The sequence below is a fragment of the Massiliimicrobium timonense genome (assembly GCF_002160865.1).
Taxonomy (GTDB): domain Bacteria; phylum Bacillota_I; class Bacilli_A; order Erysipelotrichales; family Coprobacillaceae; genus Allocoprobacillus.
This window is the reverse complement of the sequence record NZ_NFLJ01000022.1, coordinates 1-49,326: the sequence shown is the minus strand read 5'-3', so window position 1 is coordinate 49,326 and position 49,326 is coordinate 1. Positions and strand designations below refer to the sequence as shown.

The following is a 49,326-nucleotide window of genomic DNA, read 5'->3' as shown; positions in this document are numbered from 1 at the left end:
AACATTATACAAGTAATACAACATTAGCTGCATAAAGAAAAATGAAGTTGTCTCCTCGGCAACTTCATCAAAAACATTTTTAATTATTTCACCTGTCTACTTGACAGGGGCGGTTCAAATAGATATATAGCTTTATTTGAAGCCTTATCATGGCACCCAATTTTATCATTTTTCATAATTCTAGTCATCAAATATATCTGTGCCACAGTGTGAACACTTCTTACCAGAAAATATGCTACTCATATCCAGTAAACTACCACAAAAATGACATCTCCATATAAAAGGATATAAGACATAAATAGCTACCGTTCCAATAAAACCAATGAAACATAATACATAATAGAATATATCCAGATTAATATTAACGGGAACTACTGTGGTAGCTGATACCACAAGAATCGCCAAAAAGTCATATACTAGCATATAAATGACAAATTTTTTATATCTTCGTTTCATTAACTCAATTTACCATAGTCATATTATATGGACATGTCAAGACAACATTTTTTACTGTTTTTCCTGATACTCCAGTAATATTTACTGATTTAATTCTCTGTGATATATATGTTGAACCTTTATATCCTGCATAAGCCTTAGATGTACTGTCATAATATGCTGGAGTAAACGTGCTAGTATAAGTAGCAGTTCTATGAGCTGTTTTTGCACCATTAGCTCCATATTTAAGTGTAGGAACAACAACTGTCACCGTGCATGATGCTTTTGTATAAGAAGCCGAATGAACCCATAATCCACTTGGTGATTTAAAATAGACAAAAGAGCATGTTTCAGCAGTATTCCAAGTATATGAACTACTTATACTTGTAACAGTTGTTGTACTTGATATATCAGATGCAACTGATTTAATAAAATCATATGCTGAAATAGCTTTTCCAGCTTTACTTTCACCAGCTACTGTTTTTCCAATTGTTTTTAAAACACTAAACGTTTTTGCTTGAGCTGAGGTATTAGATTTCAAAGCAGTAACACCAGTTTTGTATAAATTACTACTTGTCGTGGGAGTTGCAAGCACTCTCATTACATCATATGTTTTTCCTCCAGTAGTATATTTACTATATACTGTTTTCATTGTTGCACCTTTAACTTTAGCAATACTTCCAACTTGATCTTCACCAATGATTTTTGCCAATTCAGATCCCGTAACAGTTTGGACACCTAAACTATTCAATTGATTTTCATATTCTTTTACAGAACTGAAATTTTCCTCAACAAATGCTTCATTTTGCAAATCAATAATTGCATTGATTTCATCAATTGTTGTGTTTGTTTCATCTCCATTACTATCTAATACAATTTCTTTTTCATCATTAGAAAAAGCTGAAACATTCTGCATTTCTATCACCGAGAATAGAAAAGCAGACGCTAATAATGATACTGATATTTTTTTCAAGTTTATATTCATTTTCTACTATATTGAAGATTTTTAATCTACAATTTTCCCTTCTTATTCAAATATTTATATATAGTGCACTACAACATTATTTAATCATAAATCAAGAAAAATATAAATACCATTCATTTAAACTTAATATTCACTTCAATAAATTTTAACAATCCTTTATAAAAAATATATGTTGAAAATGAAAAATCAGTTATTTAACAATTCATCTATCTTTTCACAAATATAAACAAATTGAATTTATATTTTTACTTTTAATAAATACCTATCAACTCATCTCGTGTTTTTTTTGAGAACAAGCCTGTTTCTAGAACAAAGGCTGAATCTCCTTCATTTTATGCGACCTATCCTAGCATCTTGCATTATTTCTTGTTGAATGGATCATTTCATTAATTGTTCTGCCTCTTTATCTTCTTTCAATGAATTTTTGAAATATTCTTGTATGCTTTTCTTATCCTTTTACTGTACAACAATCATCAATACCACTTTTATATTGTTTTATACACTTTTTGATTATCTTACTTTTTAGCTTTAGGAATCACATCTCATTTTTAAATCTCGTTACTACGCGATAGTTTGTGGATTTTAATTGAATACAAAAAAGAATAACCAAAAAGGTTATTCTATCGATCAAAAGCTAAATCAATAAGACGATCAATTAAATCACTATAAGGGATGCCTAAATCAGCTATTAACTGAGGATACATCGAAATCTTTGTGAATCCGGGCATCGTATTAATTTCATTAAGATAAATCTGATTTGTTTTCTTATCCAAGAAAAAATCCACACGAGAAAGCCCATGTCCATCAACAGCTTTGAAAACTTTTAATGCATATTCTCGAATTTTTTCTTGAATGTTAGCATCAACTAATGCAGGAATACATGTTTTGCTTTCTTCATCTTCATACTTTGATTCAAAAGTATAAAACTCTCCATGAGGCATAATTTGACCAACACGAGAAACAATAGGATCATCATTACCTAATACTGCTGTTTCCAATTCAATACAATCAATACATTCTTCAACAACAATATGGCTATCATACTGTCCTGCCTGATGTAAGATATCTAAGAATTGTTCTTTTTGGTCCACACGATAACATCCTACACTGGAACCAGAACGACTTGCTTTCACAAAACAAGGGAATCCTAATTTATCTTCAACCCAATTTAAAATATCTTTATGTTCTTGAAATTGATGATCCACAACGACATATTGTCCATCATATCTTTTTTTAATATATAAAGATTTCACTTGTGGAATACCCACTGTTTCCAAAATTTTCTTTGTATAAATTTTATCCATCGCTACACTAGAAGCGAAAGTTCTACATCCCACATAAGGAACATTAACGAGTTCAAATAATCCTTGAATTGTTCCATCTTCACCATATTGACCATGAAGCACAGGGAAAATCACATCCTGCTTCTTTAATAAGTTATATATATCTGTTATTTCTTGAGCGTTATCTAACCATGAATCTAAAGACAAATCTTCTTGTGTATCATCTAGTAAATACCATTGTCCATCACGATCAATACCTACTAATGTTAATACATAGCGTTCTTTATGAAGATTTTTTAAAACTGAGGTACAAGACATTCTAGAAATGGAATGTTCCGTAGATTGTCCCCCACAAATAATCATTAATTTTTTCATTTTTTATATATCTCCTTTAAATATTCCACAATTTCATGAAGATGCATTCCATGAGATCCTTTCACTAAAATCACATCATTTTTTTGAATCATCTGTTCAAGCTTTTGCTTTAATTGTTGATTATTTTCAAAATGATAGGCTTCTATGCCTTTTTCCTTTGCCTTTAACATAATATGCCTACTTGCCTGACCTACCGTCAATAAGACATCAATATGTTTTTGTGCAACATAATCTCCTACTTCTTCATGAAATGCCTGTTCATATTCTCCTAATTCCAGCATATCTGCCAGAACAGCTATTTTTCTTTCAGGATATTGAGCCAATACATCAAGACTTGATTTCATAGAATCGAGATTGGCATTATACGTTCCATCAATGACTTTCATTCCTTGAATGAGTTCAATAATATCCATACGGTTCTTTGTCAATTCAAAACGATCAATACCTGCGATACACCTTTCAATAGGAATATCTAAAGATAGTCCCACAGCGATAGCTATAAGTGCATTCACAACAAAATGTTCCCCTGAAACAGGCACATGCACATGATAAGTTTTACCTTGATAATCTAAATCAAAATAAGATTCTTCCAGCAATAATTGAAGATGATGAGCTTTAAGCTGGCAATCATCATTGTATCCCACACGAACAACATCACAATAATCACATGCTACAGTATGCAATAAATCATTGTTATCATTAATAATCAAAGTTCCATCTTTTGATATCCCATCAACAATTTCCATCTTTGCTTTTAAAATATTTTCACGTGAACCTAACTCTCCAATATGAGCTGTTCCCACATTGGTAATACAAGCAATATCAGGTTTGGCAATATGCGTTAAATGATGAATCTCACCTAAGTGATTCATCCCCATTTCTAGTACCATCACATCTTCATTTTGATGTCTTAAAATCGTTAATGGTAACCCAATATGATTGTTATAGTTTCCTAAAGTTTTTAATGTTTTATATTGTGTAGATACAACTGCATAGATCATATCTTTTGTACTTGTTTTTCCTACACTTCCTGTAATTCCTACAACTTTCACATCTCGATGTTCTCTTAAATAGGCTGCCATTTCTGTTAAAGCCTGTAAAGTATCTTTAACCAGAATCACATTATGTGTATCATCCTCAATAGGATGAGCTGTTATCACAGCACTCGCCCCTGCTTCAAAAGCCTGTTTAATAAACTGATGTCCATCATTTTTTTCACCAACAAGTGGTATATACATATCTCCTTGATGAATCTGTCTTGTATCTTGTGTAAATCCTCTCACATCATCATTCATATTTCCAGATAATAATGTTCCACCTGTTGCTTCAACAATCTCTTTTATCAACATAATTTTACCTCATTTTTAATATATGCACTATTATAGCACCTGTTGACAAGGAATGCTATGATTTGAGTGTCTTTAAATAAAAAAATAGCTACGCTTGTAACTATTTTTTTAAATACTCTGATTCTAAAATATCTTTATGATGAGATTGATAATAAGGCATGGACATTTTTGTTTCATCAGATAAATATTCATTATAATCAATCATCCCATTAAAAATACGATAAAACTGATAAACATACATAATACCTCCACAACTTATAATACGTTGTCGAAAAGACTGTATAATCTTTTCATAAGGAAGCGATGTATCTACATACAAGAAGATTTTAGGTCCAACCCTTTTGACAACTTCTATCGTTTTAATAGCTTCAATAGGTTCATGAGAAAGCCATTCTAAAATACGCTGATATCTTGCTGAAACAAGAACAACAATCATTAAATATAATCTCCTTGTCCATCAAAAAATAATCTTTGTTGCTGTGTTCCATCAAAATCCATCACAACAGCATAGCTATCCTGTGTATATAAGGACACACTCGTTTCAACAATCAGCTTATCTCCAACAATATATCCTATTTCTACCAGCCCATTATAAATTGTTTTTTCTTCTTGCGTTTTCAAGTCATATCTTTCCACACTACCATCCATTGACTGATAGAATAGATATTGATCATTCATATTAATAAAAGATGCAACAAGTTCTTTAATCACTGATACTTTTTGACTCTCGATATCAAAAGCACAGATACCTTCAGTCGATAGATAATAAAGTTTTCCTTGTGAATAAATGACATTATCAAATGTTCCACTTAATAATTTTTCATCATTCTTTCCATCTTTACGTATACGATATATACCATCTTTAGATAAATAATAAATCATATCATCTACAACATTAATACAATAGGTTGGTCGATCATTTAGTTTTGTTTCTTTTTTGCTTTCTAAATTATAAACATAAAGAGATTCCTGATCTTCATCTAACTGATAATATAATTGCTGATTATCCAAATAAGGATAATAAACAGCTTTAGAAAGAATAGTTTTTTGATTTTGACCATCTGTTGACATTTCACAAAAATGATTATTTGCATCTGTATAATAAATGGTATCATTATGCACAATCAGATTCTCACATTTTTTAGACAACAATGTTTTTTGTTGATTTAAATTTTGATCCATTAATATAAGATTTCCCTGTAAATCACATAAATAAAGATTTTTCCCATCAAAGTAGGCCTGACCATTTTGATTTTGATTCCCTATCAAACTAGATTGATCTGTTTGACCTGAAATTGTCATTTCTTGACGTGGTAATGTTGTTTTTGATGTTTCTGGTGTTAAAGAAGGTCCATGTTCAATATATTCATAAGACAATACTGATAAAATTACAAGGACAATGACACTTACCAAGACAACGACTTTATTCACCTTTTGATTGACCGGTATATCTTTAAATGTTTTTTGATGTTCATGACGGTTATCATTCCCTTCATGAAATAAAGGTTCATAATAACCTCCAATATCATCTTGAGATGCTTTATGAAGCATTTTTCCACATGTTGGACAATAAAGATCATCATTTTGAATCAAATGATGACAATAAGGACAGTGCTTCATTGGATATCCACAATGTGGACAATAGTTCATATCTTCATTAACTTCATTTTGACATCTTGGACAAAACATATCTTCATCTCCCTCATCCTATTGATGTGGATTTTCCTGTTCATCAACAACTTTATAATCCACATCAATGACATCCTCATTTTGTTTGGAATCTTCCTCATAAATTGATTCATAATAACTGCGATCATCTTCTTCATATGTCTGATGACGACGATGTGAAGAAAACAATTTTCTAATCAACCAAATGACAACAATCACACCAACAACAGCCATGAGTATTGGTAAAAATAATCTTAATGCTAACATGAATAATACCAAAACACATAACAAATAGATAAAATTATATCCCATAACATTTCTCCTTTTGCGATATAGTCTATATGATAAATATAAACTATAAATGAACTGTTTCTTCATCTTCGTGCCAGACAAATAAATAATAAACTGGCACTTTTAATCCTAAGGCAAACTTTTCAACAACCTTCAACGACACATTACGACGTCCTCTTTCGACATCGGATACATAGTTTTTAGATAATTGACAACGAAACCCTAATTCTTCCTGCGAAACATTTTGCATCAAACGTAATTCTTTAATTCTTCTGCCAAATCGTACATTAATATTTTCCATAACTATCCGTTCTCCATTTGACGTATTTTTTGTGCTTCTTCTTTGATCTTTTTAAAACGATGATGCAAACCAGATTTACTAATGGTCTGTCCGGTTTTTTGAACATAGGCATCTGCCAGTTCATTTAATGTTAATTCTGGATTATCTAAACGCAGCAATGCCACTGTACGTGTTTTATCATCTAAAATTTCTATTCCTACCTTATCAATAATATAGGCAATATCTTCAATCTGCGAAGTTGACGCACTCATTGCTTTCACTTCATTAGCTATATCACAATTATTCCATCGATTCACTGTATTAGCCATCGAACGATCAATACGTGTCATTTCAAAATTCATAACCGATTGAGAAGCCCCAATTGCTCTTAAAAAATCACCAATCTTTTCAGCAGATTTTAAATACACAACATATTTATTACGTCTTTTAATCATTTTTGCATTCAAATCATAATGATTCATTAATTCCATAATAAATGAAGCATATTCAGGTTCATTGACACTCATTTCCAGATGATAATTTGATGTATCAGGATTATTAACACTTCCACAAGATAAGAAAACCCCTGCCAGATAGGCTCTTTTTTTCGTATCTGTTTCTAAAAAACGAATATCTGGAAAACTTTGAATCCCAATTCCTTCCATAAGATGTAGATCTTCTAATATCTCTCTGGCTTTGGATACTTTGAGTATATAGATATTATTTTTCTTTAATTTCATCTTTCTGGAAACTCTAAATTCAATATGGGGCTGATATAAATCTTTTAAGAACTTATGTAATTTAGAAGCAATTTTCGCATTCTCTGTTCTTAAAGTTAATGATAATCCCGACTGATTTAAAGACAATGTGCCAATGATTTTAATCATCGCACATAAAATAGCTTTTTCACATTCTTGATCAAAATCATTGAAAACAATCTCCTCTTTGACGATTCTTGAAAAAGAAATCATCTTAAAACCTCCTTAATGATCAGCATCACGATGCCATTTATAAACTTGATAATATTGAGAATAATGTTCAGCAAAATAATTTGTAAGCGTCACTGAGCGATGTTGTCCCCCAGTACATCCAATCCCAATAATCATCTGCATTTTACCTTCTTCTTCATATTTTTCAAGTAAATAATCATAGTATTCAATCGTTCTACGAACAAATTCCTGTGTTTCACTTTGTGACATCACATAATCATAAACTTCTTTATCATTACCTGTTAATTTTCTTAAACTTTCAATATAGAAAGGATTTGGCAAAAAACGAACATCTAACAATAAATCTGCATCTCTTGGAATACCATGTTTATAACCAAAGGAAATAAAAGAAACTCTAAAAACATCTCGATTTCCTTTATGAAAATAACTTTCCAGTTTATCTTGTAATTTTGTTGGTTTCAATAATGTTGTATCAATCACAATATTTGCTAATTGACTAATAGGATCAGCCATTTCTCTTTCAAATTCAATCGCTTCAACTAACGAAGAAGCCACATTACTAATCATTAATGGGTGAGAACGTCTTGTTTGTTTATAACGTGAAAGCAAGACTTTATCATCACAATCCAGAAAAATAACCGTTAAATCCACCCAATCCATATTAGACAAAATACGTACAGCCAAAATCGCATCACCTAAAGATACTGCCATAGCCACTTTAGAATATTTCGTTGAAGTACGCATCAAATCTCCAAACTCCTTTAATAAAGGAATCGGATAATTATCAATACAACGATATTCCATATTCTCAAAAATAGCCATCGCCTGTGTCTTTCCAGCACCTGACATTCCTGTAACCACAACAACTTCAATTTTATTCATACTCACTCACCCTCTCCTTTTATAATATATCAAAAATCACATTATAAGTGTACTCTTTTCATAAAAAAAGAGAAAAGAAATCTCCTTTCCCTTTGACAATTATTTTAATAACGAAGCAATGTATTGTCCTGCAATAGCTCCATCATTTGCAGCAGTAACAACTTGACGCAATGATTTATCAGTCACATCGCCACCCGCAAAAATACCAGTAACTTTTGTTTCTTGATTTTCATCAACTTCAATATAACCTTTTTCATTGACAATACCTAAATCCTTCACAAATTCTGTAATAGGATCCAAACCAATAAATGGGAAAATACCTTGTGCTTCAATCGTAGACAATTCTCCTGTATGTGAATCTTCAACAACCAATCCAGCGACCTTTTGATTGTCTACAATAATCTCATGAGGTTTCTTTAAATAATGCATTTCAATATTTTCTTTTGTTTGTAATTTATTAACCAAGTATTGATCAGCACGTAAAACATCACGACGAACAATAATATGAACACGACTGACAATATCACTGAGATAAATAGCTTCTTCAATAGCACTATTACCTCCACCCACAACACATACATCCTTATTCTTAAAGAATGGTCCATCACAGACAGCACAATATGAAACACCTCTCCCACTCATTTCTTCTTCATGAGGGATTCCCATATGGCGTTCTTTCGTTCCTGTCGCAATGAAAACATAACGTGCTTCATATGTTTTTTCTCCGACATAAACAACTTGATGATCTTCATAGTGTTCAATCTGTGTCACTTCACCATATTCATACTTTGCACCAAAAGAAAGACATTGTTCATACATTGCATAAGCTAGTTGTGGTCCTTTTGTAATTAAACCCGGATAGTTTTCTATTTCAGCTGTTAAATTCATCTTTCCACCAGGTGCCCCACCATCTAAAACAAGCACACTCGCTCCAGCACGAGATGCATATAAAGCCGCTGTTAAACCGGCTGGTCCAGCTCCTACAACAATTAAATCAATCATTCTTCACTCACCCTTTCTACAAATGTTATAATGTCCTGCATATCATCAATCATCAAATCAGGCTCTAACTTTTCTAATATTTCATATCCCTTCGGTGTCCACTTGACACCTGCAGTATAAATTCCTGCATTCTTTCCTGCCATAATATCTGTTATATTATCACCAATATATAATCCTCGATCACACGCTAAAGTCTGCATAACTTTCACGATACCTTCTGGATGAGGTTTAACATGTTGGACATCATTCATTCCTAAAACCATATCAAAATAATTAGTCAAATCAAATAAATCTAAACCAATATAAGCAGCTTGACGATATTTTGTTGTCACAACAGCTAAAGGATACCCTTTTTGTTTTAAAGTTTTCAAGGTTTCTCTAATATGTGGATAAATCGTCACATAGTCTTGATGGTGCTTATGATTATATTCACGATAATATTCAATCAACTCATCAATCATATCATCAGGAAAATATCTTGAAAAAGTTTCTTTTAATGTTGGTCCTAAAAATGATAAATGTTCTTCATCACTAATCTGATAATCAGGTTTATAACGCTTAAAAACATGTTCAAAAGATTTTTGAATCAATAAATCTGTATTTAACAACGTCCCATCCAAATCAAAAATAACCGCAAAATCTTTTTTCATACTTTCTCCTTTGTTTGCATTATAACACAATTCTTCTCATCACCCTACTGTTATGCTTGTAAAATATCTTTGATTTGTTGTACGAGTGTTTCCATCTGTGTTTGTGTTCCAATCGTAATTCTTAAATATTGATCAATTCTAGGTTGTGGAAAATAGCGAACCAAGATACCTCTTTCTCTTAACTGCTGAAAAAGCTTTTGAGCATCATAATGAGGATGTTTCACAAAGATAAAATTAGCTTTTGAATCAGTCATTTCAAATCCCAAATCTTTCAATGCTTTTTGTGTATACATTCTTGTTTTTATAATTTTTTGTGCATTTTCTTGAATATAATCACTATCTTCCATACTAGCTAACCCAATCACTTGTGCTAAACGATCAATAGGATAAGAATTAAAGGAATTTTTCACATCATATAATCTTGCGATGACTTCTTGACTTCCTAAAGCAACACCCAATCGAATTCCTGCTAATGAACGATATTTAGAAAATGTTTGTGTGATTAATAAATTCGGATATTTTTGAATCAATGGAACAGCAGTTTGTCCCCCAAAATCAATATAAGCTTCATCAATAACCACAATGCTCTCTAAATTATGTTTTAAAATATCTTCAATCATCTCTAATGATACACACATACCTGTTGGAGCATTAGGATTTGGAAAAATAATACCAGAATTTGGTTGATAATAATCACTGCAGACAATCTCAAAGTGATTATTTAATGGTATCTGATGATAAGGAATCTGATATAACTTGCAGTATACTGGATAAAAAGAATAGCTAATGTCAGGGAATAACACGGGTTCTTTTCCATTAAAGCACGTTAAAAAGATGAGGGCTAAAACTTCATCAGAACCATTACCAATAAAAACTTGATTTTCATTTAAATGATGATATTGAGCCAAAGCCTTTCTTAATTCATCAGCATCCGGTCTAGGATATAAAGATAATTGTGATGAATCAAACTGTTTGATAGCATCTTTTACTTTTTCACCTGGATCATAGGGATTTTCATTTGTATTTAATTTAATGAGATTTTGAATACGTGGTTGCTCTCCTGCAATATAGGGATCAACTTTTCTTAATTTATCTTGCCAACTCATACTTTTTCCTCCTCTAACATTTTTTGAATGACTTCATAAACATAATGAACATGTCGTGGTATCACTGTTTTGATATCATCATGAGCATAATGAAATGTATAACTATTCTCTACTTTTTCTAACATTGATAAATCATTATAGGAATCACCTATCGCATAGATATGCTGGTGATCTATTTTTAAATGCTGACATAACCATATCACTGCATTTCCTTTAGAACAACCTTTTGCGACAATATCTACACAATGTAAATTATAATAAATGCTTAACTGTTGATGCCAATGATTTTGAATATATTCAAAACATTGTTGACTGACATCCATCTGATGATTTCTTTGACAAAAAGAAATAATTTCAAAACACGATGAATCTTGATAAAATATATCATCAACATGTTGAAACTGTTTTATCATCCGTTCTATATAATAACCATTTTCATATCCATAACTGCTATTTCCATCACTATAAAAATAATCCAGCTCTTTAAAATTGGATATATAGTCCAAAACAGCTTTGCCAACATCTCCATCAATCATCTTTTCATAGATTATCTGATGATTCCTATCTAAAATGAGTGCTCCATTATTTAATATAAGATAATCATAAGGAAAAGTAACAGTGTCTAAAACCCACTGCATTTCAAAACGATTTCTCCCTGTACATAAAGCTATTTTATGTCCCTGTCTTTGTAATTCATGCATATAATCTACATTAGATTGACTGATATTTTGATCTTCTTTGATTAATGTTCCATCAATATCACTTATTAACATTTTCATCATACATCACCTATTGTTTCCTATTATATCCAATATCTTTATCTTTGCAAAGAAAAAAGAGGCTGAGCCCTCTTTATTCATCAATATATTCTTGAGGCGTATGTACATAAGTTAATTTTGACTGAAAACTTTTTTGTTGTGGATACACAACAAAAGAAGATTGTCCATCATAATTACCCATACCATAATGTCCTAGTGTTTCTTTTTTCTTTTCAAATTCATCTTGACGTTTTTGAAAATCATTCATTAATTGTGTTGTTGTATCCTGTGAACCAGAAAACTTTTGAAAAAGTTGTTGTTGTGAATCTGATAAGAATAAAGATTCAAATGTTGTTATATCGTTTTTTATCATTGTGATTTTTTCATCATTGTAACTATGAGCTCGATCAAAAGAACGTTCTATTTGAAGTGTTGTATGCTCATCCACTGCAACCTGATAAGTCAAATCATAATAAATATTATAATTATCAGTAATTTGAATGACATAAGATTTTGTCCATGAACCTTCTTGTTTTTGAGCTAATGAATCTTCATATTGTTGAATCTTTTCTACAATACCATCAACATTCGTAAACTGATTTTGAAAATCAGCTAATGTATCATAACTGGCAATCAAAGCCGTTGCTTCTCCCTCTATAGCTGGTAAAGCTATTTTCTCATTTTGTTGAATTGTTTCATAACCTGTCATTCCACTTAAAATACGACTATACAACAAAGGTATTGTAATAAACGAAAAGAAAATAATCACATACAACAAATAAGTCATAGCTTTATTATTGGATTTACGATGGTGATAATGATTTCTTAAATCCAAACCACAATGGGAACAAAAATTCTCATCATCCTTTAAGTCATGTCCACATCTCGGGCATTTCTTCATACCTTATTCCTCCTCAAAATATGTATTCATAAATATCTCAAATTCATCTAAAAACGCCTGTTTTTCCTCTAATTGTTTTTGACGATCTTTGATATCAAAATAATCTTCATCCAAATATTGATAACTTTCCACAATCTTTCCATTCGTTATTTTTTGAATAGTTGGTGTCCAATCAAAATCAAGCCTCTCATAAAGATTTTCATAAAAATCCTTTTCTTCCTGCGAAGCATCTTTATCTTGGGCACGATCACGATATTCTTTAATATTTAAATAATACAAACCTGTTCCATCATGTTGTTTAACATATTCTTCCAAAACGGGATAAAACTCTTGACAATCACCACAATCCGGTCTACCAATATATAACAAAAAAGTGACATCATCATTAAGTAATTCATTTAATTCTTCATAAGGAATAGTCTGAATCCCCTCAACACTTATTTTTTCTGTTTTCACTGTTTGACAACCCAACAATAAAAAGCACGTTATAAACAAGCAAATCCACTTTTTCACTTTCATCACCACTTTTGTTTAATATAACACAAAAAATATTCATGTCAAATCATTTCTTTTTCAATCTAACATGAATATTTAAACTTTGTATTAACTTTACATCATTTATTGTTTTAAATAGAGATATTGACTTCTTCAATTTGTGATAACCCATAATTAGTCATAGATTTTCTTTGTAAAGATGGAATAATTTCACTTTCGTTTTCTACATACGTATATGAATCATTATATAAATAAGAATGTGTCATATAAACTTCATCTGGATTATAGCTTGAATCAAATTCCGTATAATAACAAGCATATCTCTTTTTTTCAACATCTTGATTTTTTGTATAATCATAACTTTGATAAGTTTCATTAAATACAAAAATCAAATAGTTTCTTTGATAATCTAATTGTTCTTCTTGTGATTTGACATAATAGGCTTTATAGAATGTTTCCTGTGTATCCTCATTGAATGCTGATACATCCTTTGATTCTTCAATCGCTTTATTGTATGCCTGTTTATAAAGTGCCTGATCAATTTCTGAAACACTTTGATATTTCACAGTCAAACCACTGACATCAAATTGTTTTGTTTCTTCTTTTAAAACGACTTTCAACTGTTTTGCTGTTTCCTTTGAATAAACAGCTTTTACAGTCACTTGATCACCATTAGAAAGCGTTCCATTATTTTCAACTTCAAATGAAATATCTCCTACAAATTGTGCCAAATCTTCATTGGTCATATCATAATCAATACCTGCATTTTCAACATGTGCCTCTCCTTCAGTATTATAACCATCAAAAGATACCGTCACATTCATAAATGCATCAATAACTGTCTTATTAAAGAAAGTATCCCAAATTTTATATCCACCAAAAGCAATCACAATCGCTCCAATCACACCAATGACTATTTTACCATTTTTTGTTTTGAAAAATGCAACTGCTTTTTCTTTGGTGATGAGTGGTTCCTTATGTTCTTGTGAATCATCTTGAACAGATGATATATCCTGTATTGATTCTTCAACTGTTTGAGACTGCATCATCTGATTTTTTCCTGCTGGTAAATAAGCATCTAAAAGTGTGACATGAATCATATCATCAAGTCTTAACATCACAAAAACATGTATTACAACCAAAACAAGAACAAATAAAGCAATAATGTTAAACAAACTATCATTTGCTGATAATGTCTGACCATTTCCAAAACCAAGAAGCTGTAATCCAAAATAAACAGCAAGTAATGTATGGGCAATCGCATCAAAAAGAATACCCTTTGCTTTTTCTATCTTTACATAATAAAGATAAAGAAAAACAGTCATGACAACAACACCTAAAACACCTAACAAATAAAAGAGCAAGACTCTTAGAATACTTGATAAAGATGTGAGTGCAGTTAAAAAATTTCCTACAATTGACAACATTCTCCATAAACTGATGGATAGAATTGCATCAAAAATAATAACTAATAAACATAATGGTTTAAAAGCATACGTTTTCTTCATTGTGATTCGCCTCCTTCATCTTGCTTTGTTTCTGGTTCAACAACTGTTTGAGTCTGCATCTGTAAAGAAGGCATATAAGGCTGTAAAAAAGAAATATGAATCACATGATACATTTGTAAAAGAATCACAATATTGATAATTGCACCAATCAAAGATACAAGCAGGACAAGTAAAAGACTTCCATGCATCGAACCTAAAATATCGTTATAAGAAAAATCAGAACCAAATAAATAAGAGCCAATATTGGATAATGCTGAACCAATTGTATCAAAGAAATGAACAAATAATATAAATTCAATGATTCCAATGACAGCTGTTATAATAATTGATAACTTTCTTTCTTCATAAATATAATAAACAATAAGTATGATTGAAACAACGGCTACCGCAAGGCATCCAAAGCCAAAGAGTTTTGCTCCATTGGATAAAGAACTCATTGAAAAACTTGATAATGTTGAAAAATAATCACCTTCCCCATTCATTAATTGATTGAGTGATGAATACACTATATATGTTCCAATCAAAGCAATAATGCTCACTATTGAAGAAGCGATTGCAAATGGAACATATTTTAACTTTGTTTTCATAAATATCCCTCCCTTTTTTCTATTGTATCATTTTTTTACAGAAATAGACTTATTTTTTATATTCTTAATAAAAAAAAGCCTAACTTATCGTTAGACTCATTCATATTATTTTAATAAACTTTCTCCAGTCATTTCTTTAGGAATTGGTAATCCTAATAGTTGTAAGATTGTTGGAGCTAAATCTCCTAACTTTCCACCTTCCCTTAATTCTAAGTGTGTATTTGTAAGAATTAAAGGTACTGGATTTGTTGTATGTGCTGTAAATGGATTTCCTTCTTCATCTAATAATCTTTCACTATTACCATGATCAGCAGTAATTAACATTGTTCCACCAAGTTCAAGCACTTTTTCATAAACTTCTCCAACACATTCATCAACGACGCTTACTGCTTTAATAGCTGCTGGAATAATTCCAGTATGTCCAACCATATCACAGTTAGCAAAGTTAACAATGACAACATCATAGATATCTTTATCTAATTCTGCGATTAATGCATCTTTAACTTCATAGGCACTCATTTCTGGTTGTAAATCATAAGTTGCCACTTTTGGTGAATTAATCAAAACACGAGTTGCTCCTTCAATTTCTTTATCAACGCCACCATCCATAAAGAATGTCACGTGAGCATATTTTTCAGTTTCAGCAATTCTTAATTGTTTTAATCCTTGAGCTGATAAATAATCACCTAAAGTATTAGATAAATCTAATGAATGGAATGCAATATCTCCATTAACAGTATCAGCATATCTCATCATACATACAAAGTGAATATTTTTTGGTTTATCAGCTGGTTTAAAGTTATCATAAACATCAGCAGTGAATACATTAGACATTTGAATGGCTCTATCAGGTCTAAAGTTTGCAAAGATAATCGCATCATTATCTGCAATAGCACCATTTGTATCTGGATTATATCCAGGAATAACGAATTCATCATATACTTCTTTAGCATATGAATCTTTGACATATTGAACTGGATCACTATAAGTTTCACCAGATTTTCCAATTAATGCGTTATATGCTAATTCAATACGATCCATTCTTTTATCTCTGTCCATAGCATAATATCTACCAGAAATAGAAGCAATTTGACCAACACCAATTTCATTCATCTTATCTTGTAATTCTTGTACGAAATCAGCACCACTATCTGGAGCTACATCTCTACCATCTAAGAATGCATGAACATAAACTTTTTCTAATCCTTGATCTTTTGCAAGTTTTAATAAAGCATAGATATGTTCATTTGAAGAATGAACACCACCATTTGATAATAATCCCCAAATATGTAATTTTGAGTCATTATCTTTAGCGTGTTGAATTGCTTTTAAGAAAGCTTCATTTGTAAAGAATGTTCCATCTTCTACAGCTTTATTAATAAGTGTTAATGATTGATAAACAATTCTTCCAGCCCCAATATTTAAATGTCCAACTTCACTATTCCCCATTTGTCCTTCAGGTAATCCAACCGCATTTCCACAAGCTTTTAAAGTTGTTGTTGGATACATAGCCATTAAATCATCTAAATTAGGTGTATTTGCTAATTTTACCGCATTTCCATCGACACGATCAGTTAATCCATACCCATCTAAAATACATAAAACTACAGGTCTTTTTTTCATATTCTCTATACCTCCATACGCGTTCATTATACAAAATTTGACTTAAAAAATAAAGTTATATATACATTTTATTTTCTTTTTCTAGGTGTAGAAATCATATAGATACCTATAAAACTAATAACAAGAGGCCAATAAGCCTTGATACTTGTTTCCAGCTGTTGAATAAACTCATTTTGTTGTTCATGATTAATCGTTAAAATCACACCTAACATCATCATAATGATACCTATATTCTTTCTTAAATTCATTGTCATCACCAATGATATTTTAACATCCCTTATTTACGAACTTTGTCACTATCAAGCACTGAATGACAAAAGCGAAGCAACCCTCTTAAATCTACTGGTTCTCTCCCTTTTTGTGAATAAACAATAACTTCTAAACGATTGTATTCAAAACGATTAGAGTGAATAATACTATTAATATCACGTCGTAATTCTGATGGTATAACAACCATCAGGTTTTCAGACATCTTTCTAAGTAAAATACAAAGTGTAGCCAGTGACAATTCTAAATCCAAAATAGCTTTGGTACGATCATGTGTCAAAATATAAGAATCAAAAACACCTTTTTTATTATCGATCTGATTAAACCTATTTAAAATCATCTCTACTCCAACTACATTATCTTCCAAAGCTTCCATATAACATAAACGTTTTAATTCTCTTTTATTTCCCATAATATATCACCTATTTTTATTATACCGAATTCATAAAAGAAAACATAGAAAAAAGGCTATAAAAGCCTTTAATTCTCACGATATAAACGATATAAACCATGTCCATAATAAATCATCGCAATAATCATTAAAATAAGCGTTGAATAAATCAAAATTGATGAAACCATTGTTCCAGGAATATAAAAAGCAACCAGAATAATAGACACAATAAAGAATACAGCTGTTGCAACCTTACCAGGCATTTGAGCCTGAGAAAGATGTTTATCTTTTTTACGATAAATATAATATCCTACAAACAACAGCATACCATCTTTCAATACAATAATCGCAACCAGCCATGCATAGGCTGGATAAGTATACATCAATGTACATGCCACTACAAACTGTGTCAATTTATCAGCCACAGGGTCAATCAGCTTACCGAGTTCTGTAATCATATGACATTTTCTGGCAATGAATCCATCAAAAAAATCACTTAAACTTGATAGTACCAAGATAATTGCCGCTACAAAATGCCCCTCATCCGATTGTAAATCAAAATATGCCCATAAAAATACGGGTACGAGTAATATACGAAAATAACATAATATATTTGGAATACTAAAAATTTCTTTCTTTGTAAACATCATATGTCCCTGCCTTTATATATTCCCTATTATAAGGAAAATAGATAATGAAGTCAAACGTATGTTGTTATTGAATATAATCAAGAATACATTCAACAATCTCTTTTGGACTTAAAGAAGAAATATCAATCTTATATGTCAAAAGATCATGATAATGTCCCATACGTTCTAAACTTCTTTCAATAACACTCTCATCTCTTATTTTTAAATCAATATCTTTTTGAAGATGTTGTCTTAATGTGTCTTCATCACAAAGAAGTGAAATAGAATAAACCTGACACTGAGAAGTATCCAGTCTTTGACAAATCTCATCAATAATACTTTGATCATGTAATACCCAACAAAAAATAATATTTTCAATAACTGAACAATGAATAAAAGACTGTAATTGATAAACAATATTATCCATAACCATCTTTTTTGTTTCATCATTAACAATGAATGGATGCATATCCCAGCACCAGTCCCCATCTAACATCACACTATGATTCAACTCTTTTTTCAACAAGCGACTCACTGTTGTTTTTCCAACACCCATTGTTCCACCAATCATGATTAATTTTTTCATCATAACCTCCAAAAAAGGCTTTAGGATTCACCTAAAGCCTAGAATTTCAAGAACTTTCTTACCGAAACAAAACTTCCAATTAAACCAACACCACAACCTAATGCAATCATGATACCAGCACATTGCCAAATAAATGGAAATGGTTCACGCATAGATACCATTGCTGGTAAAAAATCAGCTGCTCCACTATAAATCCAATTGTACCCAAAATAAACAACCAGAATAGGAATAATGGCACCTAATAAACCAATAAAGACACCCTCTAGCATATATGGCAAACGAATGTACCAGTTACTAGCTCCTACCATACGCATAATACTGATTTCTGTTTGTCTTGATGTAATTGTAATTTTAATTGTATTGGCAATCATAAATAAAGCGACTATTGTTAAACCAACAACAAATACAGCTCCCCCATTACGAATAGTTTCCAGACTATTCACTAAAGAATTTGTAGATGCCCCTCCAGAAGTCGCATCATTGACATGGTCTAAGGCACTAATCTTATCAGCCACAGTATCAATTTCCTTAGCATCTTTGACTTCTACAACATAAGCTGCTCCTAATGGATTATTTTCACGATAAGTTTCAAATAATTTCTTTCCATCTTCATCCTGCATTTCTATCATTTTATCCAATTCATTTTCCTTAGAAGAAAAAGTTGCTTTCTTGACACCATCAATCTTTTCAATCTCTGGTAAAATCTCTTGAGCTTCTTTATCACTAATTTCACGATCCATCTTGACATAAATCGTTAAACTATCTTCAATGCTATAAGTCATATCTTGTACATTAATCGCAATCACACCAATGACTGCAATCAACAATAAAGTAATCGTTACAGCAAAAATAGAAGATGCAGACATCACACCATTACGCCAAATATTCTGAAATGCTGTTTTACAATGTTTTGGAAAGTTTTTTATACAACTAATGAACTCCATCAACATAACCTCCTGCACTTGTATCTGTTTTAATACATCCATCTTCAATCAAAATGGTTCTCTTTTTATGCTTTTGAACAATTTCTTTATCATGTGTCACAACTAAAATAGTTGTATGATTCACTTCATTAATTCTCTCTAATAATTCAATAATTTCATTTGAAGTATCAGGATCAAGGTTTCCTGTTGGTTCATCAGCAATCAAAACTTTAGGACTATTGACTATCGCTCTAGCAATAGCGACACGTTGTTGTTGACCACCAGATAATTCATGTGGAAAAGCATTGGCTTTATCTTCCAAACCAACTAATTCTAATGTTCTACGTACTTTTTTTCTAATTTGGATTTTAGGTGTATCTGTGACTTCCAATGTAAAAGCAACGTTTTCAAAAACAGTTTTCTTAGGTAATAATCTAAAGTTTTGAAAAACAACACCAATATTTCTTCTAAAATAAGGAACTTTTCTATCCTTAATCTTAGAAACATCCTGCCCTGCAACAATGACCTTTCCTGAACTGGCTTTTTCTTCACGGTATAACAACTTAATAAATGTTGATTTTCCAGCTCCCGTAGGCCCTATAACATAAACAAATTCTCCTTCACCAATATCGACATTCATATTATTAACAGCTCTTACGCCGGTTTTATAAACTTTTGTTACATTTTCAAGTTTAATCATTCTATCACACTCCTCGACATATTATAACATATATTTTGATGAATAAAATGGGAAATAATGGTTTTCTTGTAAAATCATTATTATTCGTTTTTTTGTTTTTCTTTGTTTTCTTTTTCATTTTTTGTATAATAATATTAAAGAGGTGGTATACATGAGAAAATGTCCAAGATGTCATGATGAAATGAAAGAAAACTGTTATATTAAAGATACGGCTCAACCAATCAGTGATTTTACATTGATTGAAAAAAATGAAAATCTTAAGAAAAAAGAATATTCTCTTAAGGCTGCTTTATGTAAAAAATGTGGGTATGTTGAATTATATGTTGATGTGAAAGAGGATTAAGTCCTCTTTTTCTTTACTTTTTTATTTGTTTATACAAAAAAGCGTGTTATAATGCTTTCACGAAGGATGTGATGAGAATGTGTGGAATTGTTGGATTTGCGCCAACCAATGAAAATGCCAGTCAAATATTAAAAAAGATGATGAATCGTATTGCTCATAGAGGTCCTGATGGTGAAGGACAGTTTATTGATGATTATGTTGCTTTAGGTCATCGTCGTTTATCTATTATTGATTTAGCTGGTGGACAGCAACCCATGAAATCAAATAACTTAGTAATTGTTTTTAATGGGGAAATATATAATTATTTAGAATTAAAAAAAGATTTAGAAAATAAAGGACATGTCTTTTTAACACATAGTGATACGGAAGTTATTTTACATGGATTTCAAGAATATCGTTATGATGTTGTGAATTATTTAAGAGGAATGTTTGCTTTTGCATTGTATGATACAGATACACATGAATTATTCTGTGCCAGAGATCATTTTGGAATCAAGCCTTTCTATTATTATGATGATCCTCAACATTTCTTATTTGCCAGTGAAATTAAGGGATTTTTAGATCATCCAGATTTTCATAAAGAATTAAATACAGATGTTTTAGATATTTATTTAAAAATGAATTATGTGGCTGGCGAACAAACTTTCTTTAAAAATGTAAAACAATTATTACCTGGTCATTATCTTATCTATAAAAATCAATCAATTGAAATCAAACGCTATTATTCTATAGCTTTTAAAGATCAATATAAAACAGATCAGGAAATGATTCAAGCTATTGATCAGATTATGAAAGATTCTATCAAACATCATTTAATTGCTGATGTTGAAGTTGGTTCTTTTTTAAGTAGTGGAATTGATTCATCATATCTTGTTTCATTAGCTAGACCTCAACATACTTATACAGTCGGATATAACGATGAAAGATATAATGAAATCAATTATGCGAAAGATTTAACACAACAGTTAGGTATTGAAAACAAAAGTAAGATTATTACAAAAGAAGAATATTTAGAAGTCTTACCAAAGATTATGTATCATTTAGATGAACCTACAGCCGATCCTGCAGCTGTTGCTTTATACTTTGTCAGCCAACTTGCCAGTCAAGATGTCAAAGTTGTATTATCTGGTGAAGGGGCTGATGAATTCTTTGGTGGTTACAATACTTATAGAGGCGATATTGATAGTGGTATCTATGGTAAATTGCCATTCTTTATCAGACATGCAATCGCATCTCTTTGTAAGCATTTGCCTACTTTTAAGGGAGTTCCATTTTTAATTAGAAATGGTGAACGTATTGAAGATTATTATGTCGGTGTCAATCCTGTTTTCTCTGATAATGATTGTAAACATTTATTAAGAGATATAAGTCATTTACATAGTCATCAGGATATTGTTGGAAATGTTTTTGAAAATGTTAAAAAAGCCACAAATATTCAAAAAAGACAAGCTTTTGATTTACAGACATGGTTTATTAAAGATATTTTACAAAAAGGTGACAAAATGACAATGGCACACTCTATCGAAAGTCGTGTTCCTTTCACCGATAAAGAAGTTTTCCAAATTGCCAGTCAATTAAAAGATAATCAAAAAGTCACAAAGGAAAATACAAAAGTCTTATTAAGACAAGCCGCTAAAAAAGTCATCCCTAATGAAGCCTATAAGAAAAAGAAATTAGGTTTCCCTGTTCCATTACGTGAATGGATGCGTGAAGATGATCTTTATCAAAAAGTCTATGATGGTTTACAGACACCTATTATTAAACAGCTTTTTGACGATCAAAAATTACTTTCTATGTTAGAAGATCATAAAAATCATAAACATGACTATTATAAAAAAATATGGACTGTTTATTGTTTCTCATTATGGCATCAAGTATTCTTTGCTGAAGAATATAAGCACTAGATCCTAAGTCTAGTGTTTTTTTTTGCTTTAAGAAATAATTATAGATTCATCATCTTATATATAGTAAAATAAATAGTGAAAGCGAGGAATGACAATGACTTTATATGATCTTTATTTAGATAATCAAGTAGAAGGCTATCTAGTTTTTAAAACATTAGCCAAACAAAAAGTGATAGAAATGACTGATTATCAGTATCATAAGAAACTGAAAATATCTAAAGAGGACCTTCAACCAAAAGGAAGTTGCTTATCATTTCCATTACAAAATAACTTTGAAGATGTCATTCATATTCTTGAATCACATACAGGTGACTCAAAAATTATGAACCCTACTTTTCATACAAGTGTAAGAAGACCTGTTGAAATGTTTCATTTATACACACGTATTCCGATGATCCTCTTTGGAACAACACAAACAAATCAATCTTTTATTATGAGAGATAATATTAGAAATTCACAGACTGTATTGGATATTTATTTTCAAAATGGTGAATCTTATTATTATATGGATAACCAAGTTTATGAACTCAAAGAAAAGAATTTATTTTCTAAATACTATAAAGATTTTGATTTAAACAAGCAAGACATGATGTAAACAAAAAAGGTATGGTTGAAATGAAACAAATAGATACATATTCCTATCAATGTGGAGTGATTGATTGTTTTAACGAAATGGTAAAAGCTGGTATGAAACATATAGCTTTAGCTCATCCCTGTACAACAAAAGAGAATAGAGATAGTTATATTCCTTTTGTCAATGCTATAACAAATAAATATCAAACACATTATTACTTAGATGATGATCCTTTAATTACTGATTTATTTCCTTATTCACTTAATCGTAATACTTATAATATTATCTTTTATAAAGAAAAGAAATATATAGAAGAATATATTACTTTAAAAGAACGTAAAAAACAATCTATTTTGAATCATCAATATCATCAATCAAGAATAGAAATTGCTTATGCTTTTGGTCATCTGTTAAGTTACTCTGATTCTATTATTGAACAATATATTCAAACAAACAATGAAAAGGAAGATGATGAAGGAGAGATATAAATACTTTAAAACACCCAATCATCATCTATATATTTTTAAGATAAGTAAGCAATCAAAAAAGAGATTTTTTAAATGACGATCATTTTTAAAATCTCTTTTTGTATATTCATTCATTTTTATATTTTAGAAACATACACTACATGCTGTATAGCCTTCATTTTTAGCCTCACTTAATGAAATATCAATTTGACTTTTTCTTAAATAACGGCAACCCGCACGATGATATTTACTACCAGTTTTTGTAATATAAACTGTTTCTCCCACATTAGTATTTGATGTTGTTTCATTCTTTGAAGAATGATGTGTTACATGATGCGATGTGGTTGATTTTTTTTTGAGTAGATGGAACAGTAATATGACATGTTTGTGTATGACCATCAACACTGGCACTTATAGTTGCAGAACCTGATTTTAAGGCACAAATATGACCAGCTTCATCTACTGTAACAACATCTGGATTACTTGATGAATATGTAATAGCATGATGACTATTGGTTTTAAGCTCTAATGTTTGTGTTTCGTTTGGTTGTAAAGTTATTGAAGAATTTGAAGCTTGTAAAGTGACTTCTTCAATTATAACTGGTATGTCTATTGTTGATTGATTTTGATATTGATCTTTAACAATAGCTTTAGCTATATATTTACCGGGTGCATTATAATTCACCTCATCATCATTAATAATGATGTCACACTTTGATAAATCTTGTATAGATAAACATTTCTCATAATCAATAGTATGATTTTGTAAAGTTGATGCTGATTCTTGTAATTGCAACTGAGGAGCTGTTGTATCCTTAACTGAAATATGTAACGTTTCCTTTTTATCCCCTAGTTGAAAATCAACTGTATATTCTCCAACATTTAAAATATCCTTAAAATCACCTATATCTTGACTGCTGTATTCGATATTTTTAATATCACCATCTGTATCAATAAAATCATCAAAATTTTCTGGCAATGTTTCTCCATATTCCAAACTTAATGCATCTTTTACCAAATCAAAATCCTGTTTGTTTCCAAAAACAATTCCTATAACACATACAATAACAAACACACTTAAAATAGCTACAATTATTCTCTTAATTAATTTTCCCATATCGTTTTTCCCTATCTTTCTTCAAAAATAGTTTTATCCCCTGTATGTAAATAATAACGATAATTTTCAATAATATCCTCTAGTTCTTGATAAGTATTAATTTTGGATAAATGATTTTTAATAGCACTTGCAGATTTCAATCCTTTCATATACCAAGGTGCATGACCACGCATTTGTCTGATAGCATTCTTTTCTCCTTCAACTTTGAGTAACCTTTTCGCATGTGCAAGACATTGATCAAGTTTTTCATCAATCGTTGGTTCATCTAATAATATACCATGTTCAACATATTGAACCATCTGCTGGATAACCCAAGGATTTCCAAGTGCTGCTCTACCAACCATTACAGCGTCACACCCAGTTTCATCTAACATACGTTTTGCATCCTGTGCTGTTTTGACATCTCCATTACCAATAACTGGGATAGATACTACTTCTTTGACTTGTCTTATATAATCCCAGTTAGCATGTCCTTCATACATTTGTGAACGTGTTCTCCCATGAACCGCAATCGCACTGGCTCCTGCTTTTTCAATCAGCTTGGCAATTTCAACACAATTAATAGAATCAAAATCATAGCCAATACGAATTTTTACTGTCACAGGTTTACTAACTGCTTCTACAACATTTTTTACAATATCAGAAACTAAATCTGGATACTGCAATAGGTAACTTCCTGCATGTGCTTTTAATACTTTTTGAACTGGACACCCCATATTAATATCAATAATATCACAGTTAGAGTGTTCATCTATAAACTTGGCAGCCTGTACCATTGAATCAACATCTCCACCAAAAATCTGTATACTGACAGGATGTTCATCTTCATCTATTGTCAACATCTCAATTGTTTTTTGATTACCATAACATAAAGCTTTATCGCTCACCATTTCACTTACAACAAGCCCTGCTCCAAACTCCTTAATAATTTTTCTAAAAGCCACATTAGTAATTCCTGCCATTGGAGCCATAATAATTCTATTTTTAATATCTACATTTCCAATTTTCATAATTTTCACCATAACACAATATAACATACTTTTTTGAAAATACAAAGATAAAAGCTTGATATATTATAAAACAAGGAGGCGATATAAAAACATAATTCTCACTTATAAAATAATATTTTTCCCTCTCCCATTTTTAATATTTTTTATGAAGATTCTTATAGGAATCTTCATTTTTGTTTTATTGTAAAGCAAAATTGAATTTTAAATTGACAATAAACATAAACTCTGTTATTCTTATGCCTTGTTAAAGGATGGTATATAATGGAAAATATAAAATCAGTTTCACAAATTCATAAAGTGCAAGATATTGTCTATATAGGTCTGTTTGCAGCTTTTATTGCTATTTGTTCATGGATAGCTATTCCTGCAACAGTTCCCTTTACTTTACAGACAATGGGTATTTTTATAACTGTTGGTTTACTTGGAGGCAAAAGAGCTACAATAGCTATATTTGTTTATATTTTATTAGGAATCATAGGCATCCCTGTCTTTGCGAGTTTTTCTAGTGGACTAGGAGCTATTCTAGGGACAAGTGGTGGGTATATTATCGGTTTTCTATTCTCTGCATTATTTATGTGGTTTATCGAAAGTGTATTTGGAAACCGTCATTTCATTTTTATCATTTCAATGCTTATTGGTTTATTGATTTGTTATAGCTTTGGCACATTCTGGTTTATGATGGTTTATACACAAACAACAGGACCAGTTGCATTATCAGTTGTTTTAGGATGGTGTGTGATTCCATTTATAATTCCTGATCTTATCAAAATTGCTCTTTCTTTTCTATGTGTTAACAGACTAAAAAAAATCATAAAAAAATGAATAATACTCAAAAATTAGTCAAACATATATACAGATAACTTACACTTTCCCCTCTATTTTTCCTCCCCATATAAAATAGATGTAAGTTATCGAAGTTATATTCCTAATATTGGTAAACCCCAAAAGAAGAAGGTACTTCCCCTTGTACCTTCTTTTTGCGTTTTCATTTCTTTATTTCTCATATACTCTATGGTAAAATATGCATAAAAGGAGCATATCTATGAATTTAAAAGAACGTATATCAATATATTACACATCTCTCACAACAACTGAAAAACGTATTTATACACAAATTATGGATAATCCTCATATTATCATTGATCATTCGATTATTGAAGCAGGTGAACTATGTCACACATCTAAATCAGCAATGTTAAGGTTTGCAAAAAAATTAGGTTATCGTGGATATAGTGAGTTTAAATATGCTATTGAGGAGAGTACAAAAAAAGACTATCAACAGATTCCTGCATCTGTTGATAATCAAACTGTTTTACAACAAATTTCTTTATCATTTGCTTTAACTATTCAAGCTATCGGTCAGCTCAGCTTTGATGAAAACTTAAAAAGACTTGCTGCCTATATTTATCAATATCCCTATATTAAAGCAATTGGTATAGGAAATTCTGCATTTTGCGCTAAACAGCTTGTCTATTCTTTATATTCTCATAATCAATTTATTGAAGGAGTTACAGATGATGTCCAGTTTAATTATTTAGAGAATTGCTTAAACAACCAATATCTACTCATTATTTTTAGTGTTTCTGCTTCATCTACAACTTACAATCATTTATTAAAAACAGCTAAATCCAAAGGAGCAAAAACAGTATTAATCACAATGAATAACGATTCTTCTATCAATAAACTGGTTGATATGATTTTTACTTTGCCTTCTAATATTGCTTCTACATCTACTTCTACAGTATTAAAACAACTTGATAATCGTACAACACTTTATTTCTTTGCTGAAATTATATCTTATTATTATGGTTTATATTTGGAAAAGGCATCCTAATCATTGGATGCCTTTTCTATATGATGAATTCCATAATCATTTTGGATATAATGAAATTCAATATGAGGAAATTGTTCAGAAAGATACTCACTTAATTTTTTTATTCCTGCAGCTTCACTTGTCAAATGATTCACGACAATGAGTGGGATATGATGATCCATAGCCCATTGCGTATGAACCCAGTTATTGATGCCATCGTCGCTGACTAAGCAAACATCAGCTCCTGCATTATGCATTTGAATAACATCAGTACACGCTCCTGTTCCAATACCTAAACAATGCACTATTTGATGAAGATTCCCAATCACTTCAACACCAAATTCATCATATTCTTCTATGGATTTGATAATATGTTGTGCCAATGTTTCTACTGTCATTTCAAATGGCTTTGAAATTCTTAAATAACTATGTGGAGATGTCACTTCCTGAAAAGGAATTTTTAAAAGCTTGGCCCATTGATCTCTTACGCCAATATGAGGATATAAATCCCATAAATCATGACAGCGATAAACAGTGATTTTATTTTTTTCTAATAAGTTCATTTTTTCTTGCTGTGACTGAATAATAGCAGTCGGTATGGAAGTTCCATTCATATAAAAGAGATTTTCATGCGTAATAATGAAATGACATTGCTGTTTTATTGCCTGTTGAATCACTTCCATAGTTGCAACCCAACATACAATGACTTTATCAATTTCCGTATCCGTACGCCCAAATAAAATATGATCTCTCGTATATTCTCGATTAACCCATTCTCCTTGTTTTTCTAAACAATTTACAATATCTTGAATTTTCACAAAAATCCTCCTATCAAAGATACTATTCTTTATTCATTGTTTCTTCTAAGTCCAACTGTTTATTGTAACTTTTCATGAATGGTAAAAATACCAAAACATTGACTATAAACAGGAATAACCAGACTAACATGGCACGCCAATCCATTGTTGATAAAAATGCATACAATGGAGCTGGTAATGTCCAAGGAACACTCATACATGTTTTTCCCATTAAACCATAATATGTAGCTCCATATGCTACTGCCACATTAAAGATTGTACAGATTAAACTTGGAATAAATGTTAAAATATTAAGAACTGTTGGTACCCCAAAAACCAAAGGTTCATTGATATTAAATAAAGATGAAGGAATAGCTAGACGTCCTAATGAACGTAATCTTTTATTCTTACATACAAAATTCATATGGAATAAAATAGCTAAATAGCAGATTGCTAAACCAAAAATAAATGTAAAGTTTCCAGCAATAATATTAGGAATGTCTTTTCCTGCATTATATGCTTCAAGATTCGCAACCAGATTTCCTGTAAAAATTGGTGTTGTAATAGCACTGACCATGTTATCACCATGAATACCAAAGAACCAGAAAATAACTGTTAATGAAACAATAAATAACATAGATGGTAAAGATGATGTTGCAGAAATAAGTGGTGAGAAAACAGTAAAGACAAGATTCACGAAACCACTTCCTGTTAAGTATATAATAAACTGATCCAGACCAATAAACAACAACATATTAATAGCTAATGGTAATAAGACTTCAAATGGTCCTGCGACCATTGGTGGAACACTCTGTGGCATAGATATTTTAATATTTTTAATAATTAAGAAATGATTAATTTCAATAACCACTAATCCAACGACAATAGCTGCAAACATTGACGAAGAACCTAATCCAGAAATATTAATATAATTCCCATCTGTTAAACTTTGAGGAACCCCGGCAACACACAAAAAGACAAATAATGCAGTTAAACAATTTGCAAATGCTTCCATTTGATAAGTTTTTGCCAGACGGTAAGAAACCCCTAAAACAACATAAATAGAAATAATACCAATTGTTAAATTATTAGGTATTGACAATAATGCACTCCAATCCGTTGCCCAATTTTTCCATGCAATTAAAAACTGAAAGAAAAAATTAGTAGGTTGTATTGTTTCCAAATCAACTGGTGGATTCGCAATCATCAAGGCAATCCCACCAATGACTGTAAAAGGAATTAAAATTGTCAATCCATCACGTAAAGCTGCTAAATGTCTTTGCGATGAAATACGAGATGCAACAGGAACAATCTTTTCCTCCATAATCATTTGAAATTTCTCAAAAAACGACTTAATACTTTCCATAAATTCATACTCCCTTCTGAAATCGTTTACAAATATATTATAATCATACTGAGAAATAGTGTCAATATATTATTTATAATTTGAGAAATTTCTTGTTTAGATATTAAAAAAAGAATATCCTATTGGATACCCGTGAAAAATTTTTTACCTTATCTTAGTTTAAAATATAATCTATCAGTGGTTTTAAATATTTTTTATCAGTCCAATCGCATTTTTCTCCAACTGCACTCATTAATGCTTTCATCCAAGGTTCATAAGTATGAGGATCTTTTTTTGATATTGATTTTTGCAGTATTCTACATAAAGTTCTATCTTTAAATGACATTTTGTCTTCATCCCAAGCACCTCTACCATAAAACATTGGTATCTTATTCAAATCATTTTTAAGATTATGAGTTTTAACCATGTTGAAGGCTTGTTCATCAAAAGGTGAAGCTCCCACACAAAATATAGCTAGTTTTTTATCTTTCAACACATCATAATTTCTTCTCAAAAAAGATATTCCTGAAATTCCCGAAGCATAAATACCCCCACATAAAATAATCGTATTATATTTTTCAATATCCTTTATTTTTGCATTTGAAGTTTTTATACAATCAAATTGTATTTCTTCCATTAACCACTCTACATATTTTTTTGTTGAACCATATTTTGATTGATAAATGATTATACCAGCTTTCATATTTTCATCTCACTTTCAAATCATTATATAAAAAGATAATCTTATGACAATATAATTATAACATGCCTCAATACCAATAATATATTCTTTTCTTTAATTTAAGATACTCTTTCCTTTAACTTAAGATAAAGAACAAAAAAAGAATATCCTACTGGATACTCTCTAATAACTCTTTGAGTTCATCTTCACTAAAACTATATTTTGAATTACAGAACTGACATGTCATTTCACAACCATGATCTTCATCAATCATAGCTTGAATTTCATCTTTTCCAACTGTCATCAGTGCATTTTTCATTTTTTCCTTAGAACAGTCACATTCAAAAAATAAATCTTGACTATCTAAAATCTTCACATCTTCAAAAATCATCTGTAGTATTTCTTCTGGTGTATATCCTTCATTCAACAATGCAGATACTGCTGGGAAATTTCTCATTTTTTCTTCAATATAAGAAATATCTTCATCACTCGCTTCTGGTAAAAGCTGAATAATAAAACCACCACTAGATAAAATCTCATTTGTCGTATCAACAAGAACACCTAATGATACAACCGAAGGAATCTGTTCAGAAACCATAAAATAATAAGAAAAATCTTCACCAATTTCCCCTGTTTGAATAGGAACAGTTCCAACAAATGGTTCTTTTAATCCCATATCTTTAATAACCTGCAAAGTCCCTTGATTCCCTACTGCCAGTCCCACACCTAGCTTTCCAGTATCTTCATAAGTATAATGAACATGTGGATTTCCAACAAATGCCTTAATTTTCCCATCACTGTTTGTACAAGCCATAATTGTTCCGATATTTCCTCCACCATTCATTGTGACAGTCATTTTTTCATGATTTTTATTCATGGCTGCCAACATAAAAGTTGCTGACATAAAACGTCCTAACGCAGCTGAAGCCGTTGGCCACAAATCATGTTTTTGTCTTGCCACTTCCAATAATTGTTTTGTTGTACATGCAAAGACACGACAGTTCTTTGATTCTACTATTCCTCTGACTAAATAATCTTTCATTTTAACCTCCAAATGCAAAATAACTGATTAAAGGTATCACCATACAAGCAATAATAATGATAACCAGTAATTTACTCATTGTACTTCTTTTCATGACTTTCTCCTCTTACAAAAATAAGCACATAAGTGCTTATTTCATTTCATCTAATAAATCATCATCTAAATTAACAGGATCTTTCTTCTCCTCAACTGGAGGCATCTGTTGATGATCATCATGATTATCTTCACCGTTATCTAAAACTAACATATGTCCTGTATTATATAATGATTCAATTTGTTCATTATTTAATGTTTCATGTTCTAATAATGCATCAGCAATCGTAATCAATTTATCTTTTTGTTCATTGATAATTTGACGACATTGGTTATAACATTCATCAATAATCTTACGTACCTGCTGATCAATTTCATAGGCAATCTGTCCAGAATGTGTATTGCTTGTAGAAGAATAATCTCTACCTAAGAACACAGCATCATGTCCAGAATCATATTTAATAGGTCCCAGTTCAGACATTCCTAATTCAGTAACCATCATTCTTGCGATACGTGTAGCCTGTTCAATATCGTTATGAGCTCCTGAAGAAACATCACCAAAGAAAATTTCTTCAGCAACACGCCCACCCATAAATCCAGTAATACTTGCCATTAACTGTGATTTTGTCTGGAAGTATGTTTCTTCTTTAGGTGTCATTAAATTATAACCACCAGCTTGACCTCTTGGAATAATTGTGACTTTTTGAACTTTATTGGCATCTTCCAAAGTCAATCCAATAATCGCATGACCAGCTTCATGATAAGCTACCAATTTTCTTTCTTTTTCAGTATATTTACGTGATTTCTTAGCTGGTCCACCGATGACACGGTCAATCGCTTCATCCACATCATCTAAAGTAATACGTTTATGTCCTAAACGAACAGCTAACAATGCTGCTTCATTTAAAACATTCGCAAGTTCAGCACCAGAGAATCCCGGTGTACGTTGTGCAATGTTTTCAAAATTCACATCATCTGTAAATTTCTTATTACGTGCATGAACACGTAAGATTTCAGCTCTGGCTTTTTTATCTGGATTAGCCACTTGAATTTGTCTATCGAAACGTCCCGGACGAAGCAATGCAGGGTCTAAGACATCAGCACGGTTTGTAGCCGCTAAAATGATAATTCCTTCATTACCACTAAATCCATCCATTTCAACAAGCAACTGGTTCAATGTTTGTTCACGTTCATCGTGTCCACCACCGACACCTGTTCCTCTTTGACGTCCAACTGCATCAATTTCATCAATAAAGATAATACATGGTGCATTCTGTTTTGCTTTCTTGAACATATCACGCACACGTCCAGCACCAACACCAACAAACATTTCTACGAATTCTGAACCAGAAATAGAGTAGAAAGGCACGTTGGCTTCGCCAGCCACTGCTCTTGCCAGTAATGTTTTTCCTGTACCCGGTGGCCCTACAAGTAAGACACCTCGAGGAATTTTTGCACCCATATTTGCAAATTTCTTAGGATTCTTTAAGAAATCTACTAATTCTTTTAATTCTTCTTTTTCTTCATCTGCTCCAGCAACATCTGTAAATCTTGTCTTGCTGTCTTTTTCTAATTTTGCACGAGAATTTCCAAAATCGAAGGCTTTGGCATTGGCTCCACCGCCACCTCCAATACTTCTCATGACAAAGAACATCACACCAATCAATAAAATATATGGTAGTAAGCTAAGCAATGTATCTACCAGCATATTTTCACTCTTGGCATCTCTAATTTGCACTGTGATTCCTTTATCTTCCATTAATTGAATTAAAGAATCTAACTCCTGATCTGTTTGAGGAACATTTGTTTTAAATGTGTAATTAACCTCTTTACCTTCTTCTGTTTTTGTATATTGTCCTTCAACACTTGTCACATAGATTCCCGGCATCACTGACATTTCAGTCACTTTTTCTTCTTCAAGAATCTGTGTAAATTGTGTATAATTGACTTCATTTGTTCTTCCCATATTAAGCAAAGGAACAAGTGAACTCAATAAAATAATGACAAGAATCCAAGGCAATATAGCCTTCATTAAACTTTTATTCTTATTATTCATACAATCTCCTTTTCACTACTGATAACATTCTTCTTTTAAAATACCTACATAAGGCAATTGACGATATTTTTCATTAAAATCCAATCCATATCCAATCACAAAAGCATTTGGAATTTCAAATCCAACATATTTAGCCTCAATTGGATAAGTACGACCTTCTTTTTTATCAAGCATTGTTACAATTTCTACTGATGTTGCTCCACGTTCTTCAAGCATCGCTTTGACAGTCGTTAAAGTTTTTCCTGTATCTAAAATATCTTCAACAAGTAAAATATCTTTTCCTTTGACATCCTGATCCAAATCTTTTTTGATTGTAATCGTACGAGATTCAACACCTTCATAACTGCTGACATCCATATAATCAAAAGTTACATCTATTTCTATATATTTAGATAACTCTGCCAAAAAAGGAACTGACCCTTTTAATAAACCTACTAAAATCACTTCTTTATCATGATAATCATGATTAATCATTGTCGCTAATTCCTGACATTTTTCAGTAATTTGTTGTTGTGTATATAAAATTTCTTTAACATCTTTATGCATACTTCTCCACTCCTTATAATAAGCCTCTCTATTTTATCACAAATACATTTGGTTTTGTAGTCAAATAATCAATGTTTTTTGCAATATGTGGAACCAATACAATCGTTCCTTCCCGATTGACTACAATTGGCCATGTTTTTCTTTTTAAAGCAGGAATTTTTGCATTGATAAATAGACGTGAAACTTTCTTAGTCCCCGAAGAAGTCATAATGCTGTCGCCTTCTTTCATCGTACGGATGGTAATAGGGTAATCTTCTGGAGATAGAAAAACCCCTTCATTGATATGTCCACTATCTAATAAATGGAAATATTCACAGCCAAAAGGCATATATTCTCGAAATTCATAACGATAACCTTTTGTTTTATCTTTATCAATGATGTAGATATTATCGTATTCTTTTATGAACAGATAATTAACTGGTAGATTCATTTGAATATTTGGTTTGACACTATCTATCTGATGTCTGATTTCTTGAATCAAAGCATAAGAAATCAATTGTGTTGGCATCACATCACGTAGAATTAAATAAAGAAAGATTTCTCTTAACTCTTTAGGAATATAATAGTAGTAAATGATACCATCTGTTTTATATTGTTGGTAATAAGGTTCAACTTTAAACTCTAATTCTTTGATTCTTTGATTATGTTGTTTGGCTTTTTGAATCAGTTCTTCTTTTTGTTTTAAAGTATACTGATTTAAGATAGTATTACGCACACGATCTCTTTCAAAATCAGTTTCAAAATTGGTATAATCATCATGATAAGGGATATTTCTTTCTTGACATCTTTTTAAAATATCTTGTTTATATAAACACATTAAAGGCCTGATAATACGCATATTTTGAACATGTGTTTCCTGTTTAATCCCTAAGTAGTGAACTGTATTATGATGCGATAACTGCATATAAATCGTTTCTATATGATCATCTAAATGATGTCCTAAAATCACACCATCCACTTGATACAAATCATAAATTTCTTTATAAAAATTATATCTTAATGTTCTTGCCTGATTTTGAAAATTGCCCTGATGATAATCTTGTGAATGATATTCTTTATAGTAAAAAGGAATGCCATAAGTGGCACAATAATCACTGACCAGTTCATAATCGAGATAACTGTCATGACGGAAATTATAATTCACATGTGCCACTAATAAATGATAGCCCAGTTTTCTTAATGTATCTAAAAGATACATCGAATCACAACCTCCAGATACACCAATAATATAATATTTTGAACGATCCAATAATTCTAAATTCATGTTATCACTCCATGAAGACATTATATCAAAGAAATTCCAATTCCAAAACAAAAATCCCAATATTTTGGGATTATTGCTTACATAATTTTAAAACCATAATTGTCATGTCATCATTTCGTTGTTCATCATTCGCTAAAGACATCAATAAATGAGCAATATCCTTAGGATGATCATCACCAATCAAATATTCATTTTCTTTCAAGAACTCATAAAAATGTCCAGAAAAACCATCACTCACCATAAAAATTATATCATTCTCTTTTAAAGTCTGTTTTTGAATCACTGTTTCTAAAGGAGAAACAATTCCCATTGGTAAGGTCTTTGATTCAACTTCTATGATTTCATGATCTCTTAAGATATAAGTTGGACAAGCTCCATATTTAATAAAAGTTGTCATTCCACTCACCAGATTAATTTCCATCATATCCATGGTTGTAAACATATCATTACGATTCTTTATTTTCAATAAAGCATTCACCGATTGAATTGTATCATCTAAAGATATGCCATTCATGATCAATTGTTTCATCACATCCAGTGTCAACTTTGAATCATCACTGGCTTTTTGTCCTTGACCCATACCATCACTCAAGGCAAAATAATCATTTTCATTCATTGAAAATATCATATAACTATCCCCACAGGCAATACTTTCTTTGGCACATTGACAGACTCCATATTGTACAAAATAACGTGTATGATGTTTTAATACTAAATATGTATAACCTAACTGATGCATCGGGGTTTTCATAATTTCTACATCCAATGTTTCATTTAAATATGATTCTAAAATAGGAATAAATTCATTTTCAATTTCTTCTTTTGTAATATCATAAATCCCTATTTCCAAATAATAAACAGATTGTGATTCATAATATTTTTTTAAATGAGCTAACTGAAAATGATAACCCTCCATATGTTCATAAATATGTTTTTCTTCAATATGTCCTATTTCCAACTGATGAGAGAATTGATGGAAAACATGATTTAATAAAGAAAACTGATGATACAAATCACTTTTCATGGTTTTATATTCCTCTTGAACTCTTTGTATCTTGCGATAGTCTTTACGATATTGATTCACTAAATCCAAATATTTTTCTGGATTCAAACAATACTGATGGATAAAATCTTCATCTGTTTCATTATAATGTTCTTTTAAACCTTTGTTCATGAGTTTAACCAAACGATGGGGCCCATATTTTTTATGAAAACAAGTTGTCTGACTAGAACAATTCTGGCACATATCCTCATAGATATAACCAATATATTCTAAAGAACGATTAGGCGCTGGTGCTCTTGTAAATAAAGCAGTCATTTGTTCAAATAAACGACAAAAAGAATCAACCTGTTTAGATAGCTGTTGTTTAAAAGTCATTTCCTGATAGCTTGAAGAAAGCACTGTCTGATCATGGCGAATAGGTAAAATCAAAAATATAAGTCCACTCACCACAACAATGAAACCATGATAAGTATATTGAAATTCAAGAAAGAAAGGTAAGATAAGATGTGATACAAAATATAAAGAAACAATGGTTGCTTTTTTATGACAGGGAATCATATAGAAAAAGAACAGTGGTAATAAAAAAGATAAGATATCATCTTTGTAACTTAAATCCATCAACAACATCAACATAGAGCCATAAAATAATCCCGGTAATAAATCATCCAAACATTCATGATAGATCATAATTAATATAAAGATACGAATCAAAATCATTGTTGATATATGTGAATAAGGTAATAACCCCATTGTACATATCAAAATAATGACAGTTAAGGATTTCATTCGTTCATGTGTCAACAAATCTGATTCACCATGCATTAATAAAGGAGTCAATGATGTAAAAATAAGGGTATTGATATAAGTAAGGATTGTCAACAATAAAGTTGAAAGCAGATCTATTTGAACATAAGCATAATAAATACCCCCAATAAGTGTTAAAAGATAAGGCACATAGCGTGATTTCATAGATTGAAATAATAAACAGAATTCTAAAATAAGAAACGCTATACCACTAATGAAAAGCAATTCATAAGGAACCTGTAAAACAATAACACCTATCAATATCCCCATAAAATAACTCAATAAAGCAGGATACCCACACATAAAACACACATAAAAAAAAGGGAGTGTAAATAATAATGATGTTGAATAAACATCAACAATAGACATTAAAAAAGATATGAGTGTTATATAAAAGACGAATTGATATTTGATTTTTTTAACACGACTTGGATTGATAATCAGTTCCATTTTTTCCACCTCTAGACTCATTATAGAGGTTTTCATTTAAATTATTTGTCATATTTTCAAGGTCTTGACATAAAAAAACCAACAGTTTTTCAACCATTGGTTTCATTAAAAACGAAAATAAAATAAAACACCCTGTTTTGTATTTTGCACTCCATATTCAAAATGATGCAACTCTAAAATAGCTTTACAGATTGCCAGTCCCAGACCTGTTCCACCTTCATTTCTTGCTTTATCTACTTTGTGGAAAGATAACCATATTTTTTCTATATCTTCTTCTGGAATATAAGCGCCTGTATTTTCTACAGAAAAACAATGTTCATCTAAATGAATAATGACTTTTTCTCCTGATTCACTATGATGCAAAGCATTTCCAATAAAGTTTGTGATGACCATTCCAATCTTAAATGGATCTGCTTCAACAATACTAGAATCCAAATCTGTAATTAACTGAACATGACGATTTTCAAATAAACAAGCCATTGATTCTAATGTTTCATCAACAATATCTAATAAATCCACTTCTTCCATATCTAATGTCATATTTTGTGATTCTAGCTTTGATAAATCCAGCATCGCTAAAACGAGTTCATTAATACGTTTGGTTTCATTTTGAATGATTTCAATATATTCATTACGTTTTTTCTCATCTTTTTCTAATTCTACCATCTCACTAAAACCATTAATAATACCTAAAGGTGTTTTAATCTCATGTGTAAAGTTAGAAACAAACTCTTTTCTAACAACTTCTAATTGTTGAACTCTATCAATCTCTTGATGTAAATCATTAATTGTTTTTTCAAGCTCTTTACTCATTCTATCAACACCTCTTGCCAGATCTCCTAATTCATCATGACGAGATGTATCAATAGGATAATCAAATTGTTTACGAGAAATACGCCATGCTGCCAGTTCTAATTGCTTAATCGGTCTAACAATCATATACGCAACTACAAAACACATCACAATGATTAAAATAAAAGCCAATATATATGTAGAAGAATTATCATACATAAACTGTTTAAAAGAATCCATAGGTAAATTATTATATTCCTGTGTTACAAAAATATAACCAATTGTCGCATCATCAACAGTTATTTCTTCATCTTCCATTTCTGATGCAGTGTTCCAATCTTCTAAACGCATCATAATCGTTGAATAATATTTCCCATTATATTCATACGGACTCATTAAATAATATTGTGTATAATCATAGACGGATGTATTAAACTCTTTTCCAGAATCTTTAAACTTCTGAAATTCTCTTTTGATTTTTTGTTGAAGTCCTTTAAAGGCATCGTGATAATCTGTTAATAATGCTTTTTGATTTAATTGTGATGATATAGATAATGTATCAGCAGAATAAGGAAACACAAGTTCCATCTTGGCACTCATATAAGAACTGGCAACACCTTCTAAATGAGTGATTTCCCCACTCACCTGTCGTTCAACAATCGTTTGATCGTTGATTGTGATTGTCTTAAAATCTAAATCGCGCATCTCATCATTATACTGATTATAGTATCCAACATGTACATCAATAGATATTTCAAGTTCTGTATTTTGGTTTTGTAAAATCAGTTTTTCTACTTTATCCAAATCATTTTGACTCAATGATGAAAAATCAACACTTGTTGCATAATTGGTTCCATTTTTATTTATAATTAATGATAATGTTGGACCATCAACCCCATCTCTTGACATATCTAGTATTTGCCCATTTTTATCAACCAGACATTTAATTTTTGTTAAATCTCCTGAAAGAGCATGACGGTATAATCTTGAAAACTGTTTAGATGACAAATCCACCTTATTAACAGCTATTTTTTCCAGATAATTTTTCGCAAATTTATCTAAATTACGAATCGTAATCTCAGCATCTGTTTCTACTGTATTTTTAATATAACGTTCTATTCCTAAACGAATTTCATTCCCTAATACAGCCATAAAAGCCAATAAAATAATACAGGCAATTTTAATAATTAAACTAAAGTTTAATTTTTTCATACTGACTCCTTCACATCAAACATATAACCAATCTTGACCACTGTTTGAATATAAGGGGCTGCCTCTTTTAATTTCTTTCTTAACTTTTTGACATATGTATCCACAATTCTCTGATCACCATAATAATCATAACCCCAGATATGATCTAACAGCTGATCTCGTGATAAAATCTTACGTTTATTATCTATAAAATAAATAAGCATCTGATATTCTTTATGTGACAGAGCTGTTTGTTGTCCATCTACAAATACTTCATGCGTATCATCATTAATACGCAGAATACCTTCTTCAATCATGGTTTCATGTTGTTCATCTTTTTTAAAACGCTTCAATAGCGCATTACATTTGGCATATAATAATGAAGGTGTAAAAGGTTTAGAAATAAAATCATCGGCTCCTAAATCATATCCTTTTAATTTATTATCATCATCACTCAATGCACTAATAAATAAAATCGGTATATCATTTTTTTGTCTGACTTGTTTACAAACTTCATAACCATCAATACCAGGCATCATAATATCTAATAAAATTAAATCAAAACTTTCATCCAATAATGATAAACCTTCATATCCATCACTAGCTTCTATGACTTCTTCACCCTGTTTTTGAAAATATTCCACAATAAACTGACGAATCAGTTTTTCATCTTCTATCAATAATACTTTCATGTCTATTCACCCCACTTATAATCATTATACAATAATCATATGGAAAAAATATGAAAAAGCCTTCATTTTTTTATGAAAGCTTTATAAATATTTCATATAACCTACATCATGATAGAAATAAGATTCTTCAAACTGATGAAATTGTAATTTCTTTAATAAGTGAATAGATCGTTGATTATCCTTATAAACATAACAAATGACTTTTTGAAAATGATATGTTTCTTTCATATATTGGCAAAAAGCCTCAACAATCTCACTTCCATAGCCCTTAGACCAATAAACACTATCCAATGTATAACCTAAAACAAAAACTTTTTCATTAACAACATCTACAAACAAATCACCAATCATCATATCATTTTCTTTTAAAATAACAGCCAAATGATAATTTGTTTTCGGTAGATAAAAAGAAGTGAACTTTAAACATTGTTGAATACGTTTCGTTGCATCTTTTATAGAATACTTTTTCCACGATTGATAATGAGCAACTTCTTTTTTTGAACGATATTCACTCATACGCACAGCATCTGTCAATTGCAGACATCTTAAATATAATCTAGGAGTTTCTAATATATTTTCCATAAACTTAACTCAAATGATAATAAATAAACAACATACGATCTTTTCCATTGATATCTTTTATAATCTCATAAGGAATGTCTGGAAAATAATGTTCTACTGCTTCACACATGATTTCTCTTTGATCAAAACCCATTTCAAAAGCCAATAAAGCACGATCTTTTAAAACTTGTCTAACGTCTTGAAAGATTTTGCGATAAAAATATAACCCATCATTTCCCCCAAACAATGCCACATGTGGTTCATTATCCTTGACCACACTTTCAATATCCTGATCTTGTGGAATATAGGGAGGATTAGATACAAATATATCAAACTTCTGTTGCTGTTCAATCAGTGGCTGTAACATATCGCCCTGATAAAAAGTCACATCAGCATTTAATTCCTTAGCGTTTTCTTTCGCTACTTCTAGTGCCTTTTCACTAATATCCGTTGCGACAACCTTAAGCTTTGGTTCTTCTAACGCTAAAGTAATCGCAATAGCTCCTGAACCTGTTCCAACATCACATAAATCAATAGAAGAATAATCCTCAAAATAATCATCAATCTTATATAAGATATTCTCAACTAATTCTTCTGTTTCATAACGTGGTATCAAAACATTTTCATTAACAATAAAATCTCTAGAGAAAAAGTTTTCTTTTCCATTAATATATTGAATAGGTTCCCCATTCATATATCTTTGCATACCATCCTGAAACTGTTTTAATAATTCTTCATCAACTTCTTCATCCATCATCAGATACAATTGATGAGGCTCTTTATGAGCCAAATGATAAAACAGAACTTTCGCAACATTACAGTCTTTATCTTTTTCATCAAGCATGGCTTCACTTTGACGAATCAGTTCTCTTAAAATCATTGTTCTTCTCCTAGAAGTTTCAATCTTTGATCTTCATTCATCAAAGCTTCAATAATATCATCCAGTTTCCCTTCCATAATACGGTCTAACTGCTGAATTGTTAATCCAATACGGTGATCAGTGACACGATTTTGTGGATAGTTATATGTTCTGATCTTTTCGCTACGATCTCCAGTTCCAATCTTACTACGACGTTCGCTGCCAATGGCTTCTTCCTGTTCACGAAGTTTCATTTCATATAACTTTGTACGCATCGCTCTCATGGCTTTATCCCTATTGTCATGTTGACTACGCCCATCCTGTGAAGTCGTTACCACACCTGTAGGAATATGTGTAATACGTACTGCTGAATCTGTTTTATTAATATGCTGTCCTCCTGCACCTGATGCACGATATGTGTCAATTCTTAAATCAGATGGATTTAATTCAAAATCAACTTCTTCTGCTTCAGGCATCACAAGCACAGTCGCTGTAGAAGTATGCACACGTCCCTGTGTTTCTGTCTTTGGTACACGTTGTACACGATGTGAACCAGATTCAAACTTCAATTTTGAATAAACACCTTCCCCTTTAATCATAAAGGAAATCAAAGAATAGCCCCCAGCTTCACTATCCTGTGCTTCCAAAACTTCAATCTTCCATCCCTGTGACTCTGCATATTTCACATACATTCTATACAAGTCACCAGCAAAGATATTTCCTTCATCTCCACCAGCAGCTCCACGAATTTCAACAATAACATTTTTATTATCATTTGGATCTTTAGGAATTAATTCTAAATGAAGTTTTTCTTCTAATTGAGGTTTCTTTTCTTCTAATTCACTTAATTCCAGTTCAGCCATTTCCTTAATTTCTGGATCACTTTCTTTAAGTAATTCTTTGGCTTCTTCAATTCCATCTAAAACCTTTTTATATTCTTGATATAACTGATAAGCATTTTCCAGACTTGCCTGTTCCTTAGAGGCTTCTGTCATCTTTTGAACATCATTTGCAATGCTTGGATCCATTAATATTTCATTTAATTCTTCATATCTTCTTGCGATTGTTTCCAATCTTTCCATCATATTATTCATACTCTAACCTCCAAACCGTTACCATTATAATATAAACATTCAAAATAAGCAAAATAATCTTGTCATAATCTTTGTTTTTTCATTGACACAGATAGATCATTTTTTTATACTCAATATAAAGTGGAGGAATAAAAAATGTTAAAAGCGGTTATTTTTGATATGGATGGATTAATGATTGATACAGAAAATGTCACTTATCAATGTTATAAAGATGTTTTAAAAACAATGAACTTAGAAATGACAAAAGCGTTTTATACAACTTTATTAGGGCGTACTATGGAAGCAACAAGACGCGCAATGTTTGATCAATATGGCGAAGATTTTCCTATTGAAAAAGTTGCGAAAAAGGTACATCAGTTAATGGATGAACAATTTGCAAGAGATGGTGTTCCATTAAAAGATGGTCTTGTGAAATTGTTGACTTATTTAAAGGAACATCATTATAAAACAATGATTGCCACTTCAAGTCGTCGTGAAAGAGTGAATGTTTTATTGACTGATAATGGTATTCTCAATTATTTTGATGATGTCATCTGCGGTGATGAAGTCGAACATGGTAAACCTGCTCCTGATGTTTTCTTGAACGCTTGTCAAAAGTTAAATGTTCAGCCAAGTGAAGCCCTTGTCTTAGAAGATAGTGAAGCAGGTATACAAGCAGCCCATAACGCTCATATATCTGTGATTTGTATTCCAGATATGAAATACCCTGATGAAGATTATGCTAACAAAACAACTTGTATTCTTGATTCACTTCATCAAGTTATTGATTATATTGACAATTTATAAACATAAAAGATTATCAGCCTCAAAAACTGATAATCTTTTTTCATTGATCATTTTTTCTATTCTTTCTTTGACGATAAGCTCGAATAGCCTTATTTCTCGTCGGTATCCCAATCCCTAAAAGCAACACAACCATGAGTATTGTAAAATCCATTGATGATTCTCCTAAAATTCTTTTTTATTCATAATAGATAGACTGACTTTTAAAGAGACCAACATAATTAAAAATCCAATCATCAAAAGAATCACCATAAACATTACTGGACCTAAAGCATCAATAGCTAAAATCAATGGAAGAACATCAATATGAAAGATTTCCACTATTTTCATCACCACAAATCCAATCACAACAAGGACACCTACACAAGCAATGAGAGCATATCTTCCTTTTTCTCCACCAAAACGAAGATGAACAGGTATCATCAATGATTCTATGACAAGAAACATCGGTAAAATCACGAAAGCTCCAATCAACATATCTGAAGTCACAGGCTTCCCCTGAACAATAAGCATCAAGCTACATATCATCACTGATACTATCCAGGCTCCTGTTCCTAAAATCAATCCATAAACATACTTTTCTAAAACATAAGTTTTTCTAGAAAAAGGAAGTGTTAATAAGAATGGATAACCATTATCAAATTCATCATAAGAAATCGTACTGACGGTAAATAATGATAAAATCAATGTTATAAAACCAATCATAAAAGTTGGATCTTGCGAACTGATTGATATCAAACATGCCACAACAATAATAATGATAAAGAAATTCTTTTGCATTAACATCAATTTAAAATCTTTAATCAATAAACCTTTCATGATTTTTCACCTCTAATCATCATTGTCATCACATCATCAATATGACTATTTTCTAATACAATATTAGGATAATTTTCTCTATAATATTGTTTTTGATGAGTCAAACAGCTATAACCATAACTTTCTTTTTTGTATTTTAAGATATACGCCTTATCCAACTGTTCAAATTGTTGATCATCTACCTTTAATAAAGCATATTCACTTAATAAGACATCCGTATCTTCATGCATGATCACTTGACCATTATGAATCATATAGACATCATCACAAAGTGTTTCTAAATCACTGGAAATATGAGAACTGATTAAAATAGCTCTTTGATCATCTTTTGCCATATAATCTCTCATCATATCAAGCAATTCATCTCTCGCAATCACATCTAGCCCCGCTGTTGGTTCATCCAAAATCAACAGTTGAGCCTGATGACTCATCGCAACGATAATTTTCAATTTTGCTTTCATCCCTGTAGAAAATTCTTTGATTTTCTTATTTTTAGGCAATTCAAACTGATTCACCATACGTAAGAAGAATGATTTATCAAATCGTTTATATAAATTCTCTAATATAGGAATAATATCTGATATTGTTAAATATCCACTAAAACCTGAATCCGATAAAACAACACCTAATAACTGTTTATCCTCTTCGTTCAAAGCAGATTGACCAAATATTTCAATTGATCCTCCATCACATTGAATTAACCCTAAGATAGCTTTAAATGTTGTACTCTTTCCAGCTCCATTTTGTCCTATCAAGCCAGTGACATAACCTGGTTTGACTTCTAAAGAACAGTCTAATGAAAATGAAGCATAATTCTTTTTTAAATGTTTTACCTTTAACATAATTAACCCTCCAGAATCATCTCAAATAAACTCTTTAATTCTTCATCACTGATTCCACATCTTCTACCTTTTTGAATGGCCATTTCCAAATCGGCTTCGATTTCCTTTTTTTGTTCTTCTAATAACAATTCACGATTATTCGCACTCACATATGTTCCTTTTCCATGAACTGTCACTACAAACCCTTCTTCTTCCAAGTTATCGTACGCTTTCTTGACAGTCAGGGCACTTATTTTCAACTCTTTTGAGAGAGTACGAACAGATGGTAACTGATCATTTTCTTTAAGTTTTCCTTTTCTTATCATTGTTTTGATTTGATCAACAACTTGTTCATATATAGGTGTCATTAAAGAATGATTAATAATAATTTTCATTTTCTCCCTCCTGTTCATAAACAGTATATAACAGTATGAAACTGTTGTCAACTGTTATATGCTGTTATATTAAAAAAGAACTATTTTCATAGTCCTATAAATTCTTTGTATAATTATAATGCGACATTTCATAACCATTTTGTTCATAAAAATGATGAGCCTGTTTTCTATATGTAGATGTTGATAATTCAATTTGTTCTAAATGAAGATCAATCGCTTTTTTCTCTATAGCCTGTAATAACTGTTGTCCAATACGTTTGCCTCTACATTCTGGTAAAACAACCAGTTCCACAATTTCTCCTGTATCTTGATTATGATGTAAATAATGATGAATCTGAAAGCTTAAAAACCCTAATATTTTATCTTGTCGATAAACCAGATATATCACATCATTACTATTGATTCCCTGGTGATAAGTTTGTTTAAAATGATCATAATCCAATTTCTGATTTTCTAATATACACATTAAGTCATAAATCTCATCACAATCTTCTAATCTTGCTTTTTCAATCATATAAACCCTCTTTTCTCTATATTTTATTATATCATAGGTATTGAACAGCTTTCGACAATATTATACAATCATTATGGTGATTTCATGAAAAAAATAAAATTATTTGTTTGTTTGGTCCTTTTGCTTGTTGGATGTCAACCGCAACCACAAACACAACCTCAAAAAGAAGAAACAAAAAACACAGTAAGCTGTCATTTTATTGGTGATTTATTATATGAGAAGCCTTATTATGACTGGATCGAAGATGATAGCCAAGATAAAGGCTATTATGATTTGGTAAGACCTTATCTACAAAATGATGATTTATCCATTGCTAATCTGGAAACACCTATTGGTGGTAAAGAACTGAACATTTCTGGGACAGGCTATTCTTTTAATGCTTCTCGTGAAATTGGTAAACAGGTAGCATCGCTTGATTTAGAAGTCGTTTCAACTGCTAATAACCACGCTAATGATCGAGGAAATCAAGGCATTGATAATACCCTTGATTTCTTAAAAGAAAAAGATATTTTAGCTGTGGGCACTTACTATAATCAAGATGATAGAGATCAAGGAAAATATATGACTATTCATGGAATAAAGCTTGGTTTTGTATCTTATACATATGCAACAAATCAAATTGTCAGTGATGAAAATCAAGCCAAAGTTGCTTTATTTAATCGTCCTAGCGACCGAAAAATGACACAGGCATATAAAGATTTATTAACCAAAGAAGTGACTCAAACCAGAGAAAACTGTGATGTCTTGATTGCAATGATGCATTGGGGAAATGAATTTACATATGATATTTCAACTCAACAAGAAGAAGTATCTCAATTGCTTAGTGATTTAGGTGTTGATATTATTATTGGTAATCATTCTCATTGTTCACAGCCTATGGAATGGATCAATAATAATCGCACTTTATGTATGTATTCTCTAGGAAATTTTGTAAGTGCAGACCCTATTGTCGATCGTACTCACCAGGAATTTAAAAATGCATATAATGTTTCAATGATGGTTTCACTTGACATTGTAGAAGAAAATAATCAAATTTCTATTCAAAACATTGACTATATCCCTGTTATCAATTACTATGATGAACATTTACAAAACTTTAAACTTATTCCTTATGATCAATATACAACTCAATATGAAACATCACATTATCATTATCATAATGGTCTGACAAAAGAATGGATTCAACAAACTTATCAAAAACTTATACCTGAAAAGCTATCAAATCATCAACTTCAATAAATAGCTTTATAAAATGATAACCGCACTCAAAGTGCGGTTATTTTTTAATCTAAATCTTCACCATTTGTTTCAATAACTTTTTTATACCAATAGAAAGATTCTTTCTTACGACGAGAGAAATCTCCTGTTCCATCATCATATCTTTCAACAAAGATAAATCCATATCGTTTAGCCATTTCACCAGTAGAAGCAGAAACCAAATCAATGCATCCCCAAGGTGTATAACCTCTTAAATCAACACCATCTAAAACAGCTTCATGCATTTGTTGGATATGACTTCTTAAATAATCTATACGATAATCATCACAAACTTTTCCATCTTCGTCAATCTTATCATAAGCACCTAAACCATTTTCTACGACAAAGATTGGTTTTTGATAACGATCCCAGATTTCATTTAATGAATAACGAAGTCCAATTGGATCAATTTGCCATCCCCAGTCACTTGCTTTCAGATATGGATTTGGAACACCACCTAAGATATTACCTTTACCAGATTCTTTAAATTTGTCAGCCGTTTGACAATTTGACATATAATATGAACATGTATAGAAATCAACAGGTCCTGCCGCTAAAATATCATCATCACCCGGTTCCATATGTACTGTAATGTTGTTATCTTTAAAATATCTCTTGATATAGTTTGGATATTTTCCACGACATTGAACATCACTACAGAACCAGTTCATTAAGTGTCCTTTTTGTTGATTAACAATTTCATCTTCTGGATTACAAGTTAAAGCATAACTTGTTGCCATAATTTGCATACATCCTACTTGATAGTTTGGATCAATATCATGGGCCATTTTTACAGCTAAAGCACTGGCAACAAATTGATGATGTAATCCTTGAAAACGATTATTTGGATTATCAACCTGATCCATAAAATCCATTGTTTTGATTTCGTTTAAAATCCCTTGAGATAAAAATCCACCCATTGGTGTTGTCGCACTATTGATTTCATTGAATGTTAACCAGTATTTGACTTTTCCTTTATAACGTGTAAAGATAGCTTTACAGAAATTTAAATAACAGTCAATCATTCTACGATCAGCCCAACCATTCCATTTCTTTGTGAGATGGAATGGTACTTCATAATGAGAAATAGTGACCATTGGTTCAATACCATATTTTAAACATTCATCAATTAAACTTTCATAGAATTTTAATCCTTCTTCATTAGGTTGTTCTTCATCACCATTTGGAAAGATTCTTGTCCATGCGATAGAAAAACGATACATTTTAAATCCCATCTGGGCAAACAATGCAATATCTTCTTTATATCTATGATAATGATCAATTGCATCATGACTTGGATAAAATGTTCCTTCTTCTAAAACAGGTGTAATTCTTTTACTAACGGTTGCTGTTCCACCAGTACAAATATCTGGACAAGAAACACCTTTTCCTCCTTCTTGCCATCCTCCTTCTAATTGATTGGCAGCAGTGGCTCCACCCCAATAAAATCCTTTAGGGAAACTCATATTTTTTACTCCTCCTTTTTGTACTTATTATAATTAAAAACTCATTTTATTTCGCTATATTTTCAAACAATGAAAGAAATATATTATTCCAAAGCCCCTTTAACTTTCTTTCTTGTAAGAAGTCTGTTTTGTCGATTAGCCAAAGCATCCCTTCTACCTTGCAGTAAAATCTTTCTTCCCTGTTCATTTCTTGTATAAATCAGCTCAT

General features: G+C 31.0%; 52 protein-coding genes. 8 read left to right on the top strand and 44 right to left on the bottom strand.

All coding sequences use genetic code 11. The features are described 5' to 3' along the window. Positions 1 to 460: 460 nt before the first annotated feature. From B5E75_RS08510 to ftsE, 24 genes are all read right to left on the bottom strand, one after another. Positions 461 to 1,351: a hypothetical protein gene (locus tag B5E75_RS08510; RefSeq protein ID WP_087358366.1), complete on the bottom strand. Its 891-nt coding sequence runs from the start codon at positions 1,349 to 1,351 to the stop codon at positions 461 to 463. A gap of 689 nt (positions 1,352 to 2,040) precedes the next feature. Further along, positions 2,041 to 3,078, bottom strand: coding sequence for a D-alanine--D-alanine ligase family protein (locus B5E75_RS08505; RefSeq protein ID WP_087358364.1), 1,038 nt, complete (start codon positions 3,076 to 3,078; stop codon positions 2,041 to 2,043). Continuing rightward, positions 3,075 to 4,427, bottom strand: coding sequence for a UDP-N-acetylmuramoyl-tripeptide--D-alanyl-D-alanine ligase (locus tag B5E75_RS08500; protein WP_087358363.1), 1,353 nt, complete (start codon positions 4,425 to 4,427; stop codon positions 3,075 to 3,077). The genes B5E75_RS08505 and B5E75_RS08500 overlap by 4 nt, the downstream gene beginning before the upstream one ends. A gap of 100 nt (positions 4,428 to 4,527) precedes the next feature. Beyond that, positions 4,528 to 4,863, bottom strand: a complete 336-nt coding sequence (locus tag B5E75_RS08495) for a hypothetical protein (protein WP_087358361.1) — start codon at positions 4,861 to 4,863, stop codon at positions 4,528 to 4,530. Then, positions 4,863 to 6,116: a DUF5050 domain-containing protein gene (locus B5E75_RS08490; RefSeq protein WP_087358358.1), complete on the bottom strand. Its 1,254-nt coding sequence runs from the start codon at positions 6,114 to 6,116 to the stop codon at positions 4,863 to 4,865. The genes B5E75_RS08495 and B5E75_RS08490 overlap by 1 nt, the downstream gene beginning before the upstream one ends. Before the next feature lie 18 nt (positions 6,117 to 6,134). Further along, positions 6,135 to 6,407: a hypothetical protein gene (locus tag B5E75_RS08485; protein ID WP_087358355.1), complete on the bottom strand. Its 273-nt coding sequence runs from the start codon at positions 6,405 to 6,407 to the stop codon at positions 6,135 to 6,137. Between the two features lie 43 nt (positions 6,408 to 6,450). Then, positions 6,451 to 6,687, bottom strand: a complete 237-nt coding sequence (locus tag B5E75_RS08480) for a helix-turn-helix domain-containing protein (RefSeq protein ID WP_087358353.1) — start codon at positions 6,685 to 6,687, stop codon at positions 6,451 to 6,453. Positions 6,688 to 6,689: 2 nt separating this feature from the next. After that, positions 6,690 to 7,637, bottom strand: coding sequence for a DNA-binding protein WhiA (gene whiA / locus B5E75_RS08475; RefSeq protein WP_087358352.1), 948 nt, complete (start codon positions 7,635 to 7,637; stop codon positions 6,690 to 6,692). A gap of 12 nt (positions 7,638 to 7,649) precedes the next feature. Further along, positions 7,650 to 8,498, bottom strand: coding sequence for an RNase adapter RapZ (gene rapZ / locus B5E75_RS08470; RefSeq protein ID WP_087358368.1), 849 nt, complete (start codon positions 8,496 to 8,498; stop codon positions 7,650 to 7,652). A 99-nt stretch (positions 8,499 to 8,597) separates the two neighbouring features. Continuing rightward, positions 8,598 to 9,500 carry a thioredoxin-disulfide reductase gene (trxB, locus tag B5E75_RS08465; RefSeq protein WP_087358350.1) on the bottom strand — a complete coding sequence of 301 codons (903 nt, stop codon included), beginning with the start codon at positions 9,498 to 9,500 and terminating at the stop codon, positions 8,598 to 8,600. Further along, complete coding sequence (gene ppaX, locus B5E75_RS08460) at positions 9,497 to 10,150, bottom strand: pyrophosphatase PpaX (protein ID WP_087358348.1); 654 nt, start codon at positions 10,148 to 10,150, stop codon at positions 9,497 to 9,499. Before ppaX ends, trxB begins: the two co-directional genes overlap by 4 nt. Before the next feature lie 50 nt (positions 10,151 to 10,200). After that, positions 10,201 to 11,256, bottom strand: coding sequence for a histidinol-phosphate transaminase (gene hisC, locus B5E75_RS08455; RefSeq protein ID WP_087358346.1), 1,056 nt, complete (start codon positions 11,254 to 11,256; stop codon positions 10,201 to 10,203). Continuing rightward, entirely contained in the window at positions 11,253 to 12,035 is a 783-nt protein-coding gene (locus B5E75_RS08450) for a Cof-type HAD-IIB family hydrolase (RefSeq protein WP_162607655.1), read from the bottom strand. The genes hisC and B5E75_RS08450 overlap by 4 nt, the downstream gene beginning before the upstream one ends. Before the next feature lie 73 nt (positions 12,036 to 12,108). Next, positions 12,109 to 12,915 carry a zinc ribbon domain-containing protein gene (locus B5E75_RS08445; protein WP_087358343.1) on the bottom strand — a complete coding sequence of 269 codons (807 nt, stop codon included), beginning with the start codon at positions 12,913 to 12,915 and terminating at the stop codon, positions 12,109 to 12,111. Positions 12,916 to 12,918: 3 nt separating this feature from the next. Then, a complete protein-coding gene (locus tag B5E75_RS08440) occupies positions 12,919 to 13,434 on the bottom strand; it encodes a thioredoxin family protein (RefSeq protein ID WP_241146646.1) in 516 nt (171 codons plus the stop codon). A gap of 107 nt (positions 13,435 to 13,541) precedes the next feature. After that, positions 13,542 to 14,918 (bottom strand): hypothetical protein, encoded by a 1,377-nt coding sequence (locus B5E75_RS08435; RefSeq protein ID WP_087358339.1) that lies wholly within the window; start codon positions 14,916 to 14,918, stop codon positions 13,542 to 13,544. Beyond that, positions 14,915 to 15,505 carry a hypothetical protein gene (locus tag B5E75_RS08430; RefSeq protein WP_087358337.1) on the bottom strand — a complete coding sequence of 197 codons (591 nt, stop codon included), beginning with the start codon at positions 15,503 to 15,505 and terminating at the stop codon, positions 14,915 to 14,917. The genes B5E75_RS08435 and B5E75_RS08430 overlap by 4 nt, the downstream gene beginning before the upstream one ends. Positions 15,506 to 15,610: 105 nt before the next feature. Further along, entirely contained in the window at positions 15,611 to 17,128 is a 1,518-nt protein-coding gene (gene gpmI, locus B5E75_RS08425; protein WP_087358335.1) for a 2,3-bisphosphoglycerate-independent phosphoglycerate mutase, read from the bottom strand. Positions 17,129 to 17,196: 68 nt separating this feature from the next. Next, complete coding sequence (locus B5E75_RS08420; protein ID WP_087298199.1) at positions 17,197 to 17,376, bottom strand: hypothetical protein; 180 nt, start codon at positions 17,374 to 17,376, stop codon at positions 17,197 to 17,199. A gap of 29 nt (positions 17,377 to 17,405) precedes the next feature. Further along, entirely contained in the window at positions 17,406 to 17,807 is a 402-nt protein-coding gene (locus B5E75_RS08415; RefSeq protein WP_087243859.1) for a hypothetical protein, read from the bottom strand. A gap of 68 nt (positions 17,808 to 17,875) precedes the next feature. Beyond that, on the bottom strand, positions 17,876 to 18,433 hold the full coding sequence (locus B5E75_RS08410) for a CDP-alcohol phosphatidyltransferase family protein (RefSeq protein ID WP_087358333.1): 558 nt from the start codon (positions 18,431 to 18,433) through the stop codon (positions 17,876 to 17,878). A gap of 67 nt (positions 18,434 to 18,500) precedes the next feature. Further along, a complete protein-coding gene (locus B5E75_RS08405; RefSeq protein WP_087358331.1) occupies positions 18,501 to 19,001 on the bottom strand; it encodes an AAA family ATPase in 501 nt (166 codons plus the stop codon). Between the two features lie 38 nt (positions 19,002 to 19,039). Next, positions 19,040 to 19,945, bottom strand: a complete 906-nt coding sequence (gene ftsX, locus B5E75_RS08400) for a permease-like cell division protein FtsX (protein ID WP_087358329.1) — start codon at positions 19,943 to 19,945, stop codon at positions 19,040 to 19,042. Further along, entirely contained in the window at positions 19,932 to 20,624 is a 693-nt protein-coding gene (gene ftsE / locus B5E75_RS08395) for a cell division ATP-binding protein FtsE (protein WP_087358327.1), read from the bottom strand. The genes ftsX and ftsE overlap by 14 nt, the downstream gene beginning before the upstream one ends. Before the next feature lie 151 nt (positions 20,625 to 20,775). On the opposite strand from ftsE, the gene B5E75_RS08390 reads away from it, so the two are divergent. The 4 genes from B5E75_RS08390 to B5E75_RS08375 all read left to right on the top strand — a co-directional run bounded on the left by B5E75_RS08390 (position 20,776) and on the right by B5E75_RS08375 (position 23,933). After that, entirely contained in the window at positions 20,776 to 20,967 is a 192-nt protein-coding gene (locus B5E75_RS08390; protein WP_087358325.1) for a hypothetical protein, read from the top strand. Between the two features lie 77 nt (positions 20,968 to 21,044). Next, positions 21,045 to 22,871, top strand: coding sequence for an asparagine synthase (glutamine-hydrolyzing) (gene asnB, locus B5E75_RS08385; protein WP_087358324.1), 1,827 nt, complete (start codon positions 21,045 to 21,047; stop codon positions 22,869 to 22,871). Between the two features lie 94 nt (positions 22,872 to 22,965). Further along, complete coding sequence (locus B5E75_RS08380) at positions 22,966 to 23,466, top strand: hypothetical protein (RefSeq protein WP_087358322.1); 501 nt, start codon at positions 22,966 to 22,968, stop codon at positions 23,464 to 23,466. Between the two features lie 20 nt (positions 23,467 to 23,486). Beyond that, positions 23,487 to 23,933 carry a hypothetical protein gene (locus tag B5E75_RS08375; RefSeq protein WP_087358320.1) on the top strand — a complete coding sequence of 149 codons (447 nt, stop codon included), beginning with the start codon at positions 23,487 to 23,489 and terminating at the stop codon, positions 23,931 to 23,933. 283 nt (positions 23,934 to 24,216) lie between these two features. Here the strand turns inward: B5E75_RS08375 and B5E75_RS08370 are convergent, their stop codons facing one another. Together B5E75_RS08370 and dusB are read right to left on the bottom strand one after the other, a co-directional pair. Beyond that, positions 24,217 to 25,029 carry an Ig-like domain-containing protein gene (locus B5E75_RS08370; protein ID WP_087358318.1) on the bottom strand — a complete coding sequence of 271 codons (813 nt, stop codon included), beginning with the start codon at positions 25,027 to 25,029 and terminating at the stop codon, positions 24,217 to 24,219. 11 nt (positions 25,030 to 25,040) lie between these two features. Then, positions 25,041 to 26,039, bottom strand: coding sequence for a tRNA dihydrouridine synthase DusB (dusB, locus tag B5E75_RS08365; RefSeq protein ID WP_087358316.1), 999 nt, complete (start codon positions 26,037 to 26,039; stop codon positions 25,041 to 25,043). A gap of 261 nt (positions 26,040 to 26,300) precedes the next feature. Here dusB and B5E75_RS08360 point away from each other — a divergent pair, with 261 nt between their 5' ends. After that, positions 26,301 to 26,861 carry a biotin transporter BioY gene (locus tag B5E75_RS08360; RefSeq protein WP_087358314.1) on the top strand — a complete coding sequence of 187 codons (561 nt, stop codon included), beginning with the start codon at positions 26,301 to 26,303 and terminating at the stop codon, positions 26,859 to 26,861. A gap of 220 nt (positions 26,862 to 27,081) precedes the next feature. Then, positions 27,082 to 27,873 (top strand): MurR/RpiR family transcriptional regulator, encoded by a 792-nt coding sequence (locus B5E75_RS08355; RefSeq protein ID WP_087358312.1) that lies wholly within the window; start codon positions 27,082 to 27,084, stop codon positions 27,871 to 27,873. Here B5E75_RS08355 and B5E75_RS08350 read toward each other — a convergent pair. From B5E75_RS08350 to prfA, 13 genes are all read right to left on the bottom strand, one after another. After that, a complete protein-coding gene (locus B5E75_RS08350; RefSeq protein WP_087358310.1) occupies positions 27,870 to 28,670 on the bottom strand; it encodes a Nif3-like dinuclear metal center hexameric protein in 801 nt (266 codons plus the stop codon). The two genes, B5E75_RS08355 and B5E75_RS08350, sit on opposite strands and share 4 nt — an antisense overlap. A gap of 22 nt (positions 28,671 to 28,692) precedes the next feature. Then, a complete protein-coding gene (locus B5E75_RS08345; RefSeq protein ID WP_087358309.1) occupies positions 28,693 to 30,015 on the bottom strand; it encodes a PTS sugar transporter subunit IIC in 1,323 nt (440 codons plus the stop codon). Between the two features lie 154 nt (positions 30,016 to 30,169). Next, entirely contained in the window at positions 30,170 to 30,697 is a 528-nt protein-coding gene (locus B5E75_RS08340; RefSeq protein WP_087358307.1) for a flavodoxin domain-containing protein, read from the bottom strand. Positions 30,698 to 30,845: 148 nt separating this feature from the next. Further along, positions 30,846 to 31,718: an Hsp33 family molecular chaperone HslO gene (gene hslO / locus B5E75_RS08335; RefSeq protein WP_087358305.1), complete on the bottom strand. Its 873-nt coding sequence runs from the start codon at positions 31,716 to 31,718 to the stop codon at positions 30,846 to 30,848. Between the two features lie 130 nt (positions 31,719 to 31,848). Next, a complete protein-coding gene (gene ftsH, locus B5E75_RS08330; RefSeq protein ID WP_087358303.1) occupies positions 31,849 to 33,807 on the bottom strand; it encodes an ATP-dependent zinc metalloprotease FtsH in 1,959 nt (652 codons plus the stop codon). A gap of 15 nt (positions 33,808 to 33,822) precedes the next feature. Next, complete coding sequence (gene hpt / locus B5E75_RS08325; RefSeq protein WP_087358302.1) at positions 33,823 to 34,353, bottom strand: hypoxanthine phosphoribosyltransferase; 531 nt, start codon at positions 34,351 to 34,353, stop codon at positions 33,823 to 33,825. 28 nt (positions 34,354 to 34,381) lie between these two features. Beyond that, positions 34,382 to 35,617, bottom strand: coding sequence for a tRNA lysidine(34) synthetase TilS (tilS, locus tag B5E75_RS08320; protein WP_087358300.1), 1,236 nt, complete (start codon positions 35,615 to 35,617; stop codon positions 34,382 to 34,384). A gap of 70 nt (positions 35,618 to 35,687) precedes the next feature. Beyond that, on the bottom strand, positions 35,688 to 37,874 hold the full coding sequence (locus B5E75_RS08315) for a PP2C family protein-serine/threonine phosphatase (RefSeq protein WP_087358298.1): 2,187 nt from the start codon (positions 37,872 to 37,874) through the stop codon (positions 35,688 to 35,690). Positions 37,875 to 37,979: 105 nt separating this feature from the next. Continuing rightward, positions 37,980 to 39,878 carry a sensor histidine kinase gene (locus B5E75_RS08310; protein WP_087358296.1) on the bottom strand — a complete coding sequence of 633 codons (1,899 nt, stop codon included), beginning with the start codon at positions 39,876 to 39,878 and terminating at the stop codon, positions 37,980 to 37,982. Then, the gene (locus B5E75_RS08305; RefSeq protein ID WP_087358294.1) at positions 39,875 to 40,549 is read right to left on the bottom strand and encodes a response regulator transcription factor; all 675 of its coding nucleotides are present in this window, start codon (positions 40,547 to 40,549) and stop codon (positions 39,875 to 39,877) included. Before B5E75_RS08305 ends, B5E75_RS08310 begins: the two co-directional genes overlap by 4 nt. Before the next feature lie 81 nt (positions 40,550 to 40,630). After that, positions 40,631 to 41,131, bottom strand: a complete 501-nt coding sequence (locus tag B5E75_RS08300) for a GNAT family N-acetyltransferase (RefSeq protein ID WP_087358292.1) — start codon at positions 41,129 to 41,131, stop codon at positions 40,631 to 40,633. 4 nt (positions 41,132 to 41,135) lie between these two features. After that, positions 41,136 to 41,990, bottom strand: coding sequence for a peptide chain release factor N(5)-glutamine methyltransferase (prmC, locus tag B5E75_RS08295; RefSeq protein WP_087358290.1), 855 nt, complete (start codon positions 41,988 to 41,990; stop codon positions 41,136 to 41,138). After that, positions 41,987 to 43,063 (bottom strand): peptide chain release factor 1, encoded by a 1,077-nt coding sequence (gene prfA / locus B5E75_RS08290; protein ID WP_087358288.1) that lies wholly within the window; start codon positions 43,061 to 43,063, stop codon positions 41,987 to 41,989. The genes prmC and prfA overlap by 4 nt, the downstream gene beginning before the upstream one ends. A gap of 135 nt (positions 43,064 to 43,198) precedes the next feature. Here prfA and B5E75_RS08285 point away from each other — a divergent pair, with 135 nt between their 5' ends. Next, positions 43,199 to 43,849: an HAD family hydrolase gene (locus tag B5E75_RS08285; protein ID WP_087358286.1), complete on the top strand. Its 651-nt coding sequence runs from the start codon at positions 43,199 to 43,201 to the stop codon at positions 43,847 to 43,849. A 162-nt stretch (positions 43,850 to 44,011) separates the two neighbouring features. Here the strand turns inward: B5E75_RS08285 and B5E75_RS08280 are convergent, their stop codons facing one another. The 4 genes from B5E75_RS08280 to B5E75_RS08265 all read right to left on the bottom strand — a co-directional run bounded on the left by B5E75_RS08280 (position 44,012) and on the right by B5E75_RS08265 (position 46,395). After that, the gene (locus B5E75_RS08280; protein WP_087358284.1) at positions 44,012 to 44,665 is read right to left on the bottom strand and encodes an ABC-2 transporter permease; all 654 of its coding nucleotides are present in this window, start codon (positions 44,663 to 44,665) and stop codon (positions 44,012 to 44,014) included. Beyond that, positions 44,662 to 45,507: an ABC transporter ATP-binding protein gene (locus B5E75_RS08275; protein ID WP_087358282.1), complete on the bottom strand. Its 846-nt coding sequence runs from the start codon at positions 45,505 to 45,507 to the stop codon at positions 44,662 to 44,664. Before B5E75_RS08275 ends, B5E75_RS08280 begins: the two co-directional genes overlap by 4 nt. Positions 45,508 to 45,509: 2 nt before the next feature. Next, positions 45,510 to 45,881 carry a GntR family transcriptional regulator gene (locus tag B5E75_RS08270; protein ID WP_087358280.1) on the bottom strand — a complete coding sequence of 124 codons (372 nt, stop codon included), beginning with the start codon at positions 45,879 to 45,881 and terminating at the stop codon, positions 45,510 to 45,512. A 94-nt stretch (positions 45,882 to 45,975) separates the two neighbouring features. Then, entirely contained in the window at positions 45,976 to 46,395 is a 420-nt protein-coding gene (locus B5E75_RS08265; protein ID WP_087358279.1) for a GNAT family N-acetyltransferase, read from the bottom strand. Between the two features lie 84 nt (positions 46,396 to 46,479). Here B5E75_RS08265 and B5E75_RS08260 point away from each other — a divergent pair, with 84 nt between their 5' ends. Next, on the top strand, positions 46,480 to 47,634 hold the full coding sequence (locus B5E75_RS08260) for a CapA family protein (RefSeq protein ID WP_087358278.1): 1,155 nt from the start codon (positions 46,480 to 46,482) through the stop codon (positions 47,632 to 47,634). 44 nt (positions 47,635 to 47,678) lie between these two features. Here B5E75_RS08260 and B5E75_RS08255 read toward each other — a convergent pair whose 3' ends face one another. Continuing rightward, positions 47,679 to 49,118: a glycoside hydrolase family 1 protein gene (locus tag B5E75_RS08255; RefSeq protein ID WP_087358277.1), complete on the bottom strand. Its 1,440-nt coding sequence runs from the start codon at positions 49,116 to 49,118 to the stop codon at positions 47,679 to 47,681. Positions 49,119 to 49,326 lie beyond the last annotated feature (208 nt).

Excerpts from the sequence above, each read along its gene's own strand:
- B5E75_RS08445 (WP_087358343.1), bottom strand. The coding sequence starts at position 12,915 with ATGAAGAAATGCCCGAGATGTGGACATGACTTAAAGGATGATGAGAAT.
- B5E75_RS08495 (WP_087358361.1), bottom strand. The coding sequence starts at position 4,863 with ATGATTGTTGTTCTTGTTTCAGCAAGATATCAGCGTATTTTAGAATGG.
- asnB (WP_087358324.1), top strand. The coding sequence starts at position 21,045 with ATGTGTGGAATTGTTGGATTTGCGCCAACCAATGAAAATGCCAGTCAA.
- B5E75_RS08405 (WP_087358331.1), bottom strand. The coding sequence starts at position 19,001 with ATGAAAAAATTAATCATGATTGGTGGAACAATGGGTGTTGGAAAAACA.
- B5E75_RS08435 (WP_087358339.1), bottom strand. The coding sequence starts at position 14,918 with ATGAAGAAAACGTATGCTTTTAAACCATTATGTTTATTAGTTATTATT.
- B5E75_RS08505 (WP_087358364.1), bottom strand. The coding sequence starts at position 3,078 with ATGAAAAAATTAATGATTATTTGTGGGGGACAATCTACGGAACATTCC.
- B5E75_RS08410 (WP_087358333.1), bottom strand. The coding sequence starts at position 18,433 with ATGTTTACAAAGAAAGAAATTTTTAGTATTCCAAATATATTATGTTAT.
- B5E75_RS08380 (WP_087358322.1), top strand. The coding sequence starts at position 22,966 with ATGACTTTATATGATCTTTATTTAGATAATCAAGTAGAAGGCTATCTA.
- B5E75_RS08415 (WP_087243859.1), bottom strand. The coding sequence starts at position 17,807 with ATGGGAAATAAAAGAGAATTAAAACGTTTATGTTATATGGAAGCTTTG.
- B5E75_RS08480 (WP_087358353.1), bottom strand. The coding sequence starts at position 6,687 with ATGGAAAATATTAATGTACGATTTGGCAGAAGAATTAAAGAATTACGT.
- B5E75_RS08440 (WP_241146646.1), bottom strand. The coding sequence starts at position 13,434 with ATGAAAGTGAAAAAGTGGATTTGCTTGTTTATAACGTGCTTTTTATTG.
- B5E75_RS08345 (WP_087358309.1), bottom strand. The coding sequence starts at position 30,015 with ATGGAAAGTATTAAGTCGTTTTTTGAGAAATTTCAAATGATTATGGAG.
- B5E75_RS08280 (WP_087358284.1), bottom strand. The coding sequence starts at position 44,665 with ATGAAAGGTTTATTGATTAAAGATTTTAAATTGATGTTAATGCAAAAG.
- B5E75_RS08260 (WP_087358278.1), top strand. The coding sequence starts at position 46,480 with ATGAAAAAAATAAAATTATTTGTTTGTTTGGTCCTTTTGCTTGTTGGA.
- prmC (WP_087358290.1), bottom strand. The coding sequence starts at position 41,990 with ATGATTTTAAGAGAACTGATTCGTCAAAGTGAAGCCATGCTTGATGAA.
- ftsH (WP_087358303.1), bottom strand. The coding sequence starts at position 33,807 with ATGAATAATAAGAATAAAAGTTTAATGAAGGCTATATTGCCTTGGATT.
- whiA (WP_087358352.1), bottom strand. The coding sequence starts at position 7,637 with ATGATTTCTTTTTCAAGAATCGTCAAAGAGGAGATTGTTTTCAATGAT.
- B5E75_RS08510 (WP_087358366.1), bottom strand. The coding sequence starts at position 1,351 with ATGCAGAATGTTTCAGCTTTTTCTAATGATGAAAAAGAAATTGTATTA.
- hisC (WP_087358346.1), bottom strand. The coding sequence starts at position 11,256 with ATGAGTTGGCAAGATAAATTAAGAAAAGTTGATCCCTATATTGCAGGA.
- B5E75_RS08375 (WP_087358320.1), top strand. The coding sequence starts at position 23,487 with ATGAAACAAATAGATACATATTCCTATCAATGTGGAGTGATTGATTGT.
- B5E75_RS08360 (WP_087358314.1), top strand. The coding sequence starts at position 26,301 with ATGGAAAATATAAAATCAGTTTCACAAATTCATAAAGTGCAAGATATT.
- B5E75_RS08420 (WP_087298199.1), bottom strand. The coding sequence starts at position 17,376 with ATGAATTTAAGAAAGAATATAGGTATCATTATGATGATGTTAGGTGTG.
- trxB (WP_087358350.1), bottom strand. The coding sequence starts at position 9,500 with ATGATTGATTTAATTGTTGTAGGAGCTGGACCAGCCGGTTTAACAGCG.
- rapZ (WP_087358368.1), bottom strand. The coding sequence starts at position 8,498 with ATGAATAAAATTGAAGTTGTTGTGGTTACAGGAATGTCAGGTGCTGGA.
- dusB (WP_087358316.1), bottom strand. The coding sequence starts at position 26,039 with ATGAAAATTGGAAATGTAGATATTAAAAATAGAATTATTATGGCTCCA.
- prfA (WP_087358288.1), bottom strand. The coding sequence starts at position 43,063 with ATGAATAATATGATGGAAAGATTGGAAACAATCGCAAGAAGATATGAA.
- B5E75_RS08500 (WP_087358363.1), bottom strand. The coding sequence starts at position 4,427 with ATGTTGATAAAAGAGATTGTTGAAGCAACAGGTGGAACATTATTATCT.
- B5E75_RS08485 (WP_087358355.1), bottom strand. The coding sequence starts at position 6,407 with ATGGGATATAATTTTATCTATTTGTTATGTGTTTTGGTATTATTCATG.
- ppaX (WP_087358348.1), bottom strand. The coding sequence starts at position 10,150 with ATGAAAAAAGATTTTGCGGTTATTTTTGATTTGGATGGGACGTTGTTA.
- gpmI (WP_087358335.1), bottom strand. The coding sequence starts at position 17,128 with ATGAAAAAAAGACCTGTAGTTTTATGTATTTTAGATGGGTATGGATTA.
- ftsE (WP_087358327.1), bottom strand. The coding sequence starts at position 20,624 with ATGATTAAACTTGAAAATGTAACAAAAGTTTATAAAACCGGCGTAAGA.
- hslO (WP_087358305.1), bottom strand. The coding sequence starts at position 31,718 with ATGAAAGATTATTTAGTCAGAGGAATAGTAGAATCAAAGAACTGTCGT.
- B5E75_RS08305 (WP_087358294.1), bottom strand. The coding sequence starts at position 40,549 with ATGAAAGTATTATTGATAGAAGATGAAAAACTGATTCGTCAGTTTATT.
- B5E75_RS08270 (WP_087358280.1), bottom strand. The coding sequence starts at position 45,881 with ATGAAAATTATTATTAATCATTCTTTAATGACACCTATATATGAACAA.
- B5E75_RS08275 (WP_087358282.1), bottom strand. The coding sequence starts at position 45,507 with ATGTTAAAGGTAAAACATTTAAAAAAGAATTATGCTTCATTTTCATTA.
- B5E75_RS08450 (WP_162607655.1), bottom strand. The coding sequence starts at position 12,035 with ATGAAAATGTTAATAAGTGATATTGATGGAACATTAATCAAAGAAGAT.
- B5E75_RS08255 (WP_087358277.1), bottom strand. The coding sequence starts at position 49,118 with ATGAGTTTCCCTAAAGGATTTTATTGGGGTGGAGCCACTGCTGCCAAT.
- ftsX (WP_087358329.1), bottom strand. The coding sequence starts at position 19,945 with ATGGAGTTCATTAGTTGTATAAAAAACTTTCCAAAACATTGTAAAACA.
- B5E75_RS08315 (WP_087358298.1), bottom strand. The coding sequence starts at position 37,874 with ATGGAACTGATTATCAATCCAAGTCGTGTTAAAAAAATCAAATATCAA.
- tilS (WP_087358300.1), bottom strand. The coding sequence starts at position 35,617 with ATGAATTTAGAATTATTGGATCGTTCAAAATATTATATTATTGGTGTA.
- B5E75_RS08340 (WP_087358307.1), bottom strand. The coding sequence starts at position 30,697 with ATGAAAGCTGGTATAATCATTTATCAATCAAAATATGGTTCAACAAAA.
- B5E75_RS08490 (WP_087358358.1), bottom strand. The coding sequence starts at position 6,116 with ATGTTTTGTCCAAGATGTCAAAATGAAGTTAATGAAGATATGAACTAT.
- B5E75_RS08265 (WP_087358279.1), bottom strand. The coding sequence starts at position 46,395 with ATGATTGAAAAAGCAAGATTAGAAGATTGTGATGAGATTTATGACTTA.
- B5E75_RS08430 (WP_087358337.1), bottom strand. The coding sequence starts at position 15,505 with ATGAAAACAAAGTTAAAATATGTTCCATTTGCAATCGCTTCTTCAATA.
- B5E75_RS08390 (WP_087358325.1), top strand. The coding sequence starts at position 20,776 with ATGAGAAAATGTCCAAGATGTCATGATGAAATGAAAGAAAACTGTTAT.
- B5E75_RS08285 (WP_087358286.1), top strand. The coding sequence starts at position 43,199 with ATGTTAAAAGCGGTTATTTTTGATATGGATGGATTAATGATTGATACA.
- B5E75_RS08355 (WP_087358312.1), top strand. The coding sequence starts at position 27,082 with ATGAATTTAAAAGAACGTATATCAATATATTACACATCTCTCACAACA.
- B5E75_RS08300 (WP_087358292.1), bottom strand. The coding sequence starts at position 41,131 with ATGGAAAATATATTAGAAACTCCTAGATTATATTTAAGATGTCTGCAA.
- B5E75_RS08370 (WP_087358318.1), bottom strand. The coding sequence starts at position 25,029 with ATGGGAAAATTAATTAAGAGAATAATTGTAGCTATTTTAAGTGTGTTT.
- B5E75_RS08310 (WP_087358296.1), bottom strand. The coding sequence starts at position 39,878 with ATGAAAAAATTAAACTTTAGTTTAATTATTAAAATTGCCTGTATTATT.
- hpt (WP_087358302.1), bottom strand. The coding sequence starts at position 34,353 with ATGCATAAAGATGTTAAAGAAATTTTATATACACAACAACAAATTACT.